The organism is Candidatus Neomarinimicrobiota bacterium (assembly GCA_036476315.1).
GTDB lineage: Bacteria > Fidelibacterota > Marinisomatia > Marinisomatales > S15-B10 > JAZGBI01.
This window is the reverse complement of sequence record JAZGBI010000026.1, coordinates 1-57,671: the sequence shown is the minus strand read 5'-3', so window position 1 is coordinate 57,671 and position 57,671 is coordinate 1. Positions and strand designations below refer to the sequence as shown.

The 57,671-nt window shown below is 50.1% G+C and carries 51 protein-coding genes (1 of these 51 running past the window's edge); 26 read left to right on the top strand and 25 right to left on the bottom strand.

Annotated elements, in window-relative coordinates; translation table 11 throughout:
* The 3 genes from proS to V3U24_03260 form a co-directional block, all read left to right on the top strand.
* On the top strand, positions 1-822 hold the 3' portion of the coding sequence (proS, locus tag V3U24_03270) for a proline--tRNA ligase (protein MEE9166469.1). The gene continues 654 nt to the left of window position 1, outside the view; 822 of the gene's 1,476 nt are visible here — the last part of the coding sequence; its start codon lies off the left edge, out of view; the stop codon is at positions 820-822.
* Positions 823-936: 114 nt separating this feature from the next.
* Positions 937-1,686 (top strand): DNA repair protein RecO, encoded by a 750-nt coding sequence (gene recO / locus V3U24_03265; GenBank protein MEE9166468.1) that lies wholly within the window; start codon positions 937-939, stop codon positions 1,684-1,686.
* A 49-nt stretch (positions 1,687-1,735) separates the two neighbouring features.
* Positions 1,736-2,569 carry a rhomboid family intramembrane serine protease gene (locus V3U24_03260; GenBank protein MEE9166467.1) on the top strand — a complete coding sequence of 278 codons (834 nt, stop codon included), beginning with the start codon at positions 1,736-1,738 and terminating at the stop codon, positions 2,567-2,569.
* An 88-nt stretch (positions 2,570-2,657) separates the two neighbouring features.
* Here V3U24_03260 and V3U24_03255 read toward each other — a convergent pair whose 3' ends face one another.
* From V3U24_03255 to V3U24_03225, 7 genes are all read right to left on the bottom strand, one after another.
* A complete protein-coding gene (locus V3U24_03255) occupies positions 2,658-3,563 on the bottom strand; it encodes a Ppx/GppA phosphatase family protein (protein ID MEE9166466.1) in 906 nt (301 codons plus the stop codon).
* Positions 3,564-4,340, bottom strand: a complete 777-nt coding sequence (locus V3U24_03250) for a DUF72 domain-containing protein (protein MEE9166465.1) — start codon at positions 4,338-4,340, stop codon at positions 3,564-3,566. It lies immediately after the preceding gene.
* Complete coding sequence (locus V3U24_03245) at positions 4,333-5,265, bottom strand: glycosyltransferase family 2 protein (protein ID MEE9166464.1); 933 nt, start codon at positions 5,263-5,265, stop codon at positions 4,333-4,335. The genes V3U24_03250 and V3U24_03245 overlap by 8 nt, the downstream gene beginning before the upstream one ends.
* A complete protein-coding gene (locus V3U24_03240) occupies positions 5,262-6,314 on the bottom strand; it encodes a glycosyltransferase family 4 protein (GenBank protein MEE9166463.1) in 1,053 nt (350 codons plus the stop codon). Before V3U24_03240 ends, V3U24_03245 begins: the two co-directional genes overlap by 4 nt.
* Positions 6,315-6,425: 111 nt before the next feature.
* Positions 6,426-7,979 (bottom strand): polysaccharide deacetylase family protein, encoded by a 1,554-nt coding sequence (locus V3U24_03235; protein ID MEE9166462.1) that lies wholly within the window; start codon positions 7,977-7,979, stop codon positions 6,426-6,428.
* Entirely contained in the window at positions 7,976-9,382 is a 1,407-nt protein-coding gene (locus V3U24_03230; protein ID MEE9166461.1) for an oligosaccharide flippase family protein, read from the bottom strand. Before V3U24_03230 ends, V3U24_03235 begins: the two co-directional genes overlap by 4 nt.
* On the bottom strand, positions 9,379-11,763 hold the full coding sequence (locus V3U24_03225; GenBank protein MEE9166460.1) for an oligosaccharide flippase family protein: 2,385 nt from the start codon (positions 11,761-11,763) through the stop codon (positions 9,379-9,381). The genes V3U24_03230 and V3U24_03225 overlap by 4 nt, the downstream gene beginning before the upstream one ends.
* Positions 11,764-11,919: 156 nt before the next feature.
* On the opposite strand from V3U24_03225, the gene eno reads away from it, so the two are divergent.
* Both eno and V3U24_03215 read left to right on the top strand, forming a co-directional pair.
* Positions 11,920-13,215 (top strand): phosphopyruvate hydratase, encoded by a 1,296-nt coding sequence (eno, locus tag V3U24_03220; GenBank protein ID MEE9166459.1) that lies wholly within the window; start codon positions 11,920-11,922, stop codon positions 13,213-13,215.
* Positions 13,212-13,559 (top strand): septum formation initiator family protein, encoded by a 348-nt coding sequence (locus V3U24_03215; GenBank protein ID MEE9166458.1) that lies wholly within the window; start codon positions 13,212-13,214, stop codon positions 13,557-13,559. Before eno ends, V3U24_03215 begins: the two co-directional genes overlap by 4 nt.
* Positions 13,560-13,780: 221 nt before the next feature.
* On the opposite strand, the gene V3U24_03210 is transcribed toward V3U24_03215, so the two are convergent.
* From V3U24_03210 to V3U24_03135, 16 genes are all read right to left on the bottom strand, one after another.
* Complete coding sequence (locus tag V3U24_03210; GenBank protein ID MEE9166457.1) at positions 13,781-14,359, bottom strand: hypothetical protein; 579 nt, start codon at positions 14,357-14,359, stop codon at positions 13,781-13,783.
* A gap of 135 nt (positions 14,360-14,494) precedes the next feature.
* Complete coding sequence (locus tag V3U24_03205) at positions 14,495-15,202, bottom strand: flagellar motor protein MotB (GenBank protein ID MEE9166456.1); 708 nt, start codon at positions 15,200-15,202, stop codon at positions 14,495-14,497.
* A gap of 5 nt (positions 15,203-15,207) precedes the next feature.
* Positions 15,208-16,020 (bottom strand): MotA/TolQ/ExbB proton channel family protein, encoded by an 813-nt coding sequence (locus V3U24_03200; protein MEE9166455.1) that lies wholly within the window; start codon positions 16,018-16,020, stop codon positions 15,208-15,210.
* 406 nt (positions 16,021-16,426) lie between these two features.
* Positions 16,427-16,876: a D-aminoacyl-tRNA deacylase gene (dtd, locus tag V3U24_03195; GenBank protein MEE9166454.1), complete on the bottom strand. Its 450-nt coding sequence runs from the start codon at positions 16,874-16,876 to the stop codon at positions 16,427-16,429.
* The gene (locus V3U24_03190; GenBank protein MEE9166453.1) at positions 16,876-20,316 is read right to left on the bottom strand and encodes a DNA polymerase III subunit alpha; all 3,441 of its coding nucleotides are present in this window, start codon (positions 20,314-20,316) and stop codon (positions 16,876-16,878) included. Before V3U24_03190 ends, dtd begins: the two co-directional genes overlap by 1 nt.
* A 4-nt stretch (positions 20,317-20,320) precedes the next feature.
* Positions 20,321-21,154, bottom strand: coding sequence for a geranylgeranylglycerol-phosphate geranylgeranyltransferase (locus V3U24_03185; protein ID MEE9166452.1), 834 nt, complete (start codon positions 21,152-21,154; stop codon positions 20,321-20,323).
* A gap of 4 nt (positions 21,155-21,158) precedes the next feature.
* Complete coding sequence (gene prmC / locus V3U24_03180; protein MEE9166451.1) at positions 21,159-22,040, bottom strand: peptide chain release factor N(5)-glutamine methyltransferase; 882 nt, start codon at positions 22,038-22,040, stop codon at positions 21,159-21,161.
* A 5-nt stretch (positions 22,041-22,045) separates the two neighbouring features.
* Positions 22,046-23,116, bottom strand: a complete 1,071-nt coding sequence (prfA, locus tag V3U24_03175) for a peptide chain release factor 1 (GenBank protein ID MEE9166450.1) — start codon at positions 23,114-23,116, stop codon at positions 22,046-22,048.
* Positions 23,117-23,388: 272 nt separating this feature from the next.
* Positions 23,389-23,610 (bottom strand): 50S ribosomal protein L31, encoded by a 222-nt coding sequence (gene rpmE, locus V3U24_03170; GenBank protein ID MEE9166449.1) that lies wholly within the window; start codon positions 23,608-23,610, stop codon positions 23,389-23,391.
* Between the two features lie 220 nt (positions 23,611-23,830).
* A complete protein-coding gene (locus V3U24_03165; protein ID MEE9166448.1) occupies positions 23,831-25,000 on the bottom strand; it encodes a pyridoxal phosphate-dependent aminotransferase in 1,170 nt (389 codons plus the stop codon).
* A 39-nt stretch (positions 25,001-25,039) separates the two neighbouring features.
* Positions 25,040-25,912: a CRISPR-associated endonuclease Cas6 gene (locus tag V3U24_03160; GenBank protein ID MEE9166447.1), complete on the bottom strand. Its 873-nt coding sequence runs from the start codon at positions 25,910-25,912 to the stop codon at positions 25,040-25,042.
* Positions 25,913-25,945: 33 nt separating this feature from the next.
* On the bottom strand, positions 25,946-27,193 hold the full coding sequence (gene rho, locus V3U24_03155; protein MEE9166446.1) for a transcription termination factor Rho: 1,248 nt from the start codon (positions 27,191-27,193) through the stop codon (positions 25,946-25,948).
* Between the two features lie 59 nt (positions 27,194-27,252).
* Entirely contained in the window at positions 27,253-28,560 is a 1,308-nt protein-coding gene (locus tag V3U24_03150; GenBank protein MEE9166445.1) for a folylpolyglutamate synthase/dihydrofolate synthase family protein, read from the bottom strand.
* A gap of 38 nt (positions 28,561-28,598) precedes the next feature.
* A complete protein-coding gene (locus V3U24_03145; protein ID MEE9166444.1) occupies positions 28,599-30,068 on the bottom strand; it encodes an N-acetylmuramoyl-L-alanine amidase in 1,470 nt (489 codons plus the stop codon).
* Between the two features lie 59 nt (positions 30,069-30,127).
* A complete protein-coding gene (locus V3U24_03140) occupies positions 30,128-32,005 on the bottom strand; it encodes a hypothetical protein (GenBank protein ID MEE9166443.1) in 1,878 nt (625 codons plus the stop codon).
* On the bottom strand, positions 31,938-32,759 hold the full coding sequence (locus tag V3U24_03135) for a hypothetical protein (protein MEE9166442.1): 822 nt from the start codon (positions 32,757-32,759) through the stop codon (positions 31,938-31,940). Before V3U24_03135 ends, V3U24_03140 begins: the two co-directional genes overlap by 68 nt.
* Before the next feature lie 231 nt (positions 32,760-32,990).
* Between V3U24_03135 and V3U24_03130 the strand changes: the two genes are divergently transcribed.
* The 7 genes from V3U24_03130 (at position 32,991) to V3U24_03100 (ending at position 41,016) form a co-directional block, all read left to right on the top strand.
* Positions 32,991-33,410 carry a cobalamin B12-binding domain-containing protein gene (locus tag V3U24_03130; protein MEE9166441.1) on the top strand — a complete coding sequence of 140 codons (420 nt, stop codon included), beginning with the start codon at positions 32,991-32,993 and terminating at the stop codon, positions 33,408-33,410.
* Positions 33,398-34,951 carry an acyl-CoA carboxylase subunit beta gene (locus V3U24_03125; GenBank protein MEE9166440.1) on the top strand — a complete coding sequence of 518 codons (1,554 nt, stop codon included), beginning with the start codon at positions 33,398-33,400 and terminating at the stop codon, positions 34,949-34,951. The genes V3U24_03130 and V3U24_03125 overlap by 13 nt, the downstream gene beginning before the upstream one ends.
* A gap of 172 nt (positions 34,952-35,123) precedes the next feature.
* Positions 35,124-35,744, top strand: a complete 621-nt coding sequence (locus V3U24_03120; protein MEE9166439.1) for a hypothetical protein — start codon at positions 35,124-35,126, stop codon at positions 35,742-35,744.
* Between the two features lie 6 nt (positions 35,745-35,750).
* On the top strand, positions 35,751-36,830 hold the full coding sequence (locus V3U24_03115) for an aminopeptidase P family protein (protein ID MEE9166438.1): 1,080 nt from the start codon (positions 35,751-35,753) through the stop codon (positions 36,828-36,830).
* 236 nt (positions 36,831-37,066) lie between these two features.
* Positions 37,067-37,660, top strand: a complete 594-nt coding sequence (locus tag V3U24_03110) for an HAD family phosphatase (GenBank protein ID MEE9166437.1) — start codon at positions 37,067-37,069, stop codon at positions 37,658-37,660.
* 51 nt (positions 37,661-37,711) lie between these two features.
* Entirely contained in the window at positions 37,712-40,096 is a 2,385-nt protein-coding gene (locus V3U24_03105) for a DEAD/DEAH box helicase (protein ID MEE9166436.1), read from the top strand.
* A 110-nt stretch (positions 40,097-40,206) separates the two neighbouring features.
* Positions 40,207-41,016: a phosphatase PAP2 family protein gene (locus V3U24_03100; protein ID MEE9166435.1), complete on the top strand. Its 810-nt coding sequence runs from the start codon at positions 40,207-40,209 to the stop codon at positions 41,014-41,016.
* Positions 41,017-41,071: 55 nt separating this feature from the next.
* Here V3U24_03100 and V3U24_03095 read toward each other — a convergent pair whose 3' ends face one another.
* Positions 41,072-43,057, bottom strand: a complete 1,986-nt coding sequence (locus tag V3U24_03095) for a hypothetical protein (GenBank protein MEE9166434.1) — start codon at positions 43,055-43,057, stop codon at positions 41,072-41,074.
* Positions 43,033-43,629 (bottom strand): hypothetical protein, encoded by a 597-nt coding sequence (locus tag V3U24_03090; protein MEE9166433.1) that lies wholly within the window; start codon positions 43,627-43,629, stop codon positions 43,033-43,035. Before V3U24_03090 ends, V3U24_03095 begins: the two co-directional genes overlap by 25 nt.
* 169 nt (positions 43,630-43,798) lie before the next feature.
* On the opposite strand from V3U24_03090, the gene V3U24_03085 reads away from it, so the two are divergent.
* From V3U24_03085 to V3U24_03020, 14 genes are all read left to right on the top strand, one after another.
* Positions 43,799-44,560: a phosphatase PAP2 family protein gene (locus tag V3U24_03085; protein MEE9166432.1), complete on the top strand. Its 762-nt coding sequence runs from the start codon at positions 43,799-43,801 to the stop codon at positions 44,558-44,560.
* Between the two features lie 29 nt (positions 44,561-44,589).
* On the top strand, positions 44,590-46,563 hold the full coding sequence (locus V3U24_03080) for a S9 family peptidase (GenBank protein MEE9166431.1): 1,974 nt from the start codon (positions 44,590-44,592) through the stop codon (positions 46,561-46,563).
* A gap of 6 nt (positions 46,564-46,569) precedes the next feature.
* A complete protein-coding gene (locus tag V3U24_03075; GenBank protein ID MEE9166430.1) occupies positions 46,570-47,253 on the top strand; it encodes a hypothetical protein in 684 nt (227 codons plus the stop codon).
* A complete protein-coding gene (locus V3U24_03070; GenBank protein ID MEE9166429.1) occupies positions 47,250-47,906 on the top strand; it encodes an HAD family phosphatase in 657 nt (218 codons plus the stop codon). Before V3U24_03075 ends, V3U24_03070 begins: the two co-directional genes overlap by 4 nt.
* Positions 47,903-48,445, top strand: a complete 543-nt coding sequence (locus tag V3U24_03065) for a GNAT family N-acetyltransferase (protein ID MEE9166428.1) — start codon at positions 47,903-47,905, stop codon at positions 48,443-48,445. The genes V3U24_03070 and V3U24_03065 overlap by 4 nt, the downstream gene beginning before the upstream one ends.
* 190 nt (positions 48,446-48,635) lie before the next feature.
* Positions 48,636-49,427, top strand: a complete 792-nt coding sequence (locus tag V3U24_03060; GenBank protein MEE9166427.1) for an SDR family NAD(P)-dependent oxidoreductase — start codon at positions 48,636-48,638, stop codon at positions 49,425-49,427.
* 178 nt (positions 49,428-49,605) lie between these two features.
* Entirely contained in the window at positions 49,606-50,511 is a 906-nt protein-coding gene (locus V3U24_03055; protein MEE9166426.1) for a homocysteine S-methyltransferase family protein, read from the top strand.
* A gap of 37 nt (positions 50,512-50,548) precedes the next feature.
* On the top strand, positions 50,549-50,977 hold the full coding sequence (locus tag V3U24_03050) for a MarR family transcriptional regulator (GenBank protein MEE9166425.1): 429 nt from the start codon (positions 50,549-50,551) through the stop codon (positions 50,975-50,977).
* A gap of 88 nt (positions 50,978-51,065) precedes the next feature.
* Complete coding sequence (gene mutY / locus V3U24_03045; protein ID MEE9166424.1) at positions 51,066-52,124, top strand: A/G-specific adenine glycosylase; 1,059 nt, start codon at positions 51,066-51,068, stop codon at positions 52,122-52,124.
* Positions 52,121-53,365: a ribonuclease H-like domain-containing protein gene (locus V3U24_03040; GenBank protein ID MEE9166423.1), complete on the top strand. Its 1,245-nt coding sequence runs from the start codon at positions 52,121-52,123 to the stop codon at positions 53,363-53,365. The genes mutY and V3U24_03040 overlap by 4 nt, the downstream gene beginning before the upstream one ends.
* On the top strand, positions 53,365-54,207 hold the full coding sequence (locus tag V3U24_03035) for a lysophospholipid acyltransferase family protein (GenBank protein MEE9166422.1): 843 nt from the start codon (positions 53,365-53,367) through the stop codon (positions 54,205-54,207). Before V3U24_03040 ends, V3U24_03035 begins: the two co-directional genes overlap by 1 nt.
* A complete protein-coding gene (locus V3U24_03030) occupies positions 54,204-54,911 on the top strand; it encodes an SDR family oxidoreductase (GenBank protein ID MEE9166421.1) in 708 nt (235 codons plus the stop codon). The genes V3U24_03035 and V3U24_03030 overlap by 4 nt, the downstream gene beginning before the upstream one ends.
* Positions 54,912-55,391: 480 nt before the next feature.
* Positions 55,392-55,946: a DJ-1 family glyoxalase III gene (locus V3U24_03025; protein ID MEE9166420.1), complete on the top strand. Its 555-nt coding sequence runs from the start codon at positions 55,392-55,394 to the stop codon at positions 55,944-55,946.
* A gap of 166 nt (positions 55,947-56,112) precedes the next feature.
* Entirely contained in the window at positions 56,113-57,471 is a 1,359-nt protein-coding gene (locus V3U24_03020; GenBank protein MEE9166419.1) for a phage integrase SAM-like domain-containing protein, read from the top strand.
* The last annotated feature ends 200 nt before the right edge of the window (positions 57,472-57,671 follow it).

The following is a 57,671-nucleotide window of genomic DNA, read 5'->3' as shown; positions in this document are numbered from 1 at the left end:
GGAGCCGATCACACCTATTGTATCGAGGCCATGATGGGGGACAGGCGAGCTCTCCAGGCCGGCACCACGCACAACCTGGGTCAGAATTTTGCCAGGGCGTTTGACGTCACCTTTCAGACAAAAGATAACAGGCTGGAGTATGTCTACGCCACGAGCTGGGGGGTGAGTACACGCCTCATCGGTGCCCTCGTCATGGTTCACGGAGATGATCAGGGACTTCGACTGGTGCCCTCTCTGGCACCTCATCAGGTGGTGGTGGTGCCCATCGGGAAAACCGGTGAAGAGATGGCGAAAGTTCTTGATTACCTTGAGGCACCCATGAATGGTCTGAAGTCGGAAGGGAAAAGGATCCGGGTTGACGACCGACTGGAAGTCACGCCCGGTTTCAAATTCAACGAATGGGAAAGGAAGGGCGTTCCCCTTCGGCTTGAAGCGGGAGCCCGCGAGATGAAAAATGGGAGGGCCATTCTTGTACGCCGGGATACCGGAGAAAAAATTCAAGTTTCTAAGGAGAAGCTGGTGGAAGAGACAGACAGCCTTCTGGACGAGATTCAGACGTCTCTCTATGATCAGGCAAAGAATTTTATGCACGATAATACTCACGTCACAGACTCGTATGATGAATTCAAGAAGATTATTGAATCGGACGGGGGGTTTATACGGTGCCCGTGGGACGGCGATTCCGCAGCGGAAGCCGCGATTCAGGAAGATACCAAAGCCACTATTCGTTGCATCCCCTTTGACGAGAATCCAAACGGCAGGAAATGTGTCTACACGGGCAAGCCTGCCAGACACGAAGTCATCTTCGCAAAGGCGTACTGAAGTGTTCGAGTGTTCAGGTGCTCAGGTGTTCAAGTGCTGGGGTGACTTGCTGGTAATCCCTTTGATCCACTTGAACACGCTAACACATTAACACTCTAACACCTAATTAATTCAATGCCTCTTGAAAAAACCGAAGCAGTTATTCTGAGAAGCTTCTATTATGGAGACACAAGCAAAATAGCCAGGTGTTATACCCGGGATTTCGGCAAGGTGTCTATTATCGCAAAAGGGGTGAGGAAAAGCAAGCAACTACAGAGTGGCTATATCGAGCCTATGAATTATCTCTCCCTCCTTTTCTATTATGCACCTGCACGGAGGCTGCAGATTTTTTCAAAAGCGGAATTTCAGAGCATATGGCTTGGGCTGAAGAAGGACGTCAAGAAACTCACTTACGGTTTTGCTGTGGTAGAACTCATCGACAAGGCAGTAACAGGAGAGGAACCTCAGGATCAATTGTTTCAGCTGCTCGTGGATATTTTGCAGGCAATCAATGACAGCGAGGGGAATATCAACCTGATTTTCTGGTATTTCGAGATGCACCTTCTTGTCCTCCTGGGATTTCAACCCATTCTTTCCGAATGTCCCCGGTGTCACGGAGCTCTCAAAGAGGGGTTCTTTGCTATGGAGTACGGTGAACTCGTCTGCCGTCGCTGTGATGCGCGTGGTGAGTATCCAGTGTCCAGTCGATCTATCGATATTCTAAGAAAGCTGAAGCGGAACCCGTTGGATGGGATTGGTGACATTTCTCTGCGGCCGGGAGATCGAAAGAAAGTGGGGAAAATCCTGAACGACTATCTCCACTATCACATTGAAGGGCTGGGAGAAGTCAAGTCTCTCGGTGTTATGGAAAAGGTGCTTACGTGACCCAAAGAGCCCTTGACTTTCGGGTCGGGAAATCGGAAACTGTGTCAGCATGAGATATCAATTTCAGAGTGACTTTTCTCAAGGCAATTACTTCAGGCCTCGCATGTTTACGGACGCCATAAAGCTTCTGGTTTCCATCAATTTCTTGATATTTATTCTCCAGACCATTTCCGGTCAACAGGGAATCTTATATCAGCTTTTTGGGATAGTGCCCAGGGATACGTGGAGCCGTTTCATGGTGTGGCAGCCCTTCACTTATCTGTTCTTTCACGGCGGTGTCTGGCATGTGTTGATCAACATGTTCGTGCTCTGGATGTTTGGATCTGAGCTCGAGAGGCATTGGGGCAAACGGGATTTTCTCAAGTACTATTTCCTCACGGGTGTGGGTGCGGGTATTGTGACCATACTTTTCAATTACAATTCGAAAATACCTGTAGTGGGGGCAAGCGGGGCCATTTATGGAATTCTCCTTGCATACGGCCTCATGTTTCCTAACCGCTATGTTTACATCTATTTCCTTCTCCCCATCAAGGTGAAATACTTTGTGATTTTTGTCGGTATTATGGCATTCTTTTCCTCACTTAATCCCCAGTATTCGAACATAAGCCATTTGACTCATCTTTCGGGAATGGCCATCGGCTATCTATATCTCCGGTCAAATCCCCGATGGGATATCATGGGGCAATTTCTGCGCCGGCAGAAAGATGGTCTGAAGCAACGCCATGAAACGAAAAGGCGTGAGAAGTTTGAGGAAATGCGGTCAGAGGTTGATCGAATTCTCGATAAGATCAACCAGGTGGGGTATGATGGACTGACCAAGTCGGAAAGAAGTTTTCTTTACGAAGCGAGCAAGAAGCTTTCAGGAGAAGAGGAAAGAGATTAGTCTGCTGCTAACCATCTTATGGAGTGAATATGGACTGCATCATCTCCCGATGATGCTGAACCATCAGGAGATGGTTCACTCCATAAGACTAGTCAATCCAGCTGTAGAGAAGACCCCACCTGAGTCCCCGGTCACTCACATAAATCTCGGATAGCCCGTAGGCGTCCATGATGGCCTGCGTGATAAGGACCCCTGCGGGAATGATGTCGGCTCTCATTTCCGGGAGTCCTTTTAATACGAGTCGTTCCTCTACGGTCATAGAGGTAAACAGTTTCAACAGGTCATCAATTTGCGCCCGGGTGAGCGTTGACCTGTGAACAATAGCGTGGTCGTAGGTTTCCATCTCAAGCGTAACAGCCTTCAATGTCGTGATCGTTCCCGCGATACCGACACCGGCCAGGTCGCGGGTCTCCTGGGAGACCGGAGCAAGAATCTCCCGGACAAACTTGTCGGCAACTTCAAGTTCCGCGGAGGGAATAGGATCATGCCGGATAAACTGTTCCGTTACAGTTACAGTTCCAATGTCCAAACTCGTCATGGAGTGAATCTTTCCAGTGTCTCCGTATACAATTTCAGTACTTCCTCCTCCAATATCGAACATGAGGAGATTCCTGTCAAGATAGGCGAACTCTTTCTGAGTCGCCTTGAATGTCGTTCTTGCCTCCTCCTTGGGAGGAATAATCCTGAATGATATTCCCCATTTCTCCCTGATATCATTGAGGAATTTGCCTCCATCGGATGCCCTTCGAAGGGCTTCGGTCGCCACTGCTATGGTCTTTTCCACCTTGTGACGGGAGACAATGACGCTGTAGGTCGAAAGAGCATCGAGACATCTTTCCTTCGCGTCGGGGTGCAGTAATCCCCCTCTCTTCAAATCTTGTCCCAGGCGGATGAGAGTGGCATCTTCGTATACGGGGTTGAGCGAGGTGCCCTCCCAGTCGGCGATCGTGAGAAGAAGAGCGTTGGTTCCCAGGTCGAGCGAAGCGAGTCGCATTCACTCCCCGGGCAACAACGCTTTCATATCGAGGGCATTCAGGGCGGCCTGACCGTGATAGCAGTTGTTGAAGAAGAGATATATTTTCTTCACCCTGTCGAGAATGCCGGTAATGTCGTCTTTCCATTGCTCCAGCTCAGAAGCCGTATACAAATAATCGTAGCGATCGCCCTTGTCCCCGTCCCACCACGCCAGCTCATTTCGACCGTGGAATCGGACATATGCCGTATCTGTTGTGGTGACCTGCTGAGGCCGCACGAGGTTCGGCAGTTCCGGTTCGTCCACATCCACGTAACCGATCTCATGCTGTTTCAAGAAATCGTACAATGGAGGAGTTGTCCAGCTACTGTGGCGGAATTCTGCGAACAAGGGCAAGTCGCCCGTGAGCTGCGACAGATGAATCAGATATTTTCGCGATTCAAATCGGTTCTTGAAAGAATAGGGAAACTGGGCGAGGAAGCCTCGGAATTTGTCCTGCTCCATGAGAGGCCTTATCGCGGTGGTGAGATCCGCTACGGATCGATCCGGATTTTTTCTCGCGTGAGTAACCTCGGCGTGCACCTTGACGATGAATTCGAATTCTCCGGGTGTCTTGTTCACCATGTGCTGAAACACACGAGCGTGAGGAATGCGGTAGTATGTGGAGTTTATCTCCGCGCAGGTAAAGCGCTGTGCGTAGAAAGTGAGCATTTCGCCATTGGAAATGTTGTGGGGGTAGAAAACGCCGCGCCAGTCCTGGAAACTATACCCGCTTGTGCCAATGCGGATCTCAGTCACGGCTCTTCAGGGATTCGCGGTATCCCATGGCCGCCGCTGAGAGCATGAGATAGCGGACAAAGTGGTTGCTCAACGGATAAGGTGCAAGCATCAACAGCATCCTGGCTAGTGACGACATGACCTGATTTATGAGGAGAGATCCCACAAGGCCTCTCAATGAGAAACTCCCGGGAGGAGATGACACAAAATCGGCACCCACATAGGGTGCGAGTTCAGGGAAGTTCGATAGAATGATGGGAACATTTCGTCGGCCGTATTCTCTGAAATCCACAAGCGTTTCATGGAGGTCCTTCGCCTTGTGCATAAAGACGACTATACCAGAGGAGTAGAACAGTCCGTTTGGATAGTTATTCCACAGTCTGTATGCGTATTCCAGGTCGATGCCGTATCCGGGCAGTTTTTCGTTAAACTTTCCGGTTTTTCTGACAGCGTATGCCTTAATAGAAGCGCATGTCATGATGAAGTATCTGAATGGCAAAGGGTGGTTTTCTCCCACGAGTTTGGCCCCCCGGCGGCCGGAAAAAAGATAGCGATGATACTTGTTGCTTGATTTCATTTCCCGGGGCCTGACGTTTGACAGAACGCCCACGATCCCGGAATTCCTGTGCTGCTCCACGTGCAGGGAAAGAAACTCTGGACCCACCTCAATATCACAGTCCACGAATACCAGGAGATCTCCCGTGGCAGTGTCAATTCCCGAGTTGCGAGTGGCGGTCCGACCTCGATTTTCCGTGTGGCGGACTACGGTGGCCCGATCTTTCCACTCCCGGTTTTCCAAAAGGGATGGGGTTTCATCGGTGGAGGCGTCATCCACAAGGATGATCTCTGTCGATTCATGAGGATAATTCTGGTTTAGGAGCGCGGGTATGGTAAGTGGCAGAACATCTTCTCCATTGTAAATGGAGACGATTACCGAAACTTTCACGATATCTGCACCCCGGTTCCCAGAACGGATTCGTAGACCTGCACCGTGTTCTGAGCCACTCTCTGCCAGAGGAAATTCTCCTGAATGTGCCGTTTCAATCTGTCATCGGTATCCCGACTGAGAGCCGATTCAATACCCTTCCTGATAGAGTCTACGGAATAGGGATTCACATAGGTAGCCATGTTTCCAAAGTAATCTTTCGTCCCGCCGTAGGGGGTGATGACCACCTTGGCCCCCGCGAGACCCGCTTCCAGAGCGGCAATACCGGGCGTTTCGTATCGTGCGGGCAGGACAAACACATCGCAGGCTGCATAGGCGGCCGAAAGCATGGGAGAGTCATGATCGAGCCCCTCAATGATGAGGAGATTCCTATTTCTCCCGGCTTCTTCGAGGCAGGCGGCTGCCTCTTTCGATGGATAGATTCGTCCAATGATCACAGCAGGTACATCGAGCTTGCCAAGGGCCCGAATCAAGAACAGGGTATTTTTTCTTTCCACGCCAATGTGACCCACGTGCAGAACGAATTCTTTGATTCCATATTTCTGATAGAAGAGATCAGGATTGCCATTCAAGTATCGATCCTCAACACCGTTCGGAACCACTGTTACCGCATCGACGGGAATCCCGAGACCCGACACCATGAGATGTTGTTCCGCGGAGGTGTTCGGGAGACAATGCTCCGCCCAGTGGCAGATGTCACGGGTGATACCGTAATCGGACCAGATTCCCGGAATCAGATGCCGCACAAGCCTGTCGGCAGTGGAGACCAGGCGAACAGCTCGCGGTGATCTTCGGGTGAAGAAAATGGGACTTACTACGAAGGGAAGGTCATGGGCTTTCAGATACCGGGCGAGGTCGTACGTTCCGAAATTCGATGCAAACAGATGAAACAGGTCACAGTCAAGGACCGCCTTTCTCTCCTCCCAGGTATCCATGAGCTTAACCTCCACTCCTGCCTGTTCAAGGTAATTCCTGGTCTGCTGAATCTGGGTTTTGGGTCCCCCGTGGCGAAGCGTGACGGTATGGTAACTGGCAAGCGTAATCTTCATCTACAATTCCCCGTCACTCCATTCCTCCTCCTCAACAGGAGACCCTACGGAACAACTCTCCAAGTCCCCATTTCTCCGTTAGTTTATTGTTCAATAGTCCATATTCCATCGTCAATATCTCAGTTTCCAATAGAAATGGAGGATATCATTCATCGTCATTTTTCGATTCCAACTTGCCAGATTCCTCATGGGAGTGCGGACTGTCTTGGCCTTCTTGTCCTTTTTCCACGCGACGGTATCCAGGTCGATCTCATCTTTAATTTTCACGGTGGCCCATTTCGTTGTGGAATTCCGTAAATACAGGCAGATGGAAGAATCCGGGAAAGGACATTCCACGGTCAGGTTTCCTGAGTCCCAATCAGCCGTCCATTTCAGATTGGACCGTTTCTTCCACCACCGGGCATATTCTGCCAGCGAAACTCTGCTCAGTTGACGTCTTCGTATCGTCGAGAAAAGCCAATTTACCGTTTTGAGATCAGCATTGGAAGGATGATCGTACACAAAAACGGGAAGATGGTGTATTATGCAGGTTTGTATGAGATCCTCAAAATAGATCTTCATATCCTCTGGGGAATGATGAGCATTCCGCAAACGGCTGGTGGCGATGGGATGAATGGGGACTTGAAGAACGGAAGTGAATCGGTCTCCCAGGTAGGGATTGAAAGGAAGGTTGTCGTAATCGAGGCAGAACTCGGAGGAATAATAGAAACCGTGATGTTCCAGGGCTTTGGCTAACGGTACGTTCCACTCCCCGAACGGGGCAGCATAGCCTGAAGGACGAATACGGAGATCGTTCAGCATTCTTACCGCTCTGTTGATGTCTCTTTCATTTCGAACAAAATCAGGGAATATGCGGTGGCGGTAGCAGTGGACTCCCATTTCCTGATTCTCCATTTCGCCGAACCTGGCCAGCCATTTCCGGGAACTGTGTACCTCAAGGAACCAGGTGGCGGGGACCTCCCGTTTATCACACAGTTCATACAGGTTGTTCACATTCTCCCGTGACGCGAAGTCCGTATCAATGCGAAAATTGAACAATGTTCTCGCGCCGTCAGGAAACGGCCAGAGGGAAACAAAGGGGAGACCTCTTTTCATGTAGAGATATTCCAGTGAACCTTGAATTGTCTCGCGGATCGTCTGCTTCGATCGGCGGGACACACGCTCGGAAGGGAGAAGAGGTCCCCGGCTGGGGAAATTCCGTCGTCTTACCTTGCTATCGAGCACTGTGCTCGATAAGAGTGAGGGAAGAATGATGACCGAACCTCGACCCTCATGGAGGACGCGGACAAGTTTCCGTCCGGAGTCACTTTGGAGGTGCGATGCGCTATGAGGGATACGAACGCTCGCATCCACAAATCCCGGCAGCACCGCATCGAAGATGGGATCTCCCGCTGTTGCCACATAACTGACATAGCCTTGGATCGTTCTTATTCCGAAAAGCCAATGTGCCGCATCCGCTTCTGTTAGAAGAGATCCCCCTTGTTTCACATAGTGAAGCAGGGACTCTTTTTCTGATGGTCCTCCCCCCTGGGTGACAATGATGACGGCGTACCGGTCCGGGGGAATTGCCTGATCCGAAACTACACGTTCCATCGGGAGCCCAATCTGGCCGAGAAGAAGCTCCCATTGGGGAAGAACCGTTGTAACGCCGACCGTCAACCTCATACGAACAGCCGCCTTAGTTCATGAAGATCTTCCCTTTTGACACCCGAGGCAAAGGCCAGAAGAGGAAAAGATACTATAAGCGCGACAACTAGAGTCGGCAACGGCCCTTCCCGCTCCCAGGGGGTAAAGAGAAGAAGCAGTCCAATGGCCGTAAGGATGGGGACGAATATCCTTCTAAAGAGTGACAGAGGAATGATGGTTTGCAGCGCTCTGGACATCACCATGAAAGAAAAAGTCTGAAAAACAGTCAGAGCCAGAGGTGCCAGGAGCGTAAGGGGGACGGGGACTGGCAGAAACATGATGGCAAAAAATCCAACACCACCTACTGCCAGTGACCGAGTATAGACAATCTCCTTTTCAGCACCGATGAGCGTGAAGGTGAAGGTACTGTTTATGACTGTAAGGATAAAGTACACTACCAGGAACTGGAATACGGCGCTTGAGTCAGTAAACTCAGAACCGAAAATTGCGGGGAAAATTGACCGGCTGGCGAGAATCGCCAGAATTCCCACGCCCAGTGCACCGGCAGACACAAATTTCAGGGTTCGATCGAATTTTCGGGCGAGAGAAACCATCCCTTCTTTGAAACTTTCGCTGATGGCCGGGAAAAAGAGAGTGTAGAACACCCTGTCGACGATCAGCATGAGAACGATCACCCGGAAGGCGACGCTGTAGATACCGGTGATCCTTGCGCTGCTGAACAGAGCCATGTAGATAAAGGGAAACTGGATGACCACCTGTGAAATGAGAGTGGCAATGCCCAACGGAACTCCCTGCTGGATCGTGCCCCAGAGTCCGCGAGGGGATGTCAACGTTTGACCGCGCGCGCGGTTCAATCTTCTGTAGGCAGTCCAGAGGAAGAGAGCCTGAGCGATTGCCCCAGCGACCCACGCCACGGGAACGAAAACGATATCACCTTTTTCGGAGACCAGGAATATGACAAAAAGCAAATAAGCGACCATTCCGAGAATTCGTCCCATGGCAAGTGTTGTGATCGATTTTAGACCCTGAAAGAGCCAGTCCAGGATGACTGCGGAAGGAATCAGTGTGAGGAGATAGATAATGGCGACATTCCGGGTTGTGCTATCTTTGATTCCTACGAACAGAACAGCACTCCCCGCGACGATCGTAGCAACAGAGAGAAAGAGGCGAGGTGATAGAATTCGTTTGACAAGCGAGTTCAGATCTTCGTCGCCTGCGGCCGCAGAGCGCGTGCCAAGAATAGGCAATCCGGCATCCGCGAAAATAGATCCATAGGCCAGAATAGCTGTGCCGAAAGCAAGCGTGCCCATGCCCGCGGGACCCAGTTTCCGGGCGACATAAGCGACAGCAAAAAAGCTTAAGATGCGACCCATGAGCTCAGAGGACGTAAGAGAAAGCACGTGCCGCGGGAGAGGTTTCATTCCTTTATGAGTTGCTCCAGCTCTTTCGATCTTCTCTGCAGCGAAAACTCTCTCTGAACGTGACTTCTGGCTGCCTCTCCCATTCGGGTATTGGCCTTGAGGGCTTTCTTCAGCGCAGACGCCAGCGATTCGCTGTTTTCGGGGGGGACAAGGAATCCCGACTTACCCATCACTTCGGGAATACCGCCGATATGGGTGCCCACGGGAATACATTCGCAAAGCATTCCCTGGGCGAGGGAGAAAGAGAAGGATTCAATCCTGCTTGGCTGGCAGTATACCTGAGCACGCTGATAGTACTCAAGCAATTCGCCCTCTCCAAGGAACGGCATGGTTGTCACATTAGGCGGAATCTCACCCGGAAGCAATTCCAGAATCCTTTTCTCAACACCTACGACCAGAAACTCTGCCTCGGGAACGAGACGTGCGGCATCGATGAGGATATCAATCCCCTTGATCCGGAGTCTCTTTTCTGTGGGACATGCCGCCACTGTAAGGATCAACCGTTCCTTTTTCCCAGCTGCCACCCAGATGTTCGAATCGAGCCCAGGAGAGACGAGCCGCATGTTTCCGCCGTCGTAGTCGCCCATCATCCGGGCACTCTCCATTAAGTACTTTGATGTGGGCAGCACGTAGGTCGCGTTCCGGAGGCTATATTTCACGAATCGTTCCTTCCACCGGGAGGTAACCATGCCGTACCCCAATCCACGATCCACAACAACGTCAGCGCCACCCACGATCACGATGGACTTCTTTCTGAAAAGTCTCGCCAGAGAAACGGCCAGCGCACTGTAAGTGGAGGCGAACCATGCCACCACAACATGGGATGACAAAATAGACCATTTTATCCTGGCAATGGCAGTAAATCTCTTTGCAGTCACAGAACGAACTTCTGCAATCTCCTGCATGATTCGTCGATCAATTTCAATAAATGGTGTGGTAAAAGTGGAAAAAAAGAGGACCTTTTTTCTTTCGTCAGTCGAGACAACTCTGAAGGCCAGAATTCCGATGATGAAGATGGAAATCCCTATGAGTTTGAAGGGGATACTTTCACCAAGAAAGAGAATTACCGCCATTGATGCACCGGCGGGAAGGGCGATTCGAACAATCTTCCGCCATTCATAGGGTACAGGGTAGAGGCGCTTCGCAACAAAAAAGGTTATGATGCTCATGGCAAAGTATCCGGCGATTGTTGCCGCAGCTGCGCCCATCATCCCGAAAGGCGGGATGAGGACGAAGTTGAGTCCAACATTGATAACGGCGCCTCCTCCCGTGATAATGGGGATATAGAAGGTTTTCTTCTCAAAATAGATCCCCGGTAGAAAATTGAGATAGGCGCCCTGAAAGATGTAGGCCAGAAGAATGAGTGGTACGATTGCTTCAGCCTCATAGAATGAAGGTCCTATGATCGAATATCCCGCAACGCGGAGTCTGACGATTTCGTGAATGAATGCTGATAGAAGGATCCAGACAAACGTGGAAGCCAGAATGAAATATGAAAAGACTTTTGCAAAGAGAGGACGCGACTGTTCCCCTTTCCCCATTTTCAGGAAGAAAGGTTGCCAGGCATAGTGGAAAGCCGTGGTAAGCAGTAACATAAAGATGCCCAGTTTGTATCCGGCGCTGTAGATGCCCACCGTTGCTGAATCCTTCAGGTGTGCCAGAATATATCTGTCGATCATCTCCATGGCGATACTCGCCAGTCCTGCCGGCATGAATGGAAGTCCGAACTTCAAATACGCTTTCGCCACCGGGGAAGAAAACGTAGGCCGGAGGGAGAAGATGGAGAGGACAAAAACGGAGAGGGTTGTCACCACGGAGGCAACGAATACACTGATGAATATGCCAGTAATTCCACGATGCAGAATGGCTACGAGATAGATATTGAGTCCGAGAGTTGTGAAAACATTGATAAGTTTGATGGAGATGAATGCACCTGCTTTCTCCCGGATCCTCAGGAACGCAAACGGGACGTGGGCCAGCGCGTCGAGAAAGAGGATACCGGCCGCGAGTCTGAAAAGGTGACCGTATCCGGAATCTACCAGGACTGCGGATGCCAAAGATCTCGAAACGGATAGGATAAGGAGGGAGAGGACTCCACTGGTTCCCGCCGAAAGCCAGACGGCTGTTGAAAATAGTCGTCTCTGTTCTTCATTTTCTTTTGCATCACTGTACCGTTTCATGAAAGCGGCATCGAGGCCATAATGATAGATAATGTTCATAAAGCCAAGGAATACGTAGACGAGCGTGGCCAATCCGTATTCCCTTGGGGATAGGACGTGGGTGTAGAGAGGCAAAAGGAGGAACGTGATGAGGCGGGTCAACACATTTCCTGCGCCGTATACGAAAGTCTGTCGTGCCAGTCGCCTGATCTGAGAAGTCACGGATTTGTGTTAAAACGTCTCAAGAGGAAGGTCGGTTCCGAAGCGTGAATATACAGTCATTCGTCGGGATGACCAAAAATTCCTGATGTGATAGCCCGAATATTTCGTTATTTTTTGACAGCAGATTTCTCTGGTTGATACGTCTATTCGGATATTATGGGAGCAAACAGTATTGTCAGCACCCTAGCGAGGGAGATCCTGGATTCCCGCGGAAATCCTACCGTTGAGGTAGACGTGACCCTGAAAGATGGAAGTTTCGGACGGGCGGCTGTTCCCTCAGGGGCTTCCACGGGGAGCTATGAAGCGGTGGAGCTTCGAGACGGTGAATCCAATCGATACCTGGGGAGAGGTGTCCGAAGGGCTGTGAAGAATGTTAATGAGGTTCTGGGCCCCGCAGTAGATGGAATGGATGTTCTTGACCAGTTGTCTGTAGACGAAAGACTCATTGAGGTTGACGGAACGACCAACAAAGGGAAGTTAGGAGCAAACGCCATTCTGGGTATCTCCGTGGCGGCAGCCAAAGCAGCAGCTGCCCACAAGAGAATCCCCCTTTTTGAATACCTTTCAACCGATTCCGGGGACCTTCTGCCCATTCCCATGATGAATATCCTTAACGGGGGAAAGCACGCCGACAATAATGTGGATATTCAGGAGTTCATGATTTTCCCCGTGGGAGCTGCTAGCTTTTCCGAAGCATTGCAGATGGGGACAGAGACGTTCCACCATCTGAAGCAGATCCTAAAGCGGAAGGGGCTGAACACGGCGGTGGGAGATGAAGGAGGTTTCGCTCCTGATTTGCGGTCCAATGAGGAGGCCATCGAGATTATTCTGTCCGCGGCTGAGCGCACCGGACATGGGGTGGGTCACGAACTATTTCTTGCCCTGGATGCCGCCGCCAGTGAGTTCTATGACAGCAAACATTCCGTTTATGTTTTGGCATCGGAAAAAAGGGAACTCTCGTCCCATGATATGGTGGAGTACTATGTGGATCTTGCATCAAGATATCCTATTGTGTCCATCGAGGATGGTTTGTGGGAGGATGACTGGGAAGGATGGTCCCATCTTAATCGCGAGTTGGGGGAAAAAATCCAGATTGTGGGTGATGATTTGACAGTCACAAGCGTTTCTCGATTGGAAAAAGCGATTGAAACTGGTGCCATGAATGCGATCCTTATCAAGCTCAATCAGGTGGGTACGGTGACGGAGACGATCCGGACCATCGAGCTCGCTCGAAGGAGCAAAATGGCCGCGATCATTTCTCACCGTTCCGGTGAGACAGAGGATAGTTCGATTGCCGATTTTTCTGTCGCAATGGGAATGGGTCAGATTAAGAGTGGGTCCGCCTCGCGCACGGATAGAATTTGTAAGTACAATCAGCTGCTCCGCATTGAGGAGAGTCTCGGTGATCGGGCCCGGTTCCCCGGGATGGAGGTATTGGGGACAAACAGGTGAAACCGCGGAGAAGGCGACGGAAGCTGCGGAGGGACCCTCCCAGAAAGAGACATAAGAGCCGGAGCTCGCTCGTTCCCAAGCTCCTGCTGCTTGTGGGTGTTATTTTAGTAATTATTTTCTTTTTTGGGGATCACGGAATCTATCGTCTCTATGAAATGAAACGGGAAAAGAAGCACGTCCTCAAGGACATTGACCGTTTAAGAGAAGAACAACGGGAGCTGGATCAGAACAAGGAACGGTTGGAGAACGATCTTGAGTATATTGAAAAGCTGGCCCGGGAACGGCATCGCATGGCAAAGCCAGGGGAAAAAGTTTTCAAGGTGGTGGAAGAACCCAAGAAATGATTTTGAAGACTCAACCTGACTGGTATCCTGTCAGGTTGACCGAGCCCGCATTTCTCACCACCAAATCTACTGCAACGGAGTATATGCTTACGACTACGGCGTTCTACTTGAAAAATGTACTCGGCGTACTGTCTAGTACACCTCCGTCATTTTTCCTGCGTAGGCCTTGTATTCATAAACGTCTCCTCCGTTTCGTCACGATTCATGGTGAGAAAAGCGGGCTAAAACCCGAGAAGAAAAAAGACCTGATCTCCCCCCAGTTTTGACTGAAAGCTCAACTCCACGTTGTCGGGCGGCTCCATGAACCTGTAGACCAGATCGGATCTCAACCTCTGGCTAGGCTTTACGATCCCCACACTGTTCTTGCTCTCCAGGAACTCCAGGTTGCCAATATTCCCCTGGCCGTCAACCATCTTGAATAACAAAAGCGCACTCACGTCCATATCGTTCTTATCGCGATTTTCGATGATCACGGATACTTCTACGGTATTTCCTTGTTTGGATACTTGCAAGAGTTTCACTCTCGCATTGTCAGCGGTTTGCCATTCGCCGATCTTCTTCGCAACTCGTCCTTCCTTTAGCGTCTCCAGGGGGAGGTAGAAATCCAGGGTCGCTTTGATAAACTCACCCGATGCATCCTTCCCTATCTTCCTGATCTCTGTCCCCGGATAGAGTCGACCCAAAACACTTTTGGGGTCACTGGGGTCCGCAATAATATCCGCCTTCTTGATGGTTTGGGTTATCTGACCACAAACCGAAACGCACAGTGTCACCCACGTTATGATAATGACTGTTTTCATGTATTCATGTGTTTATGTGTTTGTGTGTTCATGTGTTCAAGAGAAAAGAAACGGGTTCGGGATCCAACAACCTGAACACTCGAACACTGAAACACTTTAACACCCCTTTCTTGGAGTTCTCTCTGGTCATACAAGTCAAAGGGTAAGGGTTTTCGTCGTGAGAAAAGCGTCCAGGTAGACTTCCACGCGCCGGTTGTTTGCACGGCCCTCTGGGGACTCATTGGAGTCAACAGGGCGGAATTCACCGTATCCCATCGCAGAGAACTTATCTTCACTGATTCCGGCAAATTGCCTCAGGTGTTCTACAACATTCAGCGCTCTTGCCGTGGACAGCTCCCAGTTGGTTTCCCATTTGTACTTTAATTCATCGGGCAGGGGAACGTTATCCGTATGCCCCTCGCATCTGATTTCTATGTTCAGAAAATGGTCCTTCTTTTCAACCGCCTCAACGAAGGGTCTCAATTCGGGATCCTCCTGGATCTTCACCAGCCTGGACATCTTGATAATCATACCGATTTGCTGAATCAGGGGATACACTTCAGGACGGAGTTGGGAATCACCGGAACGAAAGAGTTGCCCGCTGGCCAGGGTAACCTTAACCCCTTTTGTAACCCGTTCCACGGAGACGTAGGCAGAGTGGAGCTGATTGTGGAGTTCTTTGTAGGTTTCGTCGAGAAGCATATTGATGACACGGTCCACGTGTTTCTCGGCATCGTTCATGATCACCAGGAGCATGACAAAAAATGTGAGGAGAAGGGTGACCATATCACCAAAAGTCACGGCCCAGGCGGTCCGTTTTGACCTGGCTTCATCGAATGACAGTTTGGATACCCGTCGAGGCATTGGGACTACGTCTCTTCCGTTCGCTTGCTCTGGGGAACAAACGTCATCAGTTTCTCTCTCAGAAGGATAGGATGTTCTTTTGCGTGGATTCCGATTATACCTTCCACCAGGATGTCTTTCAGCATCAATTCTTCTTCGGACTTTCGTTTCAGCTTCCCCGCCAGGGGGAGGAACACGAGGTTTGACAGTAGAATGCCGTAAAAGGTGGTAATGAGGGCCAGCCCCATTCCCCCAAGAAGTTCTGCAAATCGCTTGGCCACGTCGAACTCGATCCCGGCAATTCCAACGTTCTCCGTAGAGGAAAAGTGGGTCATCATAATGATAAGTCCCAGGACCGTTCCCAGCAATCCGAATGCAGGGGAATAAGCACCCATATACAGAAAGATTTCCTGTCCCAGACTGTGCCGCCGCTCCATGTTGGAAAGTTCCAGTTCCAGATAGTTGCGCAGACGGACGGGATCCCGTTCATTGATGGCCAGCTCGAGACCACCCCTCAGGAAATGGTCGGAGATTCCATCAAGATCGGTCTCCAGGGACATGATCCCCTTTTTCCTTCCCTTCTCTGCCTTCTCAACCAGCTGGTCGATAACGCCCTGATGTCCAACATCTTCTCTGCGGAAGGCTTGGGTCAGGATTTTGAATATTCCCAGGACATTCTTCACGGGATAGTTAACAAGCGTGGCAGCAAATGTGCCCCCCAGTACGATTAAGATGGCATCAAAATCGAGAAACCACCGGAGATCACCGTGGTTACTTACGATGCCTGCGGCAATGAATCCTACGCCCAGAAGAAGTCCCAGAGCCGTGCCCAAATCCATAGAACCCCCTTTCTACCAGTGGAGATGGTTCTTAGCCTAATCTATTCAGCAGCCACCAAGGCACCCTGCCCGCCCCACTCCGTGAGGGGCAGGCGGGCGGGTAAGACACAAAGTTATTGATATTATCCGCAGGATCTTGAGAATAGGTTATTAATCCTAACGCGTCGGGACTGTTTCACAGCAAATCTTCAGAGTTTCATGCCACTAATGTTTTTATTCTCAAATAGCTTGGTGCCTATGCCCCGTGAAATACAAAGCCATATCTCACGGGGTAGATGTCTTTTCCCTCCGTAGGAGACCCCACGGGTCAAAGGGACTCCTATGGAGGTGGCAAATCTCATCTCAAGATCCTTTGGAAGATCCTGTGGATAATCTGGGCTAGAAAATTCCGGTAGTGAATAGTTACCTAATTGCGGTCGTTACTGTCCAGAACGAACGTCACAGGACCGTCATTCGTAAGGTTGACTTCCATCATTGCCCCGAAAACGCCAGATTGAACGAGGACTCCCTGATCTGCGAGTTGCTGGACAAATCTTTCGTACAGGTCTTTCCCCAGGCTCGGGGGTGCTGCCCGAACAAAACTGGGCCGGCGACCTTTTTTCCAATCTGCGCAAAGTGTGAACTGGCTAACCACCAATGATGCCCCCTTTACATCCTTGATGGAGAGATTCATCTTTCCCGCATCGTCGTTGAAGATGCGGAAATTGGATATCTTCCGGGTGAGAAATTCACCGTGCTCTTCTGTGTCTCCCTGACAGACACCCAGGAAGATTAATAGTCCTTGATTAATCTCGCCGGAAGTGGTGCTATCCACCACAACCCGGGCATTCGAAACGCGCTGAAGAACGGCGATCATCAATCCACCCAGACGTTTTGGTCACCGTAGAGTCCCTTGAGTCTCTTAAGGAAAGTGGGATTCAAGGAGACCCGTACCTTATGAGTCAGTATCTTCTTGCCGTTGCCTTCTCTATCCTGAACATGGAAAAAGAGGGGAGAATCCCCTTCATTTTCCTTGGCCAATTTGAAGAGCGAATCGACATCCTCATCTTTCATTTTGTCCAGTTCCACAAGGATGTTCAGTTTTTTGGAATGGCGGTTCTGAACGTCCTCCTGTGAGAGAATTTCGTCAGCGATCATTTTGGGCGTGTCCTCCGCAAGGGGCGTCGTAGGGCGGCCCCGCACAAAAACGAGATTGTCATCCTTGATGAGACCTCTGTACTGCTTAAAGGTTTTGTGAAAGACAAGTACGTCGGCTCTCCCACCGAGGCACTCAAGACTGAAAAAGGCCATCTGTTGATCTTTCCTGTCAAAGTGGTACCGTGTATCCTGAATGACACCCGCCAGACGAATTTCGCGCAATTCCGTATCGTTTGCGGGATCGGAAAAATCGTAGTTTGAGTATTCTTCGAGCTCATCGGCATACTTGAGAAGGGGATGGCCTGTGAGGTAAAAGCCCATGAGGGCCTTCTCCCGTTTGAGCTTTTCGGATTCCGACCATTCTGGGAGATCCGGCAGCCGGGGAGTGGAACGGAACAGCGTTTCCTCAGAATCCGAAACATCGAACATGGAAAACTGATCCCCGTTGAGTTCCGACTGAAACTGCTGGGAAAACTTCAGGGCCGCCTCAACGGATGCGTACTTCTGAGCCCTGTTGCCCTCGAGAGAATCCATGGCTCCCGCTGCAATCAGACTCTCAATGACTTTTCGATTGGCCAGTCGCAGGTCGAGAGGCTTGCAGAATTGGAAATGGTTTTCGAACGGTCCATGCTTCGTTCGCATGGCGATAATGTTCCTGAGTGCCTTAGCACCCACGTTCTTGATGGCGTTCAGACCAAAGGAAATGGATTTTTCATCCATCACCTTGAAATAGATATCCGATTCCATCACATCGGGGGGATGAACCGTAATACCCAGCTTCTGACATTCGTTAATGAGGGTGACCACGCGCGGTGTATTCGTCATTTCAGTGGTGAGATTGGCTGCCATGAACTCTGATGGGTAGTGGGTTTTCAGATATGCTGTCTGATAGGCGATGAATGCGTACGCGGTACTGTGACTTTTATTGAATCCATATTGGGCAAACTTCTCGATCATACCGAATATTTTTCGAGCCACCTCTCTTGAGGTTTCGTTCTTCACGGCTCCTTCAACAAAGGCCTTCTGTTGTCTGCTCATGAGCCCTCGTCTTTTTTTCCCCATGGCCCGCCGCATGATATCCGCCTGGGCAAGAGAAAAGCCTGCAATCTTGTTGGCGATTTGCATCACCTGCTCCTGGTAAACGATGATGCCGTATGTCTCCTTCAAGATGGGCTCGAGATGGGGATGGATGTAGTCGATTTTCTTGCGTCCGTGTTTCCGCTTTATGAAATCGTTTATGTGCTCCATGGGCCCCGGCCTATAAAGGGCATTCATGGCGATAAGATCTTCGATCCCGTTGGGCCTGAGTTTCTTGAGATACTCACGCATCCCGGTGGACTCAAATTGGAATACTCCCACAGTGTTTCCCTGTGAAAATATCTTGTAGACCCTCGAGTCATCCAGCGGTATCTGGCCAATATCGATCTTTATCCCGCGCTCCTTCAGAAGTTCTATCGTCTGATCGATCACCGTCAGATTCCGAAGGCCCAGGAAATCCATCTTCAACAGTCCCAGGTTCTCGAGCCCCTTCATGTCATATTGGGAAGTGATGTCACCCTGTGGGGATCGATAGAGGGGGATATAGTCAGTAAGTTCTCCGGGACCGATGACAACGCCCGCCGCATGCGTTGAGGCATGTCGGTTCATTCCTTCCAGCGTCCTGGAAAATTCTATGAGTTCTTCGTAAATCTTATTCTTCCCGGCTATCTTCTGGAGTTCCGGGCTCATCTTGAGGGCCGCATCGAGGGTGATACCGGGACCCGCGGGGATCATTTTGGCGATCCTGTCAACCTCCCCATAACTCAGTCCCAGGACCCGCCCCACGTCACGAACCACCTGACGGGCTTTCAATTTCCCAAATGTGATAATCTGGGTTACCGAGTTTTCCCCATACTTCAGCTTGATATAGTCAATTACCTCCGACCGGCGCTCATAGCAAAAATCAATATCGATGTCGGGCATGGACACTCGCTCTGGATTCAGGAACCGTTCGAACAGAAGATCGTGCTTGATGGGATCGATAGTGGTTATCCCCAGGGTATAGGCCACCAAACTCCCAGCCACGGATCCCCTCCCTGGTCCCACCGGGATTTTCTTGCCCTTCGCATAGTTGACGAAGTCCATAACAATAAGGAAATATCCAGCATATCCCATTTTTCTTATGACCTTCAGTTCATACTCGAGTCGTTCCTCCACTTCGGCGGTGGCAGGTTTGTAGAGAGCCTCAAGTCGTTTTCGGCATCTGGCCGTCAAATACTCATCGGGATCTTTCGTGCCGGCATCTGGGGGAAGGGGGAAAGATGGCAGCAGGTTCTCTCCCAAGGGGATTTCCAGATTGCAGTTGTTCGCAATCTGGCGTGTGTTCTCCATTGCCTGGGGGTATTCCTTGAACAGTTTCCACATCTGATCCTGGGATTTGAGATAGAATTCCGGTGTGGCGTACCGCTGACGTTTGGGATCGTTACGATCCTTGCCCGTCCCGAGACAGAACATGACGTCGTGAGCGTCGGCATGTTCGTGTCGGGCGTAGTGGCAGTCGTTGGTGGCCACGAGAGGGAGATCCAGTTCACTGGCAAGCCTGGCGACCACCTGTCGCGATTCCTCTTCATCGGGAAGACTGTGATGCTGAAGCTCCAGGTAGAAACGGCCGGGAAAAATCTCGGCAAATTCCAGTGCCGTGTTCCTTGCCTTTTCATATTCCCCCTTCAGTGCAAATTCCTGAATCTCTCCTTTCAGACAGGCTGAAAGGCAGATCAACCCCTCATTGTGCTTACGCAAAAGGTCTTTGTCAACACGTGGACGATAATAGAATCCTTCCAGGTATCCCACCGTTACCAGTTTCATCAAATTCTGGTATCCCGTGAAGTTCTGTACCAGAAGCACCAGATGGTTGTTACCCCAGCCTCTATCTCTTCTGGGCGTCTTGTCAAAGCGGCTCCCCTGGGCCACATATACTTCACACCCGAGGATAGGATTGATGCTGGCTTTCCTGGCCGCTGTGTAGAAATCGATGGCCGAAAAGAGATTTCCGTGTTCCGTGAGAGCGACGCTGTCCATGTCGAGATCACCCACAGTGTCCACCAGCGTGGACACCGTCTGGGCGCCGTCAAGGAGGCTGTAGTCGGAGTGATTATGAAGGTGGATGAATTCCGATGCCACTACGCTAACCCAAGTAGATGGCCAACAATCCGGCGACGATGCAACCTTTGAGAATCTGGGATGAGATCTTACAGGTCCTGATTGAAGGAAATATCATGAGGAAAAATACGATGAAAAGTAGAGGAATTTCAATTCCCAAAGCGAGCACAATAAGATAAAGTTTTCCGTATGCCCCGTACCAGTAGGGGATAACAACGCCAACAGCCAGAAAAAAGATAAGGAAGATAGCAAGTCTGATGGACGTTTGGATACCAAAACGTGCGGGAAATGTATTGAGGTTTGCCGCTTTATCGCCCTCTTTGTCAGCTATATCCTTTATGATTTCCCGGACCATGGTGAGACCAAAGGCGAGGAGGGCAGCAGTGAACATTCCCCCGACGTTTCCGAAAGCCGCTCCCGCAAAAACAAAAGTAAGCCCGATGATGACAGAAACAACGATGTTTCCCACCAGTGGCCACCCTTTCAGCCACAGGCTGTATGCGATCATGAGGGGAGTGGCGATAAGAGTGGCAATGAAGAAAGCGGCCGGATTTATGAACGCAGAGACCACGATTCCCATGCCGAAGAGAACCAATGAAGATGCAAGGGCCGTTCGTGGACTGATCTTGCCCAGGGGAAGGGGTCGATTACGCCGGTTGATGCGGTCCGTTTCCAAGTCCCTATGGTCGTTGAAAGCATTTGCCGCCGCATTAAGGAAAACCACCACAAGAATGGCCTTGATGACGGTGTGGAAATTCCCCATAGATTCGAGAATAGCGGATGAGATAAGGACCGCGCTGGCGCCCAGCAGAAGATTGAGAGGACGGAACAGAGTGAAAAGAGCGACGACCGCTTTCACCAGCTCATGGTGCTACTTCAATGGCGGCGACACGGTCATCGCCGTTATAGTCCTGGAAGACTGTCACGTTTTCAAATCCTGCATCCTGAAAGAGGGCCTTCACCCGCCGAGGGTGCGAACCGAGTCCCACCTCCAGCAAAAGATAGCCACCTTTTTTCACCCAGGTTCTTCCCTTTTTCGCAAACAGGCGGTAGAATTTCAGTCCGTCTTCACCGTCCGTGAGCGCACTCAAGGGCTCAAAGTCTCTCACCTCAGGCATGACTGTGTCGAGTTCGCTTTCTGAAATATATGGAGGGTTGCTCACGAGAAGATCGTACGTTTCGGTCAGGTGGTCAGAAAAGACATCCCTTTTCTGAAACGATATCCGTTCTTCTACGTCATTCAGTTCCGCATTCTTTTTCCCAACTTCAAGAACGGTTTCATCATTGTCGATTGCCACAATTCCTACGGATTCAAGATTGGCCGCCAGGGCAATGGCGATACATCCACTGCCGGTACCCACATCGACGATCCGTTTTGCGCCGGTTTTTGTAGCCATATTCAAGGTTACTTCTATCAGTCGTTCCGTTTCGGGACGGGGAATCAATACGTGAGGGTCCACGGAGATGGGAAGTCCGAAAAATTCCGTTTTTCCCGTTATGTACTGTGGTGGTTCACGGGAAATGCGGCGTTTAACCCATGACCTGAGAGTCTCCAATTGATGTGCGTGGACGACCTTTTCGAAGTTGAGGTAAAGGTCAAGGCGTGAAACGGAGAGTAGACCCATCAAGAGCCATTCAATTTCCCTCCGTGGGGAGTCAAATCCGTGAGAAGAAAAATGGCGTTCGCCCCGCTTGAGAAGTTCAATAACTCGCCAGTGCCGATCTGTTCCAGGGGAAGCGGACACCGGAGTTAGTTGAGCGTTTCGGCCTTCAGGCGCTCCACCTGGTCGCCTATACGGAGTTTCTCCACGAGCACCGATATGTCACCGTCCAAGATATCATCGAGTTTGTATAGAGTAACATCGATCCGGTGATCTGTGACTCGGCTTTGAGGAAAGTTATAGGTACGGATTTTTGCACTTCGATCGCCTGTAGAGATCATGCTCTTTCGGGCCTGATCTCGCTTTGCTCGCTGCTTTTCACCCTCAAGGGCCAGCAGTCGAGATCGAAGCACTTTCATAGCGGCCATCCGGTTTTTGTGCTGCGATTTTTCGTCCTGGCAGGTTACGACAAGATTTGTGGGCATGTGTGTGATTCTAACGGCTGATTCCGTCTTGTTGACATGTTGTCCGCCATGACCACTGGCACGGAAAGTATCGATTCTCAGGTCCGCAGGATCGATATCCACTTCAATTTCACTCGCTTCCGGGAGTACGGCAACGGTGGCAGCGGAGGTGTGAATACGGCCGCTCGCTTCCGTTTCCGGGACTCTCTGTACCCGGTGGACGCCTCCCTCAAATTTCATCTCTCCGAAGACCTCTTCTCCTTCCAGGGAAAAAATGATCTCTTTGAATCCCTTGTTGCCCGTTTCACTGCTGCTTAAGGCGGTCAATTGCCACCCCTTACGTTCCGCATATCGACTGTACATGCGGAAGAGATCAGCAGCAAAAAGGGCGGCCTCTTCTCCCCCTGTTCCCGCTCTTATTTCCACAATGGTGTTCCTATCATCTCTTGGATCTTTGGGAAGAAGAAGAAGTTTGAGCTCCTCTTCCAGCACTTCCCGCTTTTGAGCTAACTCATCAAGTTCTTCTTTCACAAGGGCTTTCAGTTCGAGATCATCGCCACCAAGAAGAGCCTCATCCTCTTCAATTTGATCCATCACCTTGAGATAAGACTTCCCTTTTTTTACCAGGGGCTCCAGCTCATGGTGCTGCTTGGAGATTTCCCGCAATCGCTTTGGATCCGAGAGGATTTCAGGATCAGCCAACTGGCTTGCGAGGGCCTCAGACTTTTCGATTATTTTTTTTATCTTTTCAAGCATGACCGATTTTTTTCATGAAGCCATATCTGCCCGCCCCTCCCGATCCCGCCGCAGCGGGAGGGGGCAGGCGGGGAGAACACAGAGCATAGAAACTTGATATTAAGAGATTTAGAATGACTCATTTCCAATTTAATTCCTAATCTGCTTTCCTCGATCTTATCCTTCTGTAGAGCTATACCTATTGTCTTTCTCTGTGACTTCGGATGTGGCTGATGACACAAAAAAACGGTTTCCTGGCTCTCTAGCCTTCGGAAACCGCTGCGTGGATTGTCTTATGAGTTTTTGTCAGGCGCTTCAGGTCGCCCGTACTTTTTTCTGAACTTCTCGATCCTTCCTGCCGTATCCACCAACTTCTGTTTACCCGTAAAGAAGGGGTGGCACGCTGAGCAGATTTCCACGCGCATATCCCCCACAGTGCTTCGCACCTGAAACGTGTTGCCGCAGGCGCAAGTCACTGTTCCGAGTTTATACTCGGGATGAATGTCCTTTTTCATGTTAACTCCTCAACCACACGTGCCCGACATGCTGGTCAGGCGGGGAGAACACAGAGTACATAAATGGAATTAGAAACTTCAAGACGACTAACTTGCACTTTTTGTTCTTAGGGTAGTCCGGTCAATATTGTCTTTTTGTAAATCCATATTCATTATTTTTCTCTGTGGTCTCCCCGCTTGACCTCCCTTTGGTCGGGAGCGGGCAGGTGTGGCGATTAATTCAGGTTAATCGACTCAAAGCTTCTTCAATTCTTTTAATACCCTCAAGAAAGGTGGCCGTGTCGGTGGCATAGGAAAGACGAATGTGTCCTTCATCGCCAAATCCCGCACCCGCCACTGTAACCGTTCTGGCAAAGTCCAAAATGTAATCAGATAAATCGAAAGAAGTGTCGATTTTCTTGCCGTCCGCAGAGCGGCCGAGGTAATCGGTCACCTGAGGAAAAGCGTAGAACGCACCTCGGGGCATGGTACATGACAGGCCGGGAATCTCACTCAGACGATCGATCATGCTGACACGCCTTTCTTGAAAAATGTCTACCATTTTTTGCACTTCGCTCTGATCTCCAAGAAGGGCCTCAATTGCCGCTCTCTGGCCGATAGAATTCGGACAGGAAGTCGCCTGGCCCTGAATCTTTCCCATGGCTGCTATGATGGCCGCATCTCCCGCGGCATAGCCTATTCGCCAGCCCGTCATGGCATACGTTTTGGACAAGCTCTGTATGGTGAGAACATTGGCACCGTCCTTGTTGAGCTTCTCGGCACAGGTGAAAGGAGCGTCATAAACCAGCCGTTCGTAGCATTCATCGGAAATAACCACCCAGTCGTGACTGGCAGCATGCTCAAGGAGCCTGGTGACGGTTTCATCGTCCCACACGGCTCCGGTGGGATTGCACGGAGAATTGACAATCATACCCCGGACGTTGGAGTTGATTTTTCTTTCCAGATCCTCGAAGTCGGGAATGAATTCTCTTTCGGCGTCTGTCCTTACGATAACGGGGCTTGCGTCTGCAAGTCGGACGAATTCCGGGAAAGAAACCCAGTAAGGAGAAAAAATGATCACCTCATCGCCGGGATTGAACAGAGCCTGGCAGGCCGTGCTGAGGGCGTGTTTCGCCCCGTTTGAAGCGATGATCTGATTAGGAGAATAGGAAAGATCGTTATCCCGGTTCAATTTCTCACAGATGGCCTCGCGCAATTCCAGCATTCCTGACACTGGAGTGTACTTGGTGTAACCTTCATCCATGGCACGTTTTGCCGCCTGACGGATATTCTCGGGGGTGTTGAAATCGGGTTCCCCCACCCCCAGGTCAATCACGTCTATCCCCTCACTTCGAAGTTCCGCCGCTCTGGCGGTCATTTCGAGGGTGAACGATGGTTGAATGCGATTCACCCGATGGGCTAACATAGGGAAGGCGGCAGGGTGTATGGCTTAGTGTTTACGCTTGTGATACTCGAGAGCGTTGTAGTTGGGTTCGTCCTTCTTGGACTCCCCGGCGCCACGGCGGCTCCTGGGTATGTCGTCAGGTGCGATGGCCTCTTCTTCCCAATTCTCCGGAAGATCTTCCACGTCCTGCTCATTGTGGGATTTCTTCTCCAGTTCGCTCTCATCAAACGTGAAGTCCGCGGGATTGAAATGGCTGAAGAGAACACCATACCCTTTCGTGATACCGTTGCCGATACCCAGAAAATTCGGCAGGATAAAATTGCATCGGAATTCTCCCTGAAAGGACCCCATCTGACCATCATCCACCAGTTTGGGATAGAGGGATTCAAGCTTCAATTTGGAAAAGATCTTTGTCTGGAGCTGTAGTCCCATTTCCTTAGCCAGGAAAACGATGTTCTGACTCAAAAGGCGTATGAGAAGTTTCAGTCTCTCCTCCCCATACATGTACTTGTACTTCATGAGATTTGTCTCGTTCAGGGCAATCCAGGGTGTGAGAAACTTGTAACGGATCATCCGCGATGTGGGCATGAAGCGATCATTCTCAATCTCTGCATCAAAATCTTGCACCTCAAACGTAATGTTCCCGAAATTTAACGTTTTGAGCATGTCCAGAATCGATTCGACGGGCTCAACCCCCTCCTTGATTCCAACCAGGTAGATCTGCTCATTCAAAATTTTGACCTGTACCCGTGGGTAGAGGAATTGTTCCCGGTAGGATCCGTCAATGAGCGGCACGATGGGTTCGGCGGGAAAATCGTGCATGATCACTCCCTTGACTTGGTAGGGGGTTTTCCGGACAGGCTTATCGGTGGAAAGACGTGCGACGATGGATCTTATAGGTTCAGAATTCTCCGGCATGGAATGGCTAGATAATGAAAAAAGGGGTACAGGTTACTGACTCATTGTGTCGAGGAACTCTTGATTGTTCGAAGTGCGCCTCATGCGATCGAGTAAAAACTCCATGGCTTCAACAGGAGTCATTTCATTCAGAATCTTTCTAAGAATCCAGACTCTTGCAAGTTCTTTTTTGGACAGGAGAAGTTCCTCCTTACGGGTACCCGAGCGAATGAGATCAAATGAGGGGAAAATTCTCCGGTCACTCAAGCGGCGATCGAGAACCAATTCCATATTTCCGGTACCCTTGAATTCTTCGAAAATGACGTCATCCATTCGGCTACCCGTGTCGATGAGTGCCGTCGCAATAATGGTGAGGCTACCCCCTTCCTCGGTATTACGCGCGGAGCCGAAAAAGCGCCTCGGCCTGTGGAGGGCATTGGCGTCAATCCCGCCAGAAAGGATTTTACCGCTGTGGGGTACTATAGCATTGTGGGCACGGGCCAGCCTCGTAATACTGTCGAGGAGGATGACCACGTCGTCACCGTACTCAACCATACGTTTTGCCTTTTCCTGAACCATTTCTGCAACCTGGACGTGCCGTTCCGGAGGTTCATCGAAGGTTGAACTCACCACCTCCGCATCCACGTTCCGTTGCATGTCCGTCACCTCCTCAGGCCTCTCGGCGATGAGGAGAACGATCAATTTGACTTCAGGATGATTCGTCGTGGTGGCATTGGCAATTTTCTGCAGCAGGATGGTTTTTCCCGTCTTCGGCTGAGCTACGATGAGACCGCGCTGTCCCTTCCCGATGGGTGTCATGAGATCAAGAACTCTCATAGAAAGACCTTTTTGCGACGTCTCAAGATTAATCTTATCATCGGGATAAAGGGGCGTGAGATTGTCAAACAGGATCGCCTTTTTCACCTGGTCAGGAGGTTGATTATTCACGGATTCCACTTTCAACAGGGCGTAGAACCGTTCATTGTCCTTGGGGGGCCGGATTTGCCCGGCAACCTTATTCCCGGTCCGGAGACCGAAGCGCTTGATCTGGGAGGGTGAGATGTAGATATCGTCCGGGCCAGGAAGGTAATTGTAGTCCTGGGATCGCAAGAAGCCGTATCCCTCCGGCATGACTTCCAGGACGCCATTGGAAAAGAGGCGACCCTCCTTTTCGGCGCTCGTTTCCAGGATCTTTAAGATCAGGTCCTGCTTTTTCACACCCGAGTAGCGGGGGACGTCCAACTCTTGTGCGAGCTTGGTGAGCTCTTTGATTTTCAACGCCTGAAGCTCGTTAATATCCATACCGATTTGTTACCTAGAATATCTTGGATGGAAGAATTGGAAACTGCTGAAAACGCTATTCAGATATCTAATCTTGCGGTCATGATTAATTTAGACCAATTCTCATCTTTGTCAAAGGGAAAATGGAATCTGCGAAAAACATCGCCCGAAATGTAATGGGTGCCGAAAATAAGCCACAGGTCACAAGGGAGAGATCTTGTCTTGCAGTAGTCAAGTGCCCGAGGAAGGGATGGCGCCGCGATGGAAGGGATTCCCAGGTTCGACAGTTCATGTGCCAGAGAATCCGATGTAAAGAAGTCGCCATTCTCGGGTGCAGTTGTCACCACATGGGCGCAGTACTGTTTTAGCAAATGACCGATCTTTCTTATATCCTTCTTCTTCTTCAAGCCAAAGACGACCCCCAGGGTGTGGCCACTGAAAAGATCTCTGAGCGTTTCCAGCACAGCCGCCAAACCGTGCGGGTTATGGGCCACATCGTAATAGACAGGAGGGGTATCCCACACCCTCTGAAGTCTCCCGGGCCAGAAAACCTTTTGAAGTCCCTCTTCAATGGCCGTGTGGGCTATCGCCTTGTCATATAGTCGGCAGGAAATGGCCGCTGTTTGAGCGTTGGTCGCCTGGTGTTTTCCAAGAAGAGGGATCTTCCACCACTGGTTCTCCATGTAGAACCGGGTTCCCTCCCGGGAAACGCTTATGTCGCTTACGGGTGACGCTTCAGGAGCGTAAGAAATGTCCGACCCCGCGTGGGAGGCCGATTCCCGGATAATATCCAGGACGTCATCGTGCTGTGGAGCCACCACGACGGGTACGTTTTCTCTCAGAATCCCGCACTTCTCCCTGGTGATTGAGGCGAGATCATAACCGAGATACTCACCATGATCCACATCGACGGGGGTGAGAACCGAGAGAACAGAGTGACCCACGTTGCTCGAATCGAGACGACCCCCCATTCCAACCTCCATGACGGCCACGTCGACTTTCTTCCGGGCGAAATGATGGAATGTGAGGGCTGTTGTCGTTTCGAAGAATGTGGATCCTAATCTGTCGATATCCTTACGGTAGCGGTCCAGGAAGGCGACAATATCCTTATCATCGATCGGAACGTCATTCACGCGGATCCGTTCGTTAAAAGTAACAAGGTGTGGAGAGGTATACAATCCGACCTTCCGTTGCGCTTGTTTCAGGACGGAAGCAATCATGGCCGCCGTGGATCCTTTTCCGTTGGTGCCGGCAATATGAATCATAGGGACTTCTTCGTGGGGATTGTTGCATCGATTCAGGAGAGCTTTCGTTCGGTGAAGACCGACTTTGATTCCCCGGCGACGAAGGGAAAAGAGATAAGTCAACCAGTCGCTGGTTGAAGCCACGTAAATGTCTTTCGCCCTGTGAGGAACCCGGCGGAAGTCTACCCCTGGGTCTCCTCCTCAAGCACCCGTTCGTACTTGTCCTTGAACCGTCGTAGACCCTGATAGATAGCCTGGGCCACGCTCTGGCGATACCCCGGTTTACGGAGTTGCCTTTCTTCCTGAGGATTGGAAAGAAAGCCAACTTCCACAAGCACGTTAGGCATGGAGGCACCGATAAGAACGTAGAAACCCGCCTGCTTGACTCCGCGATCGGGAGACGGGATGCTTTTGTGCAGCTGTTCCTGTATAATGGCGGCGAAATCCTCGCTTTCCTTCATGAATGCGTTTTGCATCAGAGACGCAATGATGAAGTTATCTTCAGCCAGACGGTCGTACCTCGATATCTCCTCTTCGAGCTTGATTACGGCATTCTCCCGCTCGGCCACTCCCACCGCGTCTGCTGATTTCCCGGGGCGGAGGATATAGGTCTCAAAACCTCTTATGCGACGGTTTTTATTGGAGTTTGCGTGGATGCTGATAAACAGTTTTCCGTTGCGTTCATTCGCCATCTTCGTCCGCTTCCAGAGGGGGACGAATACATCCTCATCCCGAGTATAAATTACCTTGGTAGTGGTATATTTCTCCACTAGACGTCCCACACGCTTTGCTACGTCCAGGGTGACGAATTTCTCCTGGAGTCCGTACGTCCCGGTGGACCCACCGTCTTTCCCCCCATGACCCGCGTCGATGACTACCGTATCAATGTACCAGCTGTCCCGCAATTTCTTGATCTTATCAGCAGTAAGTCTGAGAGGTGTGCGGAGGGTAATGACAATTTCGCTCGGGTCACGGTTTTGGATCAGTTCATGATCTTCGACTTCCGATCTAATTTGAAAAGCGATCTGGGCAGTCTTTTCTTCCATCTGGCTGGCATTGATGGCTCGCACGACCCCTACGGGCCGAATCTGATGAAATGCGGAAGTATCCACCACTCCCCCCTCAACCGTGAGGTAAAACCACCCGTTTCTGGCTGACCAGGCTGCGAGGGCGCCCGGGTCGAAATTGAGAGTTGTGCGAAGACGTATGATCGTCCCGTTGGCTTTCTCGTCAATGGTCACGTTCGTGATATTGAAGGCAAGGAGGTCGACCACGACCACGCCGGTCGCCTCGTCGTAGAAAACTCCGGGTGCGACACGTAGATTGAATAACAAAAGGAACGCCCTCATGGGCAAGTAGATGTCCGCCCCGTCAAAAAGGGCATGGTTAGGCATCTGGTAGACGCGGTTGTCGATAACGACAAAACTGCTCTGGGCCGACACCTTGATGCGGTGACCGCGGAAATAGATGACAATTTTGCTCCGCTCCACATTTGCGAACATGCCTGCTGAAAGGACGTCAATGAGCTCTAGCGTGGAGATATATACGGTGGCACCGGACTCGAAAGTCTTGATCTCTCCAACCTTCTCGGGAGCGCTGGGGAACTGAACCGCTACCTTTCCTCCGAAGATCCGTGGAGAGAAAAAGGACACTATTATACAGAGTAAAACAAAATGGCGGCTCATCGCCTGAAATTTATCGAGTGATTGTTTTAGAAAGCAATATCGATCTGACACCCGGCTTCCCATTGTGGTTTCGACCAGAGGGAGTTGTCGACCGAGTACTCCCAAGTGACGCGAATCCGGGAAGATAGGGTGGCACCGGTTGGCGTTTTCAGCCGAAAAAGAGATGCTACAGAGTGACCCGAGGGGAAAAATGTTTTGTTTCTCAGCTCTCCCGGGAGGTTTAGATCCCACACGTACACCCGGGATGGGTAATCGTCAGCTTTAAAGGACACCCAGTTGAGTGAGAATTGCCAGAATTCGTGAACAAGGTAGGTCTTTATCGAGACGCCATATCCTCTGGAGCTCGTCCCTCCTTCGGTGACGGATGTACGATCTCCCTGCAGTTGAACCCGAAAGAATTTATTCACGGGGATGGATGAATTAAGGCGCCACGATTCCTTCTCCCTGCTTTCGGTAACCTTATCTCCCGGGTAGAGTATTTCCTGGTCACGGTATCTTTCCTCCCGTCTCCATCGGATGGAGATCTGCCCTCTTCGCCAACGGTATCTCCAGGTGTTGGCGACTTCGAAACCCCGGAGACTTCTTCCCGCTTCGGTCGTGGCGGAAGACTGCTTATAGAGGTCTCCGTAAGCGTTAAGTCGGTGCCTTCCCAATTTCAGAGAAACCGCCTGGTAGATGCCGGATTCGTTGAGCCGTGAGCCGGTCCATTCCCGGAATGGCTGGGATCTGGGACCCTGGAATCCGGAAGGATATCGACGGAGACTGGAGATCCAACGCAGGTCTTTTTGGACGAGAATGATTCCACCGAGAAAAGACGGTCGAGTTCCGGATTTCGCTGCCATTTCTCCGAAGAATTGTAGAGAATGGGACTCAATCTGGCCAAAGACAGAACCGTACGTTTTTGGGGAGCGGTTGACGACCGGGGAACCCTTGAGGGTCCACCTGTCCCGGGCGAGAACCATTCCGTAGCTTCCGCTTTCCGCCTTATCCTGTTGCCATGAAATGAGCGCCATATCCTCGCGAAGATTATGTTTCCTGGCGAGTGATGCCGCTGTCCGGTGGAGGCCCGTGGTGGAGACGGAAAGAACGCGATTTGAATCCACCGTGGCGTCCTTGGGAGATGCCGTGAGTGAAACCGTCCATCGTCCCTTCCGGTCGCTTTTCTCAAGGGCAATCCCTCGCAAGGCCCAATATTCTATGGAAGAACGGTACGGCTTCAGTCCCTTTCCCAGGCGACCCATTCCCGTCAGGCTCGCATACCCCTTGATGGACGGGATGGATCGGCCGAAGAGCAGGCCGTAACCACTTTGGAGTTGATGATCTCCCACAACCAGGCGCATACCATCTGCTATGGGAACAATCACGTAACCGCTTGCAAAATCGGCCAGTCCCCTCTCTCCCGGGTCCCGCTCCAGAAGGAAGCCGCCGCTCCATCCACCTCGAATAATGGTCTGCTGGGTTAGTATTCGGACATCCTTCTCGGAAGTGACCCAACGGTTTCTCAGTGCCATATTTGTGGCAGGAACCGTTTTTACCGTTGTTACCAGAGGCAACAACTCACTTGCAAAGAGAGAGAGTCCCTGAATACTGAGAATCTGTTCATGAGAGGAGAATGACTCCAGCTCCTTCCGTTTCTTCAGAATGAGGAAAACATCGGTTGACGTGATAAGTGGAATTCCTTCCATCAGCTTCCTGTCGATCCGGTTCAGATCCAGGGGTCGTCGTACGAGATCTTCCAGGATGAGTAATTCATCGTCGGAAACGATGCTTCCATCTTCTTCAATCTGAAGCGTAGCCAGAATGTCTTCAAGTGACTGTCCGGTGGCCGGAATGACACTAAGGCAGAGTAAACCGAACAGCGAAAACCTGACTGATAGCCAGCTCGGGATGAGTTGCAATGGCATAGCCGATTTCTCCAAACCATTTTGAGGATCCCTTTCCGGGTCGGAGTGAGATCCCGGCGGTGACCTGTCCTGGGTGAGATATAAATCCGGTGGCAATGGTCATGATGTTCATGGGCTGCCATCTCATGCCGAATTTGTACCGGCTCCGGAATTCCAAATCACGTTCCAGCTCCATCGCGGCCGTGACGGAGGGAACCGGAGAAAAGTCAAAGACCGTCACGAGGACCTGAGGAAGCGACTCTTTCGACCGGCCCAGTTTTGGGGAGTTGAGGTTTCTGTATAGAAGTGACCACCGGACGGTCTCCGCAAGATAATAACTGACGGAAGCGGTTATGCCCATGGTGCGACTGCTGCCGTAGTCACGAATGGACAATTCATGACCGTTTATCGTGAGTCCCGTTTCCATTTTTTGGCCAATGGTGTAGCCGGTGGCGAGAGAAAACGTCGTCTCCCGGTAGACTCCTTTTCCGAAAGATGTGAAGGCGAGGGCCAGGTTTGCCGGTCCGGCCGGAAACGCAGCGGCCAGGGAATATTGATTCAGGGGTGTTAGCTGGAACCGGGAGGTATAGAGGAACGTACCTCCGGTGCGCCGCAGGTGGGCGAGACTCGCCGGATGAGACAGGAAATTGACCTCCCAAGAATCCTCAGCAAAATGGGTAAATCCCGATCCCACCTGCAGGGGAGACTGAGGGAGGGTTTCGAAGGCGGAAAAGACAAAAGACAAGGATAGAGAAGCTATCGCAAGTATCCTCACTGAGCCAAATGTAGGCTTACCGCTGTCAATTGGCAAGGGTTTGAATCATAGAAATCACGTAATAATCTGTGATTGCTGATATTCATGGCTGGTTTCTTGGAAAGAATGCGGCCAACGCCCCCCTGTCAGCGCCCAGATGATCCCGAGGGGCAGGGATTTCTCTTCTCTTTTTTGCAAAAGAGTGCGAAATTGGATCGCTAATTTGTTCTCAAAGGAGGTCCTCCGGGGGAAGTGGAAACAAAGGAACGAAAGGTACGGATTCTCCTGGCAAAACCGGGTCTCGATGGGCATGATCGAGGGATCAAGGTGCTGGCTCGGGCCTACCGGGATGCGGGAATGGAGGTCATCTACCTGGGCCTGAGGCAGACCCCCGAGATGATTGTCACTGCTGCCCTGCAGGAGGACGCAGACGTTATCGGCCTTTCCATTCTATCCGGCGCACATATGACCGTCCTGCCGCGCGTAATCGAGTTGATGAAAGAGAACGGACTGGAAGACGTCCTGCTAACCGGAGGAGGAATCATTCCCGAGAAGGATACGAAAGCTCTGGCGAAGCTGGGAGCGGGGAGACTCTTCGGACCGGGGACGCCCATTCAAGAGACCGTTGACTATATCAAGGATTGGGTTTCGGAGAATCGATGGAAACGATGAGTGATGTGAGTAACACTCTGAAAGCCTTTCGTGAGGAGGCTCTGAAGGGGGGTGGCGACGACCGCATTGCCCGGGAACATGAGAAAGGGAAGCTGACGGCCCGGGAACGTCTGGATCTTCTTCTGGACAAGGGCTCGTTCCAGGAGATGGGGATGTTTGTGAGGCATCAGTCGTCCGATTTTGGACTGGACAAGAAACGGTTCCTCGGCGATGGAGTGGTCACGGGGTACGGTGAGGTCAATGGGAGGCTGGTCTTCGTGTTTGCCCAGGATTTTACCGTTCTCGGGGGCTCTCTTTCCAGGTCGAATGCTGAGAAGATTTGCAGGATTATGGATCATGCCATGCGGGTGGGAGCCCCCATCATAGGGCTGAATGATTCCGGCGGAGCCCGCATCCAGGAAGGTGTCTCTTCGCTGGGGGGATACGCCGATATTTTCCTGAGAAACACCCTCGCCTCGGGTCTGGTGCCTCAGATATCGGTTGTCATGGGACCCTGTGCCGGAGGTACGGTCTATTCACCGGCCATTACCGATTTTACCCTTATGGTGAGAGGGACCAGTTTTATGTTCGTGACAGGACCAGGTGTGGTGAAGACAGTGACACATGAAGACGTCAGTTACGAGGATCTCGGTGGGGCAGAAACGCACGCCACGAAGAGCGGGGTGGCTCATCTTGCCTGTGATAATGAAGTGGAAGCCATCCAGACCGTAAAGGCGTTGCTTTCGTATATGCCACAGAATAATCTTGAGGATCCCCCCGTTCTTGAGAATGATGACCCTGTTGACAGGGAAGACCCCGAATTGGATTCTGTCGTTCCAGAGAATCCCATCAAACCCTATGACATGCACGACGTCATTTCACGGGTTGTGGACAAAGGTGAATTTCTGGAAGTCCAGAGCGAATTCGCTCCTAATATTATTGTCGGTTTTGCACGATTTAACGGTCGCAGTGCGGGAATTGTCTCAAACCAGCCTTCACATCTGGCGGGTGCCCTTGACATTGATTCTTCAACCAAAGGTGCCAGGTTCATCCGTTTCTGTGATGCTTTCAACATTCCTCTCGTGGTGTTCGAAGATGTACCGGGATTCTTCCCTGGCACTGAGCAGGAGTGGGGGGGCATTATCCGTCATGGAGCCAAGCTTCTTTATGCCTTCTGTGAAGCGACGGTCCCCAGGATTACGATCATCACCCGCAAAGCATACGGGGGAGCCTATGACGTGATGAACTCAAAACATATCCGCGGCGATATCAACTTGGCGTGGCCAACGGCGGAGATTGCCGTTATGGGGCCGAAAGGTGCCGTGGAAATCATTTTCAAAAAGGAAATAGCAAAAGCCAAAGATTCCGAAGCTGCTGAAGAGAAGCTGATCGAAGAATACCGGGAAAAGTTTGCGAACCCCTATGTGGCGGCTGAGCAAGGCTATATCGACGACGTCGTTGAACCTCGCACCACGCGGCATCACATCATCCGCTCCCTTTCCATGCTGGATACGAAAGTGGATTCGAATCCGAAAAAGAAGCACGGCAACATACCGTTGTAGCCCTTAACCACAGAGAACACAGAGAAGATACTTTTGTGATGTTAGAAATCTTAGAATGACTGGTGTCCCACTTGCTTCTAAAAGTACGTTGGTCAATGTCATCTTTTTCTGAAACCATGTCTTTCCTCTGTGAACTCTGTGGTTAATCTCTCTGTGGTTTATCGGTGAATTGATGCCGGATCTGGACGATCTAAAAGCTCTCGAGTCTTATTTCGCCCACCACTTCGATTCCGTCCTTTTCCCCGTACTTGCGGAGCACTACAGGGAGCGAAAGGACTTCCCTCGCGCTCAGAAAGTGTTGGAAATCGGTTTTGGCTATCATCCCGGTTTTATCCCAGGACTTTACGTACAGGCGAAGATCCATCTGGCTGAGGAGGATCTGAAATCGGCTGAGGAGGTCTCGAAACGGATTATAGCGCTCGATCCACGTCACTATCAGGCCCATCTTCTGCTTGCTGAGGTTCAGGAGAAATTGGGCCGTGCACCGAGCACTCTCCGAAGGCGCTACAGGGAGATCCTTGACATTCATCCAGGGGACGATCGAGCCAGGGAAGGTCTTGAAAAGCCCAAAACGGTTCCCAGGAAAGCCGGGCCAGCGGGCGACCTGGCGAACCTTTCCATCAGCCCTCGAATGGCGACCTTTACTCTGATGGCAATCCTGAAAAGTCAAAAGTTATACGATCAGGCCCTTGATGTTTTGACTGCCATGTCGCGGAAGGAGGGGGCCGACACGGAAAGAATTGACCGTGAGAGAAAAGAATTGCTGATACTTTTGAAAGTGGAAGTGGAGTAAAGTCGAATGTCGCGGATTGAGCAGCGCGTGGACCGTTTGAGAGAACGCCTCGCGAAGAATTCCCTTCATGGGATTCTTGTGACGAATCTGGCAAATGTTCAATACCTGTCCGGCTTTACCGGGACTGCGGGAACGTGCCTTATACTCATGGACAAGGCGTATTTCATTTCAGATGGACGATATCTTATTCAGTCTGAGGAACAGGTAAAGGGGATGCATATCGTGATTGGCAGGGAACCCCATCCGGAGATTATCAAGAATAATGGCCTCATTCCAAACGGTCTCTCGCTGGGTTTCGAAGGGGATCATCTGGTTGTAGGCAGGATGAACCAGATTGAGGAATTTTTCCCCGGTTGTCAGTGGATATCGACCTCGCGTTTTGTGGAGGAGCTGGCCGCGGTGAAGGATGAAACAGAACTCGGGGCCATCCGGTCAGCGGTGGAGATTACGGATAAGACATTTGAGCAGATTGTGCCCGAGTTGCGCCCGGGAGCCACGGAGCGGGGAATCGCAAGTAAGATTTCATACCTGTACAAAATGCTCGGTGCCCAGGGAGATGCCTTCGATCCCATCGTCGCAGCCGGTCCTAATTCCGCCCTGCCTCATGCCGTTCCCACTGACAGGGAATTTCAGGCCGGCGATTTTGTGATTCTCGATTTTGGAGCACGATACGGAGGATACTGTGCCGACATGACCCGAACCGTCGTGATAGGCAATGCCACGGACCGACATCGGGAGGTCTACGACGTGGTCAGAGAGGCCCAGAGCAGGGGCTGTGAGGCCGCGACAGACGGAATTAGCTGCAGAGAGCTTGACAGTGCGACACGTGACTACATAACCGAGAAGGGGTATGAAGAATTTTTTGTTCACAATACGGGTCACGGACTGGGACGGGAAGTTCACACCATGCCCAGACTGTCTCAGTCGAGTAAAGATACCCTGCTGGAAAACTATGTTGTAACCATCGAACCGGGGATCTATATCAAGGACTGGGGTGGTGTACGAATAGAAGATGATGTCTTGATCAAAAAGGACGGTTGTGAGATTCTGAACCGGTCGACGAAAGAACTTCTTATCCTGAGATAGGCCAAGGCGAAAGAATTTAGAAAATAAGAGGCTAAGACACAGGCTAAGGCTAAGGAAAACAAAGGGAAAGACAAAGACTCTTTTGCTTGAGTTTCCAAGAAATACTATTGAGGAACTGTCCACAGGATCCATTAGAGACGTCTTTATTCATTCGTTGTCCCATAGGGACTCCTGTGGAGAAACCTTAGCCTATGCCTCAACCTGAGCCTTATTCTTAGCCTCAGCCTTTCTTATAAATGATCAAGAATATCTTTTTCGACATAGGTGGTGTGTTGCTTGAGGTCTTTCCTGAAAGGATACTGGATTATTTGCGGAAATGCACAGGCCTGCCTGACCGTCAACTCCAGAAGGCTCTCGACGGTGACAATTTTTTCGCCTATGAAGCGGGGAAATTGTCAGATGAGGAATTCTTCAGATGGTATCAGAGAGCAATTCCTCAGCCGAACAATCTCACGAGAGATGATTTCTTTCAAGCCTGGTTGCAGGTGCTGGGGGAACCCACAAAGACCCTGACCCTGGCACGACAACTTGCCAGGAGTTATCCCGTCTGGCTTGCGTCCAACACCAACTCCTGCCATATCCGGTATGGCGAGAAGAAAGGCTATTTCGATGGTTTTGCCGGAAAGGTCTATTCATTTGAAATTGGTGTCAGAAAACCGTCAACGGAATTCTTTCAGAGGGCCCTTGACCTGGCCGGGGCAGAAACCGGGTCTTCACTGTTTATTGACGATAAACCGGAAAATGTTGGAGCCGCCCAGGCCATGGGATTTGAAACGATTCATTATCAATCAGATCCGCAGATGAAACGGGACCTGGATAACTGGATCTGAACAGAAAATCCCCTGACTCCCACCTTTCTTTTCGGCTAAATTCCCCCCGGTATGAAAGAGACTTCCGCTGAGCAAGTTCTTGAATTCCTGCGCTCCCGCCCGGAATTAGGTTCCAATATCGTATACGTTCACAAAATTTCCGCCCGGGATGCCGCGTTCGTTGACTTTCCATCGAATCTCGACACGAGAATCGTTGAAGCGGTGAAATCCCACGGTATTTCCCGGCTCTATTCCCATCAGCGGGACTGTTGGGATTACATCAGTGAGGGGAAGAACGTTGCGATTGTAACCCCAACCGCGTCGGGAAAGACGTTGTGCTACAACCTGCCCGTGCTCCAGGCGATACTTCACGACTCAGGTTCAAGAGCACTGTACCTTTTCCCCACGAAAGCGCTCTCCCAGGACCAGGTAGCGGACCTGAATGACACGGTCGCTGAAATGGATGAGGCCATTAAGGTGTATACTTTTGATGGGGATACCCCTCAAAATGCCCGGCAGGCCATCCGGAAGCAAGGCCATATTGTGGTGACGAATCCTGACATGCTCCATCAGGGTATTTTGCCGCATCACACCAAGTGGATTAACCTATTCCAGAATCTCAAGTATGTTGTGATAGATGAATTGCACACTTATCGGGGTGTTTTTGGAAGTCACATGGCCAATGTCATTCGCCGGCTGAAGCGTGTCTGCGAGTTCCACAGGTCCTCGCCACAATTCATTTGCTGTTCTGCCACTATCGCAAATCCCAAGGAGCACGCTGAGGCCCTCACGGAACTGGAAATGTCACTTGTGGACGAATCGGGTGCCCCAAGAAGCGAAAAGTACTTCATCTTTTACAATCCCCCGGTGGTGAACCGCCAACTCGGGATCCGGGCGAGTTATCTCAAGGAAGCGAGGAAAGTCTCCACCGCGCTCCTGGGCCGGGATATTTCCACTATTGTCTTTGCCTTGAGCCGCCTCAACGTGGAGATCCTGACCAAGTACTTGAAGGATGAGTTCGAATCGACGCGTGAACGGTTGGCATCTGGTGAATTTGTTGCGGGGTATCGGGGCGGTTATCTTCCCAATCGACGGCGGGAAATAGAGCGGGGGCTCCGCAATGGCAGCATTAAGGGAGTGGTGGCCACCAACGCCCTTGAGCTGGGGATCGATATTGGGAGTCTCGACGCGGCCGTACTATCAGGATATCCGGGCACCATTGCCTCAACGTGGCAGCAGGCGGGAAGAGCCGGCCGGAGAGATCGTCCTGCCCTTGCCGTCCTCGTGGCAAGGTCGAATCCTCTCGACCAATTCCTCGTGAATAATCCCAACTATTTTTTCGGTTCCTCTCCGGAGCACGCTCGCATCAACCCGGATAACTTGTCCATTCTGGTGGATCATCTGAAATGCGCCGCCTTTGAGTTGCCCTTTCGAAAAGGTGAAGCCTTCGGCAAGGTGGAGGCGGCGGACGTGAATGAAATTCTCGAGTTTCTCCAGGAGGGAAATACCATCCGCCTGGATGAAGATCAGTGGCACTGGATGGAAGATGTCTACCCTGCTGTCAATGTTTCGCTCAGGCGAATTGAAAAGGGAAACTTTGTGGTGGTGAACCGTCGTGATGAATCGAAGATCATCGCGGAAGTCGACTACACGAGCGCCATCACTACCATTTATCCTGATGCCATCTATATGGCAGACGGAAATGAATTCATCGTTGATGAGCTCGACTGGGACGGTCGAAAAGCCATCGTCCGGGATACTGAGTCTGACTACTACACCGATGCCATCGACTATACCAACGTTAAGGTGCTGGACGAGTTTGAGAGCCGTCAGTCAGGTAAGATCGACGTTTCCCTGGGAGAGGTGCGGGTGACCACCCGGGCTGTGGGGTTCAAAAAGATCAAATTTTATACCATGGAAAATGTGGGATACGGGAACATTAATCTGCCGGATGTTGACATGCATACCACCGCCTACTGGTTTACACTTCCCCAGAGTTTGCTGGAAAAGCTGCCGTACTCCCCATCCGATATTGTGGACGGGGTTTTGGGATTAGCCAATTCACTCCATTATGTCTCAGCTCTGAAGCTAATGTCCACGGTGCACGATATTCATAGAAGCGTGGGGGATAAATCGTCGAGATGGTACGCGAGAAATGTATTTGGGACCCGGGGACTCTATTCTGCTCCCGACGGCAGTCTCTCTGATGATGAAGTGGCCGTGGATTCTCTTTCCCTCTTTCAGCCCACCATCTTTATCTATGACAATTATCAGGGCGGCGTGGGATTCAGCCAGCAGTTGTTCGATAGTCACGAGGAGCTGATACGGCAGACCTTTTCCCTTATTTCACAGTGCCAATGCGCTAGAGGGTGCCCCTCCTGCGTGGGGCCGGCCAAAGAAGTGGGGGAGAAGAGCAAATACGTAAGTCGCGATCTCTTGACACTCATCATGGAGTAGGGAATCATTCAATTAGTTTCATTGACTGAGGAAATGGATAGGGTGAGGGCCTCCTCCCGCATTCCAAAAGGTGGACATATTTCTTGTGATTGAGAAAGTCTGAGCGTGGTATGATAACTGAAAAGAAGCTGCTGGAATCATTCAAGCTGTTTTTTCTATTCCAACTGATGTTGGTGATCCCGGTCAATGGTCAGGACTCCTACAGCTCTTTTAGCGGCTGGATACAGCACGTTCCGCGATATCTGGTATCTGGCTACTTAAGTTCGGTTCTTAACGGGAATGGCTTGATCTTGGGTGCAGCAACTGTCGGTTCACTCATTTCACTCAATTTAGACGAAGAGGTTAAAAAATATGCTGTAGGCCACGGTCTAATGCCGGACAGGGTTTCCAGATTCGGCTATAATTATGGTGGGAGCTACGCTTACATATTGGTCATATCGACCATCTTTACGACAGCCCGAATCAAGAACGAAGAGCCTCTGGCTACAAAACAGAAACTTGAGTATGCTGGTCTTATCGTCGCCTGTACGGAACTTACAACGGCTCTATTGAAGGTCTTGGTAAAGCGGAGACGCCCCAATGGTTCTACTCACCCCAATTTTTTTGTGCGCTATTCTTTTCCTTCAGGCCATACATCCGGTAGTTTTGCGGTGGCAGCCGTAACGCGGGAACTGTATGGCAAGAACGTGGGAGCTGCTGCCTATCTATTGGCTGTTCTTGTTGGTATCAGTAGGATCCATGACAATGATCATTACTTAAGTGATGTCCTATTTGGCGCAGGTCTGGGTCTGGCGATGGGTCGAGGTTTTGCTGACACCTACCGCAAATACCGGCAAAGGAAGAATCTATCGAACGTCAAAATTTCTTTCGATCACAACCGTGGTGGTGCCACCGTTCACCTCAACGTCACTGTTCCCTAGAACTCAAAGTTGGAGATTTACCTAGAGAACTCTCGTTGACCACTGAACCAAAGGTTTATACCGAATCAAGAAGAAGACGTATTTGAATATGAAAGCTTAGATTGAATGAGGCTCCAATCGGGTGATATTTATTCTCTTTATTAAGGATATTTCGAACTATCAAAGTCGTTTCCAGTTTCTTACTCCACAACTGTTTTTGGACGGCCATGTCTAGCGTGTTTATGCCATTGATAGTTGAAGAATATTTTCCGTTTGATTCTGCATCAATCTCCTGATAGTCAACCCACTTCGAAGATGAAGAATAGTTGAAGTGTGCCCACACTGTAAAACCTTCGACTGGGGTATAAGTAACCGAATATCTGAAATTGTGCTTAGGAAGGGTCCACCATACGGATCTAAAACCATCATCACTGTCAAAATCTGTCTGATAGTTATAGGACAACCGGTTTGCCATACTGGGAATGAAATTGGAGTCAATTGTGATTTGGCCTCGAAAAACTTTGCCGGTAAGGCCTGTCAGGATTTGTATGGGTAGAACTGAGAAAAAAGAATTGTCCTCCGCATTGAGATGAAATTCTTGTTGTTCCACGTACAAATTATGAAAAACTCGAAATGAACCTGAAGTTTCGACCGATGAACCCTCGTTGAAACGGTGTTTCCAAATTATGTCACTAGTCGCTTGATTGTTCTTCCTGATCCTGTCTGGGGAATGATATCTGACCCCAATTTCTGGCAGAAAGGTGTAACCATTTTCCGTCCAGTACCACACACTACTGTCCTCTTGATAGAGTCTTTGCGAAAACGATAATACCGATTGTAGAGTTTCATTCATGTTGATTCTCCAAACGTTAGATATCAGCGATTTAATAGCGATTTCGTCTTCACTGAAAACTGCGAGTGCACCAATGCTCTGGTGCATATTATCAAAAAAAGGAAAGTTGAATTGGGTATATAGTTTTGCAGTTTGAATCGAGTTCTTATCCTCTGCTTGTCCAGAATTCCGCCAGAACCGGTCTATTCCAGCCCCTAGCTTGGCGCGGTAAAATGAACGAGTATAGTTGCCTTCAACGTTTGTATAAATGTTGTTCAATCTCCAGTTGAAATCAAGGTCGAGCGAATTCTTTCGCCTCTCCAATTGGTTTATTGAGTATTTTAGGTAATAATGAACATTTGAATTCTCACCGATTGTAAGAGAGCCTCTTACAGCTCTATGAGCAAAAAAGTTTTTGACAGGAATTTCACGCCCCAAAGGTTTGAAGAATAAGTAATCCTCAGAGCAGGAATTAGCGGCAAACAATTCAAGATTTGTCTTTTCATGGCTAAAACCTACCCTTAGGGAAGGTGCCATCACCTCCAATTCTGGGTACTGTCCTGCCGAAATACCTCTATTTCTTTGTACAATATTGGGATCAGTAGCAAAATGTTCTAGGAAGGGGAAATTGGCAATGGCATAAAAGTGTTTGCCGCCAAAGGCAGTGGTGAAAGAAAAATCGGGCCCTATTTTATCAATGTTTGGTGTTACAAATTCGGTGTAGCGATAAGGTCCTGAATCCCCTGTTTCATTTCCCGCGGCGAAATGGGTTCGAAAGGAAAGGCCGGATTTCGGTTTCTTTGTGTGGAAATGAAGTAATCCTTTCTCGGTAAATTCTCCCTCGTGAACCTGAGGTATGCTTATAATTTCCACATAGTCTATCTGGTTTAGGGATACGGGAAGCATGTTCAGATTCTTTGTATCAAAGACATTGAAATCCAATCGGTGTCCATCCAACATAACGATCCACGTTTGTCTTTGGAAGGTGGATAGCCCATTTGCAGTGGCGTAATATGTGAACCCATCGATGGTATAACTATTCCAATCCTTTGCTAGGAACAAAATGTCACTCAACCTCATCAGACCGGCATTTCGAATCGTCTGCCATGTGATTATTTGACGTCCGATGTATTTGTCGGGCTCTTTGTGATAGTAAGACTGGCTAACGGCGATTGACCAAAGCAGCAGAAACGGAATGGACTTCTTCAGTTCAGAAAATCGCGAATCCATTTGGGTGTCTTGATTGAGTAGCTTGTGCCAACCGAGATGAATGCGAACTCAATACGCTTGTGCGTATAAATAATCATGTAGGAAGTAGAGACACTGATTCGCAATGTCTTATGGATTGGGTAACTCATGCGAGACACCAGATCCGCACTGAATTCACTTTCAGTTTTTGAGGGATCACCCAATTTTCCACCTTCAAAGATCATCAGGTAGTTTCCAATCTTGAAACCGTTGAACCAGTATACTCGTGATGGTAGCCTCCATTCTTTACCGTATCCGAGATAAATATATACGCTTTTGTAGTCCGGAATTCGATTGGCTTTCGCCATGTATGAAATAAATTGAAAACCTATCTCTACGTCACCCTGATAAAATGGCGTCTTTACAAATGTTTCGATACCTAGATCAGGTTTCCAGAAATCGTGGAACGTACTGCGATTGACATTCTTGTCAACAGTAAGGCCCAGCTCCAAAGTTTGAAAAGCCTCCGATTTGTTGAGAGCATAACTAAATCCCAAGTTGGCGATGATGAACGATAGAGCAACAATAACTCCAGATGGAGGCGATTTGTTCATTAGTCAACAGCGATAGATCTGCGGCTCGTCATCATGAAAGTAGACGGAGAAGTAGGAAATGTTCGTTGCATTTTGGTAATTTCCCATCATTAATTTCAGTCTCACTTATATATTAATTTGTGAAGGGTCTATTTCATTTGATGACTGAACAAATCTGGGATTCCATGGGATGATTCAATACGTAAAGAGCGCCTATGTCGTCTCTTTTCTCTGCTCTTGTCTTGTTGCCCAGGAGACCCGAGTTTCCCCTGATGACGGTCCGAGCAATTATCTCGACTATCTTGCGATCGGTATACGCCATGCGGCAGTTGACAGGGGGAATCAAATCATTATAGAAACTGCAGCTGTTTCTATTCTGTTCTTGCAACAATACGACCGATCCATGCAGAAATACAGCCAAAAAGAAGGTCTATTACCCAAGCAGCTTTCGCGTGCTTTGAATATTTACGGTGGAAGACAAGCCTATCCCCTGGCCCTGCTGGGTGTTGGAATGACATCCTACCTCAGGGGGGAGAGCATGAAACAAGGTCTGAGTAAGCTAAAGTATTTATGGACATCTCTCATAGTTACTGCTACCTTAACTGAAACAGTAAAATGGGCAACGCGGCGTCACCGGCCGAATGGGAGCAGCCCCACATCATTTCCCTCCGGCCATACGTCGGGAACTTTCGCCTTGGCATCCACCCTGCACGGACTCTACGGCTGGAGGGTTGGCGTCCCTTTTTACCTGGTGGCTGGACTTGTTGGGGTACAACGAATCCACGACAACAAGCACTGGCTGACCGATGTCATCGGGGGCGCGGCCCTGGGGACCGCTATCGGGAAGGGGTTCGGGGTGGCGTTCTGGAGCGAGCAGGACCTCCCGGCTGCCTCCGTGGAATCCGGTGGACAAAACGTGTTTGTGTTAAGGGTAGTCTTTCCACTGAACTAGAGGGACTCAAGCACGATTGAGGTAAGACAATGAAGAAAAGACCCATTCAAATTTCCGACCTCTACCGCTTCAAGCTGGTCAACGATCCACAGATTTCACCCGATGGCGAACAGATTGTTTTTGTCGTGGAAACGATACATAAGAAGGATAAGAAATATTACACGAATCTGGCAGCTGTGCCCACGAAGGGAGGTCGCGTGAGGTACCTGACATCTGGTAAGAAGAATAACCTTGCTCCCAGGTGGTCACCGGATGGGAAGACCGTCGCCTTTGTGTCGAAAAAGGAAGAATCGAGTCAAATCTGGCTTCTCCCCATGGAGGGAGGCGAGGCGAAAAAACTGACCAGACTGCCACGGGGCAAAATCAACCAATTGAAATGGTCCTTTGACGGAAAAACTGTCGGTTTTCTCTTTCACCCTCTTGGGAAGGAAGTAACATTTGACGAATCGGGAAAACCAGAAGTTCCCGCTTATCGACATATCCGGAACATCTGGTATCGCCTCGACGGAGAAGGTTTTCTTGACAGCGAATTCACTCACGTTTGGACAGCCAACGCCCGAACCGGCGCGGCTCGCCAGGTGGTAAAGGGGGATTGGAATGACACGTTCTTCAACTGGTCCCCCGATGGAAAGCGAATCGCCTTTATTTCGAACCGGAAGAAAGATTGGCAATACCGTCTCGAGGAGGACGACCTGTTTGTTATCCCTGCGAAAGGGGGAAATATCCGGAAAATACGGACACCCGCTGGACCGAAGGAGGGAATCTCTTTTTCGCCCGACGGCAAATCTCTGGCCTTCCTGGGACATACACGGCCGTACGAGGGTTGGGGCGTTGTCAATTACACCGTCAGGACGGTGGGGGTCAACGGGAAGAACTATAAGAACTTAACCGGTGCACTGGACAGGACGGCATATTCTATTACGCTGGGGGACCTGACCCCCAGTTTTCTGATCACCTCGCCGGTGTGGGACGGGTCGGGGCAGTGGATATTTTTTACGGCTTCTTCTGAAGGGGGATCACCGCTCTATCGTGTACATGCAGAGACGGGAGAAATTGAAAGTATTATCCACGAAATGGTAGTGATTACTTTCTCATTGGATCGAGATGGAAAAACCGTTGCTATCCACGGCGGGCAGGAAGAAAGTCCCGATGAGGTTTATTTCTTGAATATGAAGACAGGGAAGCTGAAGCAGGTGACCCACCTGAACCAGGTCTTTTTGAACGCCCGGGAATTCAATCTCCCCGAGGAGATCTGGTTCAAGAGCGGCCGGACCGACCTGCAAGGCTGGATCCTCAGGCCGCCGGAAGTTAAGAAGAAATATCCCTTTATCCTGCAAATCCATGGTGGACCGCGGTGTCAGTACGGGAGACTATTCTTTCATGAAATGCAGGTTCTGGCCGCTCACGGATATGTGGTCATGTACACGAATCCGAGAGGAAGCCAGGGATACGGTGAAAAATTTGCCGATGCCATTACGGGGAAATGGGCCGAACCTGCCATGAAGGACCTAATGGCGGCGGTGGACTATGCCCAATCTCTGGGATATCTGGACGAAAAACGGATGGGAGTTACGGGAGGCAGTTATGGTGGATACATGACAAACTGGGTGGTGACCCATACGAACCGGTTCGCCGCGGCAGTCACCCAGAGAAGCGTCTCAAACTTGAGCAGCATGTTCGGCTCCTCGGATTTTGGTTTTGATATGGACTGGGAATTCAAGTCAACGCCCTGGGATGATCCCGAACTTTATGCGAAATGGTCGCCTATCACCTACATCAAACGGTGCGAAACACCTCTTCTAATTATCCACAGTGAAGACGATTGGCGCTGCAATGTTGAGCAGGATGATCAGATGTTCATGGCCCTGAAATTCTTGAAGCGGGATGTGGAGTACGTCCGCTTCCCTGAGGAGCCCCACGGTCTCTCCCGCCACGGGCGACCTGACCGGAGGGAAGTCCGGCTGAAGTTCATGCTGGATTGGTTTGACCGGTACCTCAAATAGCCATCCATGGTCCGGACGTTTTGGTTAATCTTTCTCCTGTCACCCTCGCTGTGGGTCGTGGGTCAATCCTCTTCAGAGATTCTTGCCGAATTGTACAGAGAGTCCGGTTGGACGGAAGTCGCATTCACCCACGGGGATATGCGGGTATTCAATAAGGAGGTTGAGAATTTTGGAATTCCTGCCATTATGGTGAAGAAAACGGCGCCGGTTTCATCCGGTGCCATGGCGTCCGCCATTGAAGATGTGGCAAACTATACTCGGTTTCTTGAGGATGTCTATCTTGAAAGATCGGATCTCCTGAAGCGCGATCCGAAAGTTATCGAGGGCTATCACCTCCTTGATCTTCCTCTCATTTCGGACCGGCACTACGTCTATCGAATGTCGCGAAAAGGAGACTCCTCAGATGGCAGTATCCGTTATGAATGGACTCTCGTGCCCAGGAATTCAGAGAACCGGTCTTTTCTGGACTCCATGGATGCAGTCCACGGAACGCCCGTCTATGTGGGAGAAAATGTGGGGGGTTGGGAGATTCAACGACTGCCTGAGGGGGGTATTGAAGTATCGTACCGTCTGTTAATCGATCCCGCGGGACGGGTTCCGGATTTTCTCATGGCCAGGGCGAATCGCGTTACCGCTCCCAGGATGGTTCGGGGCATGATTGAGGAAGCCATTCGGAGAGAGAAAAAGTGATCAGGGCCATTTTGTTCGATATGGATGGTGTTGTGATCGACTCCGAGCCCCTGTATGAAAAGGTGGAGAAACTGCTGTTCAAACAGTATGGTATATCCATACCCCATAAAGATCAGAAGGATCTGAAGGGGACCACCGAAGCAGAGTTTTATGACCGGGTGGAGAAAAGATACAAGCCAAATTGGAATCGGGCAGAGGTGGTCACGGAGAGTCGGCGACTTCTGGTAAAACTTTTTGTAAGCGATCTTGAGTTTATGCCTGGATTTACAGCTTTGGCAGATCGCCTGACAGGGCATTATTTGCTAGGCCTTGTCACGTCGACGACCAAACGGTTTTTCCGTCAGATAAGCAGGGTTCTACCCATCAAAGACATTTTTGACGAGATCATCTGTGCCGATGATATCTTGAACGGCAAACCTCATCCCGAGCCATATCTCACGATGATGGAGCGGCTTCAGGTAATCCCAGAGGAAGTGGTAGTGGTTGAGGATTCCGTTCACGGCATTGAATCAGCCAGGAGATCGGGCGCGATCTGTGTTGCCCTCGCAAGTTCTTTCTCGAGAAACGAACTGGAGGAGGCAGATACTGTGATCAATTCACTGGATGAAATCAATGATGATTTCATTCGCCACCTGGGTCTCAGGCAACAATGAGTGATAGAACACCACCTGTCGTTCTGAAGCCCATCGAGGAATCGGACCTCGATTTCTGGGAGGGGCTTCTCAGTCAACCGCTAGTCCGGGAACATCAACCGCTAAGGATACGCACTGCGGAAGAACTGCTTGAAGAGTTGGGGCGATATTCCGAGACCGACCTCTCCCATCCCATTCACCGGGCACATAAATGGGTTGTCATTGATGTGAAAACAGGGGAAAGGACGGGGGTTATTTCTTTTGACAAACTGGATCTCGAACACAACATTGGACGGATAGGTTATACCATTTCCGAAGAATTCTGGGGTCGTGGTTATGCCACTGCAGCTGTTCATGAAGCGATTCAAAAGATATTCTCGGAATCCAATACGGAGCGCATCGAGGCGGACTGTTCTGTGAAGAATGAGGCGTCGAGCCGGGTGCTTGAAAAAAACGGGTTCGGTCTGGAAGGAATCAAGCGCGGCTACTTAACGATAGGCGTCGAGCGGGTGGACCATTTTTCTTACGGACTGCTGAGATCTGACTGGTGCCGAGGCTAAGGCTTAGGCGAAGGCGAAGGAAGGGAAAGACAAAGACTCTTTTGGTCGAATTTCCAAGAACTAAGATTGAGGAACCATCCAAATGATCCATTGGAAATGCTCTCATTCATTAGTTTGAACCTTAGCCTTAGCCTAAATCTCAGCCTTAGCGTAAGTAAAAGGCTATTTAATAATTACTCATCAATGGTGAATGGCTAAGTATCAGTTCAAAGGAAAGCGGGCGATTATCACCGGGGCCTCCAGCGGAATCGGAGCGGGTATTGCCCGGGAGTTTGGGCGGCTTGAGGTGAGTATCGTACTAACTGCCAGAAGGGAAGACAGATTGGAACAGGTGGCCGGGGAGGTGAGAGGTGGCGGAGGAACAGTCATTATCGTTCCAGGGGACGTCAGCCGGAAAGAGGACGTGGAGAGAGTGGTGGATTCCACTTTGAAAGAGCTGGGAGGAGTCGATATCATGGTCAATTGTGCCGGCGTGGGGGGGCCGGCATATTTCGAAGATATGTCTGAAGATCGTATCCGTCAGCACATGGAAGTCCACTATTTTGCCGCCACCCGCTACTGCAGACTCGTTGTTCCCGTGATGAAGGAACAGGGAGAAGGTTACATCGTCAATATGGCATCCGTTTCCGCCCTTCTGGGCTTTCCCAGGTGGGTTTCCTACGGGGCCAGTAAGGCTGCCCTACTTCGCTTTTCCGATTCTCTCCGTCATGAACTGAAACCCTTCGGGATAAAAATATCGGTTTTGTGTCCCTCTCTTGTTGATACGCCCCTCGTGAGAGACCACTGGGACGACTATGGTGCTTGGGCAGGTAAATTCAAGATCCTGGAAGTTGTCGATGCGGTGAGATCCCTCATCAAAGGAATGAAAAAGGGCCGGTTTGTTATCCTCGATGCCTGGGATGTCAAACTGATGTACGCCCTTTACCGTTATTTCCCGGAAACATTTGTGAGTTTGTTTACCTGGCTTTACAAGATACGCTAACCCGCTTTTCTCACCATAAACGTAGTCCCAACGCGTCGGGAGAGGAGATGTTTATGAATACAAGGCCAACGCAGAAAAAAGCACGGAGGCTTACTAGACAGTACGTCGAGTACGTTTTTCAAGTGTAACGCCGCAGTCGTGAACATATTCTCCGTTGCAGTAGATTTGGTGGTGAGAAATGCGGGCTAATCCCATGACACTGGATGATCGGCTTGAGTCGGGTCCGCCCCTCCTTCTGGATGGTGCCATGGGGACGGAGCTTCTTCGGAGGAAGGCGGACGTCTCCCTTCCCCTCTGGTCGGCGGCAGTTCTCCAGGTGCATCCGGAAATGGTGGTGGACATCCACCAGGAGTACATCTCCGCAGGGGCCGAGGTTTTGACCTCCACTACATTTCGTACCACTACCCGAACCCTTTTGAAAGTGATGGGAAATGAAGAAGCGGCCAGACGCCGGGCACGGAAACTGGTCAGGAGAGCCGTCAAGGCTGCCAGGGCCGCGGCGGGCGGCAACGCATGGGTGGCAGGTTCCATAGCGCCCCTGGAGGACTGCTACAGACCGGAACTCTTCCCGGGCACACGGGAGGCTGCGACGGAGTTTTCCGAGCTGGCCCAATGGCTGATTCGCGAAGAAGTGGACTTGCTGTTAATAGAAACGATGGGACGAATCGACGAAGCCGAAAGTGCCCTGAAGGCAACTCAGGAGATGGATTGTCCAAGATGGGTGAGTTTCATTCTTGGGGACGAGGAGCATCTTCTCGGTGGCGACACTCTCATACGTGCAGCAGCCATGTCCGTGGACATGGGGGCCCATGCGGTTTTGGTCAATTGTTCCAGCATATTTCAATCCATAAAGGCCCTTGAACAATTGCGGGGAGTGACTTCCATACCCACGGGAATCTATCCTAACCTGGGAAAATCCATGCCTTCGCCCGAAGGGAAAATCGCGGAGTTCTATGAAGAAGGGCTTTTCCTTGAGCAGATGAAAACGGCCTTCGATTTGGGTGCCCGTATCATGGGCAGCTGCTGCGGCTCCGGACCCGACCACACCCGGGCACTTCGAACACTCATTGATTCCTTGGCATGAAGGCCACCAAATGTTAGATTAGTTGTAAGATACAATTATGGAATTCGGAGAACTGCTAAGAGAATTGACGCTTGTTCTGAATACCCTCCACAGGCGAAGGGTCTGTTCAGGCCGTCAGACACTTTCCCAGTGCTTTCTCCTTCTCTCTATCCCTGACGGTGGTGTTGATATGTCCACTCTCTCAAGTCATCTCGGTCTGGACAACAGTACAATGACCCGCCTGGTAAGAACGCTTGAGAATAAGGATCTGGTTGGACGGGAAAAAGCGAAAGCAGACCGGCGGGTTACTCTCGTTTCTCTCACGGAAAAGGGAGAGGAACTTGCAGATGAGATTGAGAGGACCATCGACAGCATGGGAGAGGAAGTCCTCTCAGGCATGTCTACGGAGAGGAGGGAAGATGTACACGAATCCCTCGAAACGGTTCTCTGGAGCCTCACCAAGGCAACCCTGAAGCATCCATCCTAAGATGCATGAATCGTTTGTATATGCCAAATAAGTGTTTTGGGAGGGGATGGGAATATCCCGTTAACAGAGGAAGGGTGTAACGGAACCGTTGGAAAAGGCAGTCATTCTGGCCTGGTACCGGGATCACGGCCGGTCACTTCCGTGGCGGAATGAGAGCGATCCGTACCGGATCTGGGTGTCGGAAGTGATGCTCCAGCAAACCCAGGTGAAAACGGTGATTCCCTATTACTGGCGTTGGCTTGAGAGATTCCCAACCATTCACTCAGTAGCGTCGTCGAGTCAGGACGAGACACTAAAGGTGTGGGAAGGTCTCGGTTATTATTCACGGTGCAGAAATTTTCACCGGGCGTGTCAGATTGTACAGTGGACATACGGCGGTGAGGTTCCATCGACGTGGAAGGAGTTTCGTCCGCTCCCCGGCGTGGGTGACTACACCGCAGCTGCTGTTCTCTCGTTTGCTTTCGGGAGGGTACATCCTGTTCTCGACGGCAATGTCAGTCGCCTCATGTCCAGGCTTCTGGCGTTTACGGATCCGGTGACCAGAGGGCAAAAGGTGTTCCTGAAGAGGCTCAATGAGTGGATTGACCATGATCGTCCGGGGGAGTTCAATCAGGCGATGATGGAGCTTGGGAGTCTGGTCTGCCGAAGGAATCAGCCCCACTGTTTTGCGTGTCCTGTCACGGATTCTTGCCTGGCCTACCGTAAGGGGATCGCAGAAGAACTCCCCGTTCGCTCTCTTAAGAAACCCCGGCCTCACAGGACAATCGTTGCTGGAGTTATTTGGGATGACAGAAAATTCCTTATTCAGAAACGTCCTGAAGACGGACTCTTAGGGGGGCTCTGGGAACTGCCAGGGGGCAAGGTCACGCGAGGTGAATCCCTGGAAGCGGCCCTCATGAGGGAAATTGCCGAAGAGACGGGTATGCGAGTCGAGGTTGAAAAGCCCATTGGCAGCGTAGATCACGCCTACACCCATTTTTCCATCACTCTCAGTGCCTACCATTGTTCTGTTTTGAGCGGGTCCGGGACAAGGAATGAGTCAGTGGGGAGATGGATAGTCCCCTCGGATATTTCCAGATTCGCCTTTCCCAGGGCTAATCATAAACTTTTCAACCTGCTCGAGAGTGAAGGGTGGAATCGTTCATGACCGGCTCCACCACAATCAAGAACACACTCCGGCGACTCTATTCCCAGGACAGCGCAGCAAAACATTTCCCCGATGAATCGGTGACCCGGGCGCGTCGAGCTATCCACGAGTTTGTGGATGGTGAATATGTCAATACTCCCTTTGGAGATATTTTTGTGTCACAGGTACGCCATCCCAGGGATTACTGTCACGGGAGAATTTCCCTGAGAACAGTCACCCAGATCTCCGACGATTGGCTGTCGAGATGGGGAAAGTTCTCATCTCACAGGAAGTTTGACTTCGGGAAAACCATTTTCGTGGATACGGAAACGTCCGGAATCGCGGGTGGGGGAGGAACCCTTCCCTTTCTCATAGGAATTGGCTATTACTACCGGGGTCAGTTCCGTGTGGAGCAATTCTTTGCCGATTCCCATTCCAGAGAGGAGGGGATGCTCGACCTCGTCGCACAGTTTGTGAGACCCTTCAATACCCTGGTTACGTTCAACGGGAAGGCATTCGATATTCCTCTGCTGGAGACCCGTTACCTTCTCAAGCGCAAAGAGAATCCTTTTTCCCGCATGGAGCATCTTGACCTTCTTCATCCCAGCCGGCAGCTCTGGAATCTTACGCTAGATAATTGTAGGTTACAAACAATTGAGTATCGTCTGCTTGGGTTTCATCGTGACGACGATCTGCCGGGGGAGGAAATCCCCCAGGCCTATTTCGATTATGTCCGGTGGGGAAAGGCGGATCCCCTTTATCGTGTCTTCCGGCATAATGCAGATGACATTACCTCGCTGTCGGCAGTAATGTATCTTCTCTGGCGTGCGGTTCAGGAAGACGATTCTCACCGGGATGCCATGGTGGAATTCTCCCGGGGGAAAATCTTGAAGCGTCACGGGGAGACGGAACGGGCGGTACGGTCCCTGGAAGCTGCGAGACGGCGGGAGGCCTCGCCCCGCAAGAGAACCATCATTCTGTCCCATCTTTCCATGATGTACAAGTCTCTGGGAAAATGGAGAAAAGCGGAGGCTCTCTGGCGCGAGATGATCGATTCATCTACTGCCTTTCATCTTTTACCGTATGTGGAGCTGGCGAAGTATTATGAGCACGGGACGAAGAATCTGACAGGTGCCCGTGAACTTGTGGAGGAAGCCCTCTCACGAATCCCGCGTTACAGGCAAAGTGACGTGGAGGCATTGATCCACCGGCTGAACCGTTTGAAGCGAAGGATTGGGAAGATGGAGTCGCGGGCAGTTTGATGGGAATTGCCGTAATCATTGGAATCACTGTGGTTCTGTTGCTGCTGGTGGTCCAGGTCATCCGGTTGGTGGGCACTGTTGAATCACACACTGTGAGGGAGCCCGGCCCAGAAGTAAGCAACCTGGGGTGGGGCCACACCATCATTTCGCTCATCTTGTGGCCTCTTGGAATCGTGTCATTCCTGGTGGGCGTCCTTATTCTGATTCCACTTTTTATTATCATTCCGCCAAGGTACCTCCATCCTCTTGTGAGGATCTTCTCCCGTTTCGTCCTCCTTTCCATAGGGGTCGTAGTGAGAGTAAATGGGAAGGCGCGTTTCAAACGTCCCGAGGCATTTATCGTGATGTTTAACCATGAATCACTGTTTGACGTTTTCGTGCTGGGTGCCGTCGTGTACCGTTATCTTACGGGCCTGGGAGCGTCCTATCAGTTCCGTCTTCCCTTCTGGGGATATCTGTTGCGCCGCTGGGGCATCATCCCGATACAGAGGAAGAATCTCCGGGAAGCCTTGAAAAGTATCAACGTGGCACGGGAGAAACTGAAGGCGGGAATACCGGTGATGGTGTCTCCTGAGGGGACGCGAACGCTTGATGGGAAGATCAGGGAATTCAAGAAAGGACCTTTCCATCTAGCTCTCGGATCGGGGGCAGATATTCTTCCCATGGTTCTCCGTGGGGCATTCCGGATCAAACAGAAGACGGACTGGCGTCTTCGCCCTGGGGTTGTACGGGTAGAGGTGGGAGAGTTTATTCCCTATGAGGACTATGAGTCCATGTCGGTAGAAGAAGTCCGCGATTACGTCCGGGAGAAAATCCTCGCACTTGCTGGGGAGATCCTATGAAATTGGAGCAGATGATTTGTGTCGTCACGGGGGCTTCCGGCGGTACAGGGCCGGCCGTTGTCAATGAGCTGGACAAAAGGTGCAAGACCGTGGTTGGTGTGGTGCGTGGGATAGAGGTGGAATGGAAGGAAACTCCCAACGCGTCGTCAAGGAAAGAGAATCCGGTGGGACCTGGGCATTTCGAGGTAAGTGCTGACATACTGAGTCAGACGAGTGTCGCCTTTCTCGTTTCCGAGATACTGCGTAATCTGGATGCCTTTCACGTATGGATCAACCTTGTGGGTGGCTTCTTGATGGGGAACCTTGTCGAAGAAACGGATTCGGACCACTGGCCCAAAATGTTTGATCTAAACTTCATTTCCACTCTGAATTGCTGTAAGAAAATTCTTCCCATATTTAAATCTCAGGGGTTCGGTCGAATTATCAATTTTGGCTCCACATCAGGAGTGGAAGGAATGGCGCGAGCCGCGCCGTATGCGGTAAGCAAGGCAGCCGTGATCAATCTGACCAAAACGCTGGCTCAGGAGGGGAAAGAATACAGCGTGACCGCAAACGTCATCGTGCCGACGACCATTGACACACCTGGGAACCGCAAGGCAATGCCGGAAGCTGATTTTTCGAAATGGACTCGACCGGAACAAATCGCCCTGGAGATTGTCTCGCTTATCGAGTCCGACCGCTCGGGAGAGGTGGTGTATGTTTAGTTTTTCGTTGCAAGGATTAAATAAAAGAACGGCCTTAAAAGAATTTGGCGAAAGGAAGATTGAACTCGGCCAGAGGTAAGAATCAATTACTGTCTGACGACCCCGGCAACGCCGGGGGAGGAGTTCAATTGATTCCTCTGGACGAGGGCGGCCTTAGCCAAATTGTTTTTCAGCCGGAGTTCTCCACAGGATCTTGAGATTTTGCAGTACTTTTCTTGCGACCAAGAAAAGTACGATAGATATACTACCCAGTGAGCAAAAACGTGATCGGGAGGGAAGCAATCGCAAACCGAGGTGTGAACTCAAACAATGATCCATTGAATCTTTTCCTTTTTCCCGATTTGATCAGGAGACGAAAATCTCAAGATCCTGTGGAGAATCGGTACTGGATCTTTCTATAGTGGGAGGATTGAGGGGTCAGGAGAGAGTGCGTGCATGTTTAGTTTCGTGTGATTTTTCAGCAATACGAGGAGAGAATAAATGATGCCCAGAGTTATCGTTCCCTTAGCGGATGGATTTGAAGAGATCGAAGCGATCACCATCATCGACATTCTCCGCCGCGCCGAGGTGGACGTTCTGGTTGCGGGTGTAGGAAAGGAGATGGTGGAGGGTTCCCATGGGATAACGGTTCGTGCCGATACGCTTCTCTCGAGAGTGAATCTGGAGGAGTTCGACATGATCGCTCTACCCGGCGGTCTGCCTGGCATGGAAAATCTACGCCGGTCGAAACAGGTCATTGAGGCCGTTCAGAACCTGAAAGATGCCAACAAATTCACGGCGGCCATATGTGCCTCACCTGTGGTGCTTGAGGAGGCGGGGGTCGTCGATGGACGGGCGGTGACGAGCCATCCTAACCAAGCCAAGTTCATGGTCAAGGCGCATCACACGGGAAAGCGGGTAGAAGTGGATGAAAAGGTGATCACCGGGCAGGCGGCTGGAAGTGCCATGGAATTCGCATTCAAGCTTGTGGAAATCCTTGTGGGAAGAGAGAAAGTTGAGCAGGTTAATCGTGGGGTCATCGCGAGGACGGCATGAAACCGCTTATTTTGATTCATATTGATGGTATAATTTACACAATAATGCTCATAACTTCAATAGATAAATTATATTACGATCATTATTTAAGACCAGTATCTTCCTATTTTATCTTGTAAGATAGTAAGTAAGATAGTAAATTCATATAGTAATTGGTCGGGAAATAATGGCAAGTATCTATCAAATAATTCCAAAGAAACACAGAAACCCAAAAGGAGGTATTTACAAAAAGTATGAAGGAGAGAAATACAAAACCTACTTTCAATACTCTAAAAAGAGAGCCGATGGAAAACGATATAGAGAAATAAAGTATATTGGCATGGATTATTGTTTACAGAAAGACACAAATAGATACGAAAAGTTTTTGAACGATTGGAAGTTTTCATTACAGACGACTAGCACCACAGAACCAATATATTTTATTAGGGACTTACTTGTTGATTTCTACAAGTGGAACAACAAGAGAGTGAGGCAAAACGAACTTTCACATTATACTGTATTACAGACAAAAACATCATTAGACAATTGGTTGGATTGGACCACAAAAAAGTATGGTGTATTGGATATAAACAAGACTACTTGGAAAATGATAAATGAGTATGATGAATACTTACGATACGATAAAAAAAAGTTTCTTGGAAGAAACCGAGTTCCTTATGGGATTGGTCTAGCCCCGAATACGAGGTCGTCTTATCTTTCTTATATAAGGACTTTTCTTAAATGGGCAAATCGTTCTAACTACCTTGATAATGAGGTATTGTTAGACATATTAAATAAGTTTGAGTGGCCTGAGTTGAGGAGGATAAAGGAAGAAGATGAATTATACCCTCAACCAGACCATCAAAAAGAATACATATCTTATTTAAGGAAGAAGGTGGAAGAACTTGATTATTCAACTCATCAGTTAGGTCTTTCTTCACAAAAACCGACCTGGTATTATTATGTATTGTTGATACAATCTCTTACAGGCTTGAGACCGAGTGAAACACTTGTTATGACTTGGGAGAAACAGAAGGGAAATGTTGAAGGGGGTTCAAAGTTCTGGTCTTATTTAGATTTAGATAAAGATGAGTTGAGCATCTATTGTAAGAAAAAGTTTAGAAGAATACCTATCAATCACATACGTAGGATTATAGACAGAATACCAAGAAAAGTTGGAATGGGTCATCACCCGGAAACTATAAAAAAACACTACCTTCGTAATTCTTTCCCCAAAGGATATAGAAGAAAAAAGTATAGAGAATGGAACTCTACCTATCTGTTTGAGAACCCTTATACTAAACTACCTTATTCTATTTCAAGGCTACACGAGTTGCATAGTGAGTTGATGGGAGAACTAAAATATCCAAACTACGGTCTTCACTCGTGGAGAAGAGCATTTATTACAAGGATGTTTCATACAGACCAAAACATTGCGAGAATTGCTGATTATGTAGGTCATTCTTCCGCTAGGACGGTGGATCTATACAGAAAGTTCCGTCCTATACACCTACGGCCCATTATTGAAGAAATAAAGGAGTGGTAATTCCATAAAAGAGAAGGGGTATATAGATAGTCGGTAATTGCCGTTTTTCTTTAAGAATATCTTACCTCAAGGCTCCTTCTCATATAGAGGACAATTTTTACTCTATGGTTCATTTGATACCTTTATACGAAAAGTGTTAGCCCCTTTATTTTAGAAATGATTATCTTTCAGTATGGTAAATGAACCCTCATCAAAAGACA

Coding starts and splice junctions, on each gene's coding strand:
- recO (MEE9166468.1), top strand. CDS start 937: ATGCCTCTTGAAAAAACCGAAGCAGTTATTCTGAGAAGCTTCTATTAT.
- V3U24_03260 (MEE9166467.1), top strand. CDS start 1,736: ATGAGATATCAATTTCAGAGTGACTTTTCTCAAGGCAATTACTTCAGG.
- V3U24_03255 (MEE9166466.1), bottom strand. CDS start 3,563: ATGCGACTCGCTTCGCTCGACCTGGGAACCAACGCTCTTCTTCTCACG.
- V3U24_03240 (MEE9166463.1), bottom strand. CDS start 6,314: ATGAAGATTACGCTTGCCAGTTACCATACCGTCACGCTTCGCCACGGG.
- V3U24_03235 (MEE9166462.1), bottom strand. CDS start 7,979: ATGAGGTTGACGGTCGGCGTTACAACGGTTCTTCCCCAATGGGAGCTT.
- V3U24_03230 (MEE9166461.1), bottom strand. CDS start 9,382: ATGAAACCTCTCCCGCGGCACGTGCTTTCTCTTACGTCCTCTGAGCTC.
- eno (MEE9166459.1), top strand. CDS start 11,920: ATGGGAGCAAACAGTATTGTCAGCACCCTAGCGAGGGAGATCCTGGAT.
- V3U24_03210 (MEE9166457.1), bottom strand. CDS start 14,359: ATGAAAACAGTCATTATCATAACGTGGGTGACACTGTGCGTTTCGGTT.
- V3U24_03205 (MEE9166456.1), bottom strand. CDS start 15,202: ATGCCTCGACGGGTATCCAAACTGTCATTCGATGAAGCCAGGTCAAAA.
- V3U24_03200 (MEE9166455.1), bottom strand. CDS start 16,020: ATGGATTTGGGCACGGCTCTGGGACTTCTTCTGGGCGTAGGATTCATT.
- dtd (MEE9166454.1), bottom strand. CDS start 16,876: ATGATCGCCGTTCTTCAGCGCGTTTCGAATGCCCGGGTTGTGGTGGAT.
- prfA (MEE9166450.1), bottom strand. CDS start 23,116: ATGCTTGAAAAGATAAAAAAAATAATCGAAAAGTCTGAGGCCCTCGCA.
- rpmE (MEE9166449.1), bottom strand. CDS start 23,610: ATGAAAAAGGACATTCATCCCGAGTATAAACTCGGAACAGTGACTTGC.
- V3U24_03160 (MEE9166447.1), bottom strand. CDS start 25,912: ATGCCGGAGAATTCTGAACCTATAAGATCCATCGTCGCACGTCTTTCC.
- rho (MEE9166446.1), bottom strand. CDS start 27,193: ATGGATATTAACGAGCTTCAGGCGTTGAAAATCAAAGAGCTCACCAAG.
- V3U24_03140 (MEE9166443.1), bottom strand. CDS start 32,005: ATGCCATTGCAACTCATCCCGAGCTGGCTATCAGTCAGGTTTTCGCTG.
- V3U24_03125 (MEE9166440.1), top strand. CDS start 33,398: ATGGAAACGATGAGTGATGTGAGTAACACTCTGAAAGCCTTTCGTGAG.
- V3U24_03120 (MEE9166439.1), top strand. CDS start 35,124: ATGCCGGATCTGGACGATCTAAAAGCTCTCGAGTCTTATTTCGCCCAC.
- V3U24_03115 (MEE9166438.1), top strand. CDS start 35,751: ATGTCGCGGATTGAGCAGCGCGTGGACCGTTTGAGAGAACGCCTCGCG.
- V3U24_03110 (MEE9166437.1), top strand. CDS start 37,067: ATGATCAAGAATATCTTTTTCGACATAGGTGGTGTGTTGCTTGAGGTC.
- V3U24_03105 (MEE9166436.1), top strand. CDS start 37,712: ATGAAAGAGACTTCCGCTGAGCAAGTTCTTGAATTCCTGCGCTCCCGC.
- V3U24_03100 (MEE9166435.1), top strand. CDS start 40,207: ATGATAACTGAAAAGAAGCTGCTGGAATCATTCAAGCTGTTTTTTCTA.
- V3U24_03095 (MEE9166434.1), bottom strand. CDS start 43,057: ATGGATTCGCGATTTTCTGAACTGAAGAAGTCCATTCCGTTTCTGCTG.
- V3U24_03090 (MEE9166433.1), bottom strand. CDS start 43,629: ATGAACAAATCGCCTCCATCTGGAGTTATTGTTGCTCTATCGTTCATC.
- V3U24_03085 (MEE9166432.1), top strand. CDS start 43,799: ATGATTCAATACGTAAAGAGCGCCTATGTCGTCTCTTTTCTCTGCTCT.
- V3U24_03080 (MEE9166431.1), top strand. CDS start 44,590: ATGAAGAAAAGACCCATTCAAATTTCCGACCTCTACCGCTTCAAGCTG.
- V3U24_03075 (MEE9166430.1), top strand. CDS start 46,570: ATGGTCCGGACGTTTTGGTTAATCTTTCTCCTGTCACCCTCGCTGTGG.
- V3U24_03065 (MEE9166428.1), top strand. CDS start 47,903: ATGAGTGATAGAACACCACCTGTCGTTCTGAAGCCCATCGAGGAATCG.
- V3U24_03060 (MEE9166427.1), top strand. CDS start 48,636: ATGGCTAAGTATCAGTTCAAAGGAAAGCGGGCGATTATCACCGGGGCC.
- V3U24_03055 (MEE9166426.1), top strand. CDS start 49,606: ATGCGGGCTAATCCCATGACACTGGATGATCGGCTTGAGTCGGGTCCG.
- V3U24_03050 (MEE9166425.1), top strand. CDS start 50,549: ATGGAATTCGGAGAACTGCTAAGAGAATTGACGCTTGTTCTGAATACC.
- V3U24_03040 (MEE9166423.1), top strand. CDS start 52,121: ATGACCGGCTCCACCACAATCAAGAACACACTCCGGCGACTCTATTCC.
- V3U24_03035 (MEE9166422.1), top strand. CDS start 53,365: ATGGGAATTGCCGTAATCATTGGAATCACTGTGGTTCTGTTGCTGCTG.
- V3U24_03030 (MEE9166421.1), top strand. CDS start 54,204: ATGAAATTGGAGCAGATGATTTGTGTCGTCACGGGGGCTTCCGGCGGT.
- V3U24_03025 (MEE9166420.1), top strand. CDS start 55,392: ATGATGCCCAGAGTTATCGTTCCCTTAGCGGATGGATTTGAAGAGATC.
- V3U24_03020 (MEE9166419.1), top strand. CDS start 56,113: ATGGCAAGTATCTATCAAATAATTCCAAAGAAACACAGAAACCCAAAA.